The organism is Roseibaca sp. Y0-43 (assembly GCF_020667835.1).
Taxonomy (GTDB): Bacteria; Pseudomonadota; Alphaproteobacteria; order Rhodobacterales; family Rhodobacteraceae; genus Roseinatronobacter.
The window spans coordinates 276,137-332,390 of record NZ_JAFMPR010000002.1 but is presented as its reverse complement, the minus strand read 5'-3'; the positions used below and the strand labels follow the sequence as shown (position 1 = coordinate 332,390).

The window sequence follows — 56,254 nt, the reverse complement described above, 5'->3', positions numbered from 1 at the left end:
CTCGCGGCTGGCCTACGATCTGGAAAACATTGTCAGCCCGATGTTGGCGGCGCTTCTGCTCGCCCTGATGAGCTACAACCCCCTGTTCCTCGGCACGGTGGCGGGCTTCATAGCCTCGGCGCTATTGGTGGTATCGGTCATGCTGCCAAGCCCGAAGCCGTCCGAGCCGCGCGGCATCTACGACCGCACGACACGCGGCGTCCGCATCTACCTCGCGACGCCGCGCCTGCGGGGGCTACTGGCGCTGAACCTCGCCGCGGCAGCCGCAGGCGCGATGGTGCTGGTCAACTCCGTGGTGCTGGTGCGCGGCACATTGGGCCTCAACGATAGCGCGCTGGCCTGGACGATGTTCGCCTTCGGCGCGGGCTCGATGCTGGCAGCGCTTGTCTTACCGCGACTGCTAGACCGCGTGCCCGACAGGCCGGTGATGGTCGCGGGCGCCGCAGTTATGGTCCTGTCCCTGCTGGTCTTGGCCGCCGAGGTCGCGGCCCTCGGCCTTGACTGGCCCTTCCTGTTCAGCGCCTCGCTGCTGGTCGGGGTCGGCTACTCGGCTGTCCTCACCCCGTCTGGCCGCCTTCTGCGCCGCTCGGCCCATGCCGAGGACCGCCCCGCGCTCTTCGCGGCCCAGTTCGCGCTCAGCCATGCCTGCTGGCTCGTGACCTATCCGCTTTCGGGCTGGCTAATGACGCAGTTCGGGCCGGTCGTGGCCCTCGGGTGCCTTGCCGCGCTGGCGGGTGCCGGTGCGCTCACCGCGCTGCGCCTCTGGCCGAAGGAGGATCCTGAGATCCTTGAGCACACCCACGACAACCTGCCGCTTGATCACCCCCATCTCAAGGGCGAGCGCCGACACGCCCACCCTTTTTCGTGGACGATGAGCACCCCCGTTGGGGATCGCAGCTCTGACATCAATGAGGATCACTTTTTTGTCCGGGACGTGATGGAAAAGTTAGTTCAAAGACAGAGGCAACCGTTGCTTTATCCCGACCCTGTCATGTCTGACCAGTAGAGCAAGCTGCGGTCTTGCGGAAACCATCGAGGTCAGCAATCTTTACACTGCGTCACTTGGCCCGGCACACTACTGCGTCTGACCAAGCATCGCCCACACCAAAAGTCTTGCTTTGTAGGGTTAAATCACACAGGGAAACGTGGTGCATGGTTCACTTTTACACCGCACATGGCCCACATCGCTCGGTGGCGCGAAAGCTCTAGGCATAGGGGACAGAAGGATCTCGACATGCTTGCTCATTCGTCTGACCCTGCCTGATCGACCCATTCCGCGATGTGAAAGGGCGGAATGACACCCGTCTGACAGGTTTCAGGATCGAAGCGCCGGTTCGGGTTGCCCGTGAAGGACACCGCCATGTCGCGCACGCATTTCGAATAAAGGACCGCACCGTGGCCCGCCTCTGGAAAAGCGAAGGCTTGCGCGTTGCTCAGCCCGCGGGTGGCCTCGATGGCCCAGTTGAACGATGTCTGTGTGTCCCAAGTCCCGCCAAGGCTCAGCGTAGGGATGTCGCTTTCAACGACTTCCTGGAACCTTTCGCGCGGAAACTGGTCGAACATCGGGCAGACGCCAAGAAGCAAAAGGCCCGCATTGCTGGTCCAGATCGCGCCGAGTTGCGGGTAGTCCAGCGCCGCCGTGGTTGCCTGATAACCCTCCATCGAATTGAACGGAACGTCCTCTTGACAGGCATAGATCCAGAGATCGGTCGTGGTGACGAATTTGAAAACCGTCGTCTCCAGTGATCGTGCGGCGGATTCGAAGAAGCTCGCGATTTCGGCGTCGCTCATCGCGTCCACCAAGGCCAGCAGCCGGGCGGCGGTCGGGCCTTCATAGGTTTCCGCGATGAAGCCGACCAAAGGCGCGCGCGCTCTTTGCCCGGAGATCAGCGCCGCAACATCGTTTGCGAACGCGGCCACACGTTCCCGGTCGGCAAAGTTCGCGCCGCTTGCACGGGACAATTCGCCATCAAGAATACCCGCAAGGGGCGTGTAATCGCGTTCGCGCCGCAGGGCATCACGGAGCGCCCGGATGGTGGTCTGCAACTCTTGGTCCGTATCGCGGACGCGCTCTGCCTGCGCGATCGCCAGTTCGAGCAGCGTCTCGCTTTCGCCGCTCGTGACCTGCGCGGCCCCGCGCAGATCGGCGACCCTGTCCCTTGGCAGCACCCAACCGCCGTTGCTAAGCCGATCAAGCGTCGGTGTCGCGACATCCGGGTCTTCCACCATCCGCGCGAATTCGTAGATCATGGCGGGCATGAAGGGGGTGATGCTCGGATTTCCGATGCGGCTGCCATCCGCGCGCTGCGCGAACATGTCGAGCACCACCTCGGGGCCAAGCACTGTGCCGCTGGCCCCGTGCACCAGTCGCCCTTCGGCGGCGGCATCGAGTGTATCTGTCAGCATCTGCCCCAAATCGGGATAGGCGGAAGCACAGTCCTTGTCGGCGGCGCAGTCTTCGACAAGACGCACGATGGAGTCATTCATCGGAACGGCCAGCGTGTTATAGAGCGGCAGCCACGGCGGTGCCACGCCATCGAGGACGACGGACCGCACCCCCTCCGGCGCGCTGCGCATCACCTCCAGCGCAAGTTTCGAACCGTAGGAAATGCCGATGATATTGTAGTTGTCATAACCGAGCGTCCCTATGACGATCGGCACGTCGCGGGCATTCTGAAGCGTATTGTAGTGCTGAAGCGTGATGCCGGAATTACGCAGTTCCGCGACACAGGCCGACACTTCTGCCTGCCCGGCACTCAGCGTCAAGACCGAGCGGATATTCTCGTTGATGACACCGGAACAGGCCGCGTCGCCGGTGGACAGACCGGCTGCGCGTTGATCGAAGGTGATGACGTCGCGCGTCTGCCGCCAACCGTCGAAATACTGCGCCAATCCCGCGATGCCGTTCATGTTGCCCATTCCCGGACCGCCATGGAGATACAGAAGCGGGTCCGGCTCTGGCACTTCGGAATGCGATTTCATCACGGTGAACAGAAGCTCTAACCGCCTGCCTTCCGGCGCATCGTGGTCCTCGGGAACACTGACCGTGCCGCAGATAAGGGTTTCCCCCTCGATTTCACCGATGCCGATGGGCTGAGGACAGGCCTTGATCGCGACGGGCGCGGAGGCATCATGGCCGCCCGTGGCCACAGCACCGAAATGCTGCTCGGGGTCGACAGGGTCTCCGGTCAGTGCGGCCAATACCGCGATGATCTCTGCAAAGTCCAAGGCTCTTCTCCCTTGCGATCCAACGGCATTCGCGCGGGTCGGCATCCCTTCGTTTCTCGGGTCAGTCCGGTTGACGAGCCGAGCGGAGCTTTCCTGTCATCCTTCCAACGGCGTAGGCAAATGAGCTGCGAAGCCTACCGTGGAAAGGGTGCGCGATCCACTCGCGCACCCCGTCGACGCTACTGAAGATAGCGGGCGTTGACCCAGCCGCGCTCTCTCATGTCGGTCATCATCTCGATCTCGCAACACTGCGCGCCGCTGACGTTCTGGCAGGTCAACACGCGGACACTGTCCCCGTTGCCCAACGCACCAATGACGCGGTTTGCCGTTCCGGGTCCGCTGCGCACATTCAGCAGATCATTTGCGGCAACACCTGTCACGCGCATGACAGAACCGGCGTTCGAAGGCGGCGGGCTCACGGCCGCCCCTTCATTCGTCAAGGACATGATGCCAGCGGTGGTGCCATCGCGATAGGCGATGCAGCGCCATGGGGCACGCTGCGGACCTACTCCAACGATGACCTCGGTGCCGGCTTCCGAGAACATGGACCTCAGTACGGATGCATCCGAGTTGTTCGTAACCTGCGTGACATCACGAAGGCAGGCTCGCTCTGCGGCCGCAACCAGCGGGTCGCCACCGCTACCGGCCGTTCCAGAGCCGGCGGGCGGTATTGCCGGTTGTTGCGGCGCGGCAGCTTCGCGCAGGTATTCGCCCGCCGCCCAGCCCGTCACGCCGCCCCCCATTTGCGCGACTTCGCACCAGCGACGCCCCTCGTTCATCCGGCACCCGAGGTTCTGGACGACCGTGCCGCGCAACAGGCCCATCCGGCCCGGCGCGCTTGTCGAAGGCGCGGTGCGGATGTTGAGGCTGCCGCTCACGCCGGTCACTTCCCAGTAATCCGGGCCTCCGGTTAGACCATCGGCAAAGTCCTGTGCCGCACCAGCCGCGCCATCGATCCGGATATCCAGCATGTAGGTCGTGGTTTCGCCGCGCCGCGTTGCGATTGATAAAGACCTGCACCATATAGTCGCCGCTTGTGGGCAAAACGCCATCATAGCTGAGACCGCTTGTCGCCGCGACATACATCGCCGCGCTGCGTCCGGGCGCGTCTCCCGGAGCGAAGATGTTGAAATAGGTCGATGGGTTGGACGTGGTCATGATGACAACCATGCGCTGCCCGGCGGCGGCACCCAGCAGGTACTGGATGCTCTGTTCGCCCTGAAGGCTGCCGCGGATGGTCGTACCGCTCTGGCCGGCGGGGAACTGAACGCGCTCGGTCACGGCCTGTTGGGCCACGGCTGCCCCTGCAAACAGCAGCGCCGAGATAAACGCTAATCGGTGTAATAGTCTCATGCTGATCCTCTGGGTCTAGGTGGTAAATGACGCTGCGCAGATTCGGTTGAGCGCTCAGCAATTGCTGGCGGGCACCATGGTCACCGACTCGTATCTCCCGTTCGACGTGACGATGCGCGCGCAGCTTCCGGTGCCTTGATTGAACCAAAAGGCGGTCAGCCCCTCGGTCCGCGCCAGCTGATAGCCTCGGGCCTGCAAACCGCCTTCGGCCTGACCGGCGCGTGCGCCCTGAAAGGCCGAAAGATCATCGGAGGGCATGGTCGGTGCCGATGCCGGTATCGTGGTTTCGATGCAGCCGGTCATGCCGAATAGTGCAAGCACCAAAAGGCCGGTTTTCAGGTTGGTCATGATGGGTCTCCTCTCTTCTTTCCACGGTGTTCAGATTGTTTGCGGTCCGGCGCCGCGCTCCGCGACCTTCGAAGGGTCATTCCGGTATCGCCCCCGCGCTTTTGAGAATGTTCGAGACAGCTATCGCGGCGGTTCCCGAAAGGCTTCTTGCGGAATTTGCCCATGCGACGATGGCTATGTTTTCGCCGGGAAAATATGCCGTATCGGACAAGAAACCGAGCGTCTGCCCACCATGCCCCCAAAGCCCCGGATTGATCTCTATCAGGCCTAGTCCGTATCGCGGGATGACGGGCGATCCGGTCGGCACGGTTTCCTGCATCACGTCGAACGTGGAACGGTCGCGAAAAAGCCGTCCCTCAAGCAGCGCGGAAACAAAGAGCGTCATATCGTGAGCGGTTGAAATCACGGCGCCGGCCGCCCAGCCCTGGGACATGTTCCAGCCCGTCGCGTCTATCTCGAAAGGTGGTGCGAAATATGATCGGGGAAGCCCAAAATGCGGCCGCGGCACGTCGCTCCAGAAGAACGTGTGGGACATGCCGAGCGGCCCGAAGATGCGCTCCTCGAAAACGCTTTCCAGCGGCTTGCCCGTGATCCGCTCAATGATCTGGCCCATGAGGACATAGCCGGTGTTGCTGTAGGACCAGGCGCCTTCCGCGCCGGGCACGAAATAGGGCTGCCGGTGTACAAGTGCGAACTCGACCAGATCTTCGGGCGTGTAGCCAGCGCTCATCATGGCGCTGTCCGAGACGGCACCCTCCATCAGCCCGGGCGTGCCGTTGGGGGGCATTATCGGTATAGCTGAAGACGCCGGCCGTGTGGTTCGCCAGTTGCCGCAGCGTGATGACATCACCGTTCGGCAGGGCCGACGCCGTTTCCGCAAGATGCGTCGAGAGAAGGTCGTCAATCGACAGTGCACCTTCTTCGTGCAGTTGCAACAGCACCGTCGCCGTCATCATCTTGGTGGCGCTGCCGACCTGAAAGGGCGTTTCACAGGAAATTGGTTCATCGCTACCGGGTGCCGCGACGCCGGTTGCGCGAACATAGCGCCAATCCGGGCCGATTACCGAAAGCACTGCTGCAGAGCCATACCCCCGCAACGAACTCAGGGGCGCGTCGGGATCGACCAGCGACACGAGGAAGCCGTCGAGCGCCTTGGCAAGCGGCGCGGGGGCAGTCGTGCCTTCCGCGCAGGGGGCAAAGCCGGACCCCTGCGCGAACACGTTCGTCGTCACGAGGCAAAAAGCGAGAACGCATACCGATGACCAATTGTTGGTGGTGCGGCGGGGCACTCGGCGGAAATTCAACACCGGCATGGACGTTTCCTTGCCGCTGGATCGGCCAAAACGGTGCCGGTCCTCGCGCATATCAATCGGGTGCCCTTGGCGCTACTGAGCATGGTTTGCCGATCCCTCTTCGCTATAACCCCGTGCCCTGAAGCATGACGTAGGACGCGAGCGCATGCTCGTGACGCGATGACGGCCTGCGCAAGCTTTGTCCGTGAAATACAGTCTTAAATCACACTGAACCTGCTCAGGATTCGTCAGAAATCTGCGTCTCGCAATCCAGATCGCGAACGGGTAGTATCCAGATTGCGCGCGTTTTGAGGGTATCGGTGCCATAAAGGGGTTTACTCGCCAACGGACTGGATTGGGCCGTGACACACAGAAATGCAGCGGAAGGCACTCAAGAGAGGATCGTCGGGATAGCCACCGAATATCTTAGCCGCCATTACGATCAGGACACCCCTCCCGCCTTGGCCGCGCAGGCCGCCGGTGTGGGGGTCCGGGCACTGCAAAAAGCTTTTCGCGAGTGTCTCGACACAACGCCTGGGGCTTGGTTGCTCCAGTTGCGTCTGCGGCGCGCACGCGCGGCGCTTCTTGCGGCCGATGATGGAACCAGCGTGACATCGGTCGCCCATGACAACGGGCTGGACCATCTTGGCCGCTTTGCGCGGCATTACGGCGAAGCATTCGGAGAAGCTCCCTCCGAAACGTTGAAGGCGTCCTTGAAACTTCGGGCCGCACAGAAAAGGGGCACGCATCCTGCGATCTCGACAGGGTCGGGGCAGGGGACTGCGGCGGGACATGGACATCCTCGCCCTTCGTCCGACAAGAAGGCGATGGTCAGCATCGAATGTGGCCAGATTATCGTCGAAAGCTCTGACATTTTCGCGGCTTTCGACAGGGTGCATGACATCCTGAGAAGACGCCAGCATTACAAGCGAGGCGCTGTCATCCTGAAAAGAGGACTTGAAGGCAGCGCGCTGGTTTACTCGCATTACCGCGGTGGCATGGATGATGCGCGCTTTCGCGTGGATATGAACCGCGTGAATTCGGTTCTTACTTCGGCCAGAGGCATCGTGCATTCGGTTCTTCAAAAGGGCGATTCACGCATTGAGAACGATCTGGATCTTGTGACGGATTACGCAGCGCTCGACGCCTCGACCCGCTCCGAACTGTGCGTTCCCCTCATTATTGGGGGCGACGTCGTCGGCGCGATCAATTTCGAGAGTGACATCAAGAATGCCTTCGACCTGCACGATGTGGCACTCGCTTCCGCTCTCTCTTTCGCGACCGTCGGACAACTGGAGACGGAACGCCGCAGTGGCGGGCTTGGTTTGTCAGGCTTCATTTGAGGTTCTGCACCGGGTTGGGCTGTTGACAGCAAGCTGTCTTTGTACTGAGCTTTATACAGCCGGAACCGAAGCCCTTCGGGTTTATGCGGCGCTTGGAACACGGCGATGCAGACTGACCGGGGCTCTCAAAGGCGGTCGCTGCCGTCGATCGGTTCAACTTTACACGAAACCGGTCTAGCCGCGGCCGTTTGCCCGTCTTTGCACTGGGCAGGGTGGCAGACCGCTAATCATGTGGGTATATGTTACGCTCGATAGGTCCGCCCCGATACAGTTGGGCCCTAGGAGATCTCTGAATGCCATGCACCGCGACCAACAAGGCCGCGCGCCTGTCCGTTGCGCCCATGATGGATTGGACCGACCGGCATTGCCGGTTTTTTCACCGCCAGATCAGCGGGCAGGCGTTGCTTTACACCGAAATGGTGACGGCCCCCGCCTTGGTGCGCGGCGGGGCGTTGCACCTGCTGGCACATGATCCGCGCGAGCATCCGGTGGCGTTGCAGCTTGGCGGATCGGACCCGGCAGAGTTGGCGCAGGCCGCGCGGCTGGGGCATGAGGCGGGCTATCCCGAGATCAACCTCAATTGCGGCTGCCCGTCCGACCGCGTGCAATCGGGCAGTTTCGGTGCGGTGTTGATGGAGCGGCCCGAACTGGTGGCCGAGATTTGCGCGGCCATGATCGCGGCCAGCCCGGCAGAGGTCACTGTGAAATGCCGTATCGGCGTCGACGACCAAGTACCTGCCGAGATCCTGCCGCGCTTTCTGGCCGCGATCCGCGACGCGGGCGTGCGGCGCGTGACGATCCATGCGCGCAAGGCGTGGCTGCAAGGGCTAAGCCCCAAGGAAAACCGCGATATTCCCCCGCTCGATTACCCGCTGGTCATGGCGATGAAGGCGAAATTTCCCGACATGCACATCTCGCTCAATGGCGGGATAGACGATCTGGACAGCGTGATCGGGCTGCTGGACACGGGGCTGGACGGCGTGATGGTGGGCCGCGCCGCCTATCATCGCCCGTGGGATATTCTGGCCCAGGCCGATGCGCGCGTCTTTGGGCTGGCGCAACCTGCGCAGACCCGTGCCGATGTGGTCGCGAATATGCTGCCCTATATCGAGGCGCAGATGACCCAAGGCGCCCGCCTGGCGCAGATCACCCGGCACATGCTGGGGCTGTTCGCAGGCCAGCCCGGCGCGCGGCAGTGGCGGCGCGTGCTGTCCGAGAACGCGCACAAGCCCGGCGCGGGGCCGGACTTGCTGGAACAGGCGCTTGGCGCTGTGGCGCAAGCCGCCTAGCGGCGCAGCCGCGCCAGCAGATCGGCGTTGATATAGCCATCGGGCGGCAGGCCATTGGCCTTTTGCCACGCCTGCACTGCGGCCACCGTGGCAGGCCCGTGCCGCCCGTCCACGCCCGCCGTGTCATAGCCTTGCGCGTTCAGGATGCGCTGCACCTCTATGCGTTCGTCCAAGGTCAAGGCGCGGTCACTGCGCGGCCATAGCCCGCGCAAGCCACCCGCGCCCGCCAGCCGGTCGGACAAATGCCCCACGGCCAGCACATAGGCGTCAGAGATATTGTATTCCTTCAGCACATCGTAATTGCCATAGGCCAGAAAAGCCGGACCGCGCGCGCCGCCGGGCAGAAGCAGCCGGGCAGGGGCTTGCGACAGCGCGCCGCGCACCGCCGTCACGCCCAAGGATGACCAGTCGCTGCGCCGCTGCCCGGTCAGCCCAAGGTCGAACCCCGAGGGCAGAACCACCTCTTGCGCCCAAGGCTGGCCGCGCGTCCAGCCTCGTTTGGCCAGGTAATTGGCGGCACTTGCCAGCGCATCGGCGGGGTTGTCGGACCAGACATCGGCCACGCCGCTGCCCGACAAGGGCACCGCGTAGGTCAGGTAGCTGGTTGGCATGAATTGCGTGTGCCCGAAGGCACCCGCCCAAGACCCGGTAAAGCGGGCAGGCGTGACCTTGCCCAGTTGCACCATGCGCAAGGCCGCGATCAGTTCGCCCTCGAAGAACGCGGCGCGCCGCCCGTCCTTGGCCAAGGTGGCAAGAGTCGCCAGAATGGGCGTGTTGCCCCGGTTCGCGCCGTAAGATGTCTCTACGCCCCAGATAGCCGCCACGATTTCGGGTGGCACGCCGAAACGCGCCTCTATCTGCGTCAGGGTCTGCGCGTGGCGTGTCATGGCTGCGCGTCCGGCCTGAATGCGCTGCGACGTGACGGCGCTATCCATGTAATCCCACACCCGCGCGCCGAATTCGCTTTGGCGGCTGTCCAGCGCCACCGTCTCTGGCAACAGGCGCAGATGCGGGCGCGCGGTGTCGAGCGTGGTTTGCGTGATGCCTGCGGCGCGCGCGCGCGTCTCGAACCCCGTGCGCCACACCTCGAAAGACCCGGCGGGCAGGGCGGGCGCGGCAGCGGGGGCGGGGCGCGGCAAGGGGCGCGCCGAGCGTTCCACATTGGCGGCCACGCAAGCGGGCAAAAGGGCAAGGATCAGGAATGGGATCAGGACGCGCATGTAACCTCCAGCTGCGTGACGTGACCTTAGCGGCATCCTGCCGATTAACCAAGGCACGCTTAACAATGCCGCGGTTTTCCGCTAGGTTGTTTCAAAACAGAAAACAAGCAGAGCAGTCCCATGATCGTGACCCGCCGGGTTCTTCTTGCTGGTGCCGCCAGCCTCTCGCTTTCCGCCTGTATGGGCGGGGGTATCCGTGCCACCACGCCGCGCCCGGCCAGCAGCCCCATGCGGCCAGAACCGAACGCCGCGTTCGATGCGTGGCTGGATGGCTACGCGGCCCGTGCGCGCGCCGCTGGCATTGCGCCGCAAGTGGTGGACCGCGCACTTGGCGGGGCCGGGTTCTTGCCCGATGTCATCGCGCGCGACCGCCGCCAGACGGAATTCACCCGCACGCTGGAGGATTACCTGAACATCGCCGCCTCGCCCGAGCGGATCGCGGCGGGCCGCGCGGCTTTGGCCCGCGAAGGCGCAACCCTGCGCGCAATCGAGGGGCGTTACGGCGTGCCCGCCGAAATCCTGACCGCCATCTGGGGGCTGGAATCGCGCTATGGCACCGAAAAGGGCGACATTCCCGCCATCTCTGCGCTGGCGACGCTGGCCTTTGACGGGCGGCGCGGCGAATTTTTCGAAAGCCAGTTGACCGCCGCCCTGCGCATCCTGGAACGCGGCGACACCACTTACGCCAATCTGCGCGGGTCTTGGGCGGGGGCGATGGGGCATACGCAATTCATCCCGACCACCTATCAGGCCTATGCGGTCGATTTCACCGGCGACGGGCGGCGCGACATCTGGGCGGATGACCCGACCGACGCGCTGGCGAGTGCGGCCAATTACCTGTCGCGCATGGGCTGGCAGACGGGCCAGCCTTGGGGGCAAGAGGTGTTCTTGCCCGCAGGCTTCAACACCGGGCTGGCCGGGCGCGGGTCCACGCGCAGCGATTGGGCGGGCATGGGGGTGCGCGCGGCCAGCGGGTCTCTGTCAGGCGCCCCGGCCTCGCTTATCCTGCCCGACGGGCCGAACGGGCCGGCCTTTCTGGTTTACCGCAATTTCAGCGTGATCCTGCGCTACAACAATTCCGAACTTTACGGCCTTGGCATTGGGCACCTGTCGGACCGTCTGCGCGGGGGCGGGCCGATCCAAGGCACTTTCCAGCCTGATGCGAATGGCTTGCGGCTGGGCGACCGGCAGGAATTGCAACGCCTGCTGACGCGCGCGGGGTTCGACACCCAAGGCGATGACGGCGTGATCGGCCCCAATTCCGAAGCCGCGATCCGGGCCTATCAGGCCGCGCGTGGTATGCCGGTCACGGGCCGCCCGTCGCGCGCGCTGTTGGAAGGGTTGCGGCGCGGCGCTTAAAGCTGCTTCTGCCACCAGCCGCGCCCGCTGAGCGGGTCTATATAGACGACGATCACATCGCCGGGGGCAAGGCCAAGGGCAAGGTTGGGTGACGCGGGCAAGGAGTGCCCGCTTTCGCCTGCCGCGTCTTGCCAGATGACCCGGTAGCGCGCCGCTTTGTTGACGGTGTGGCGCAGCTTGCGAATGTCGCTGACGCGGGCTTCGCGCACCTCTCCGTGAAGCAGCGCGCGCCGGGCAGAGGCCATACGCCCCCAACCCCAGACCGCGCCCCCCAGCGCCATAAGCAGCCCGATCGCCCCCGCAAGGCCGAAAAACACAACTCCGAACATGTCGCGCTTGGGGTCGAGCGTGTTGCGCTCGGGCTGGTTCCAGACATAGGTCACGGGCAGGAAATCGCCCTCGGCCACGCCAAGGTAGACGCCCCGGTCCACGCGCTGGCGCGTGGTGATGGTCTGGGTGTACCCTTCGGGGCGAAAGCGATGGGTCAGGTAATAGCTCAGCTGCGCATCGCCGTCGGAATCCTGCTGCCGGACGACCTCTTTGGCGATGACCTGTGTTTCGCCCTGCACGCCGTCCCGCTGCAAGGCGCGGTACTCGGCAAGCGTTGTCAGCGCGCCATGGGTGAACAGCAGCCCGAACACCAAAGGCGCAAGCAGCCACACAAGGCCAAGCCGCCAGATCAGGCGCGGATAGGACAGGGGTTTGCGCTGCATCATCGGCGACAGTTTTGCGCAGGCGCGCGCAAAAGCCAAGCGGGGCTTTCCCTTGGCGCGTCCCGGCGCTAAACACGCAGCCAAACCGGACTAGGGGTGTTTCGATGGGCATGGACAAGACATTCGACGCGAAAGCCGCCGAGGCGCGCATTACCGCCAAGTGGCTCGATGCCAAGGCCTTTGCCGCAGGTGCCAACAAATCGCGTGACGACAGCTTCTGCATCATGCTGCCGCCGCCCAACGTGACGGGTGCTTTACATGTGGGTCACGCCTTTAACCATACGCTGATGGATATTCTGGTGCGCTGGCACCGGATGCGTGGCTTCGACACGCTCTGGCAGCCGGGGCAGGACCATGCGGGCATCGCCACACAACTACAGGTTGAAAAAAAGCTGCTGGCCGAAGAGGGCAAGCGCCGCGCCGATCTGGGGCGCGAAGCGTTTCTGGAAAAGGTTTGGGAGTGGAAGGGCCAATATGGCCAGACGATCATCGACCAGATGAAGCGGCTGGGCAATTCCTGCGACTGGGACCGCAACGCCTTTACCATGTCGGGCGCGCCGAATGCGCCAGAGGGCAACGAGGGCAATTTCCACGACGCCGTCATCAAGGTCTTTGTGGACATGTATAACAAGGGGCTGATCTATCGCGGCAAGCGGTTGGTCAACTGGGATCCGCATTTCGAGACGGCGATCTCCGATCTAGAGGTCGAGAATATCGAGGTCGACGGCCATATGTGGCACTTCAAATACCCGCTCGCGGGTGGGGCCACCTATCGCTATGTCGAAAAGGACGAGGACGGTAATGTCATCCTCGACGAGGAGCGCGACTACATCTCCATCGCCACGACGCGGCCCGAAACCATGCTGGGCGATGGCGCGGTCGCGGTCCACCCATCGGATGAACGTTACGCGCCAATCATCGGAAAACTATGTGAAATCCCGGTCGGCCCGAAAGAGCACCGCCGGTTGATCCCGATCATCACCGACAGCTACCCGGACCCGAATTTCGGATCGGGCGCGGTCAAGATCACCGGCGCGCATGACGCCAATGACTACGGCGTGGCCAAGCGCGCGGGCATTCCGATGTATCGCCTGATGGATACGAAAGCGCAGATGCGCGCGGATGGCGCGGCCTATGCCGAGGCGGCGACGGTTGCCGGGGCGGTGGCGCGGGGCGAGCGCACGCTGACCGAGGCCGAGGCGGACGCGCTGAACCTTGTCCCCGACCACCTGCGCGGCCTTGACCGCTATGAGGCGCGCCGCGCCGTGGTGGCAGAAATCACGTCTGAAGGGCTGGCCGTGATGACCCGCGCGGATGATCCGCGTTTGGGCCGCAAGCTGGGCGAGGAGGATGACCCGGCAGCGCAGGTGCCCTTGGTCGAGGCGAAGAAGATCATGCAACCCTTTGGCGACAGGTCGAAAGTGGTCATTGAACCCATGCTGACCGACCAATGGTTTGTCGATGCCGGCAAGGTCGTCGGCCCCGCGCTGGACGCCGTGCGCGACGGGCGCACCAAGATCGTGCCGGAATCGGGCGAGAAGACCTATTTCCACTGGCTGGAGAATATCGAGCCGTGGTGCATTTCCCGCCAGCTTTGGTGGGGGCATCAGATTCCGGTGTGGTATGACGACGAAGGCGGCATGTATTGCGCGCCGTCAGAGGCCGAGGCTCAGGCGATGGTGCCGGGCAAGTCGCTCACCCGCGACCCTGACGTGCTCGACACATGGTTCTCGTCCGGCCTTTGGCCCATCGGGACGCTGGGCTGGCCGGAAGCGACCGAGGAATACAAGCGCTATTTCCCGACAAGCGTTCTTATCACCGGGCAAGACATCCTGTTCTTCTGGGTCGCGCGCATGATGATGATGCAGCTTGCCGTTGTGAACGAGGTGCCGTTCCACGATGTCTACCTGCATGGCCTTGTGCGCGACGCCAAGGGCAAGAAAATGTCCAAGACGCTGGGCAATGTGGTCGACCCGCTGGAAATTATCGACGAATACGGGGCAGATGCGCTGCGCTTCACCAATGCCGCCATGGCCAGCCTTGGGGGTGTATTGAAGCTGGATACCGCGCGCATCGCGGGCTATCGCAACTTTACCACCAAGCTGTGGAATGCTTGCCGCTTTGCCGAGATGAACGGCGTTTGGGACGGGCACGAAACCCAAAGCACCCCGCCGCAAGCGCTTGCGACCGTGAACCGCTGGATTATCTCTGAAACCGCCAAGGTGCGCGAGGCGGTGGATGCAGCACTTGCCGAATACCGCTTCAACGACGCGGCAAGCGCGCTTTACGGCTTTGTCTGGGGCAAGGTCTGCGATTGGTATGTCGAATTCGCCAAGCCCCTGTTCGATGGCGATGACGCCGCCGAGACGCGGGCGACCATGGCTTGGGTTCTGGACCAGTGCATGATCCTGCTGCACCCGATCATGCCCTTCATCACCGAAGAGCTTTGGGATCTGACCGGCACCCGCGCGAAACTGTGCTGCCACGCCGATTGGCCAGACTACGGGGCCGATCTGGTCGATGACGCTGCCTTGCGCGAGATGAATTGGGTCATCGGCCTGATCGAGAGCATCCGCTCGGCCCGCGCGCAATTGCGTGTGCCGGTGGGTCTGAAGCTGAACATGGTGCAGCTTGATCTGGACGAGGCAGGCCGCGCGGCGCTTTCGCGCAACATGGCGCTGGTCATGCGGCTGGCGCGGATCGCCTCGCTCGAGGAGGTCGCGGACCTGCCAAAAGGGTCCATCACGGTGGCGGTGGAAGGGGGCAGCTTCGGCCTGCCGCTGGAAGGCGTGATCGACATTGCCGCCGAACGCGCGCGTCTGGAGAAAACGCTCGCCAAGGCCGAGAAAGAGCGCGCAGGCATCGAGGGCCGCTTGAAGAACCCGAAATTCGTGGCCAGCGCCCCGGAAGAGGTGGTGGCAGAGGCCCGCGAGAATTCGGCCCTGCTGGCCGATGAAATCGCCCGCCTGTCAGAGGCGGTCACGCGCCTGCGCGAGCTGGGTTAAGCCTTGTCCGCCCCGGCCGCGGGGCGGAAATCGACACAAAACGCCGCCATATCGGGCGCGGCCAGCAGCGTTTGCGTGCAATGGCAATAGGCCTGCGCGCCGCTTGTGTCGCAATGGTTGCAATCCGAACAGGTGCCGAAGACCGGCGCGCCGCGCGCTGTGGCCAGTTCGGTCACGGCATGGCGCACGGTGCGGGCAAGTGTGGCCTGTTCGGCTTGCGGCAGGGCGGCAAGCACCTTGCGCAGGCTGCCCAGCGGGTCTTGGGCCAGCATGTCATGCCCGGCCTTGGTGACTTCCATCTTGGCACTGCGGCGGTCGCGGTCATCGGCATGGCGCGCAAGCAAGCCCATATCCACCAGCGCGCGCACCGTTTGCGAGGCGGTGCCGCGGGTGGTCGCGTGGAATTCTGAGAAAGCCGAGGGCGTGCGCGACACGGGGTTCGCGCGCGCGAAATAGCGCAGCGCCGTCCATTGTGCCGCCGTCAGCGGGCTGTTCGCGGCACTTTGCGCCAGGCGTGACAGATGCACCAGCAGATCGGCCAGATCGCTGGGCAGGTCGGCAGAGAGAGGGGCGTCGCCTTGCGTCATGCGCTCTGAGGTAATCCGGTCGCTTCGCGTTGACAAGTCTGCCGGATAAGTGGTAGCGACTCGATATAGTTTCGAAACGCTACCATAAGGGAGATGACCGATATGTCCGCCGCCACATCTGCTCGTGACCCTTTCACCAGCCGGTTCATTCGCAACGCGATGGCGCAGGATATGCTGGATGTCGAAACCGAACACGCGTTGGCGCTGGCATGGCGCGACAAGCGTGACGAGGCCGCGCTGCACAAGTTGATTACCGCCTATACCCGGCTGGCCGTGTCGGTTGCGGGGCGGTTTCGGCGCTATGGCTTTCCGCTGGATGACCTGATCCAGCAGGGGAATCTGGGCCTGATGCGCGCGGCAGAGAAATACGACCCCGAAAACGGCGCGCGCTTCTCGACCTATGCGGCATGGTGGATTCGGGCGTCGATGCAGGAATATGTCATGCGCAACTGGTCGGTGGTGCGCACCGCCACCAACGCCGCGCAAAAGAAGCTGTTTTTCCACCTGCGCCGGACGCTGGCCAAGATGGAGGACGGAGAGATCCGCACTGAAGCCTTGTCATCCTCGGTCGCGCGTGCGCTGGATGTGCCCGAGGAACAGGTGCAGATCATGCTGGGGCGCATGTCGGGGCACGATCTGTCGCTGAACACCCCGCAATCGGGCAGCGAGGACGGGCGCGACTGGATGGATGCCATCGCCGATGACACCGCACCCACCGAAGAGCGCGTGCTGGGCGATCTGGAAGACCGCCGCCGCCGCAAACTGCTGTATGGCGCGGTGCAAACCCTGCCAGAGCGCGAGCAACGCATCATCGTCGAGCGGCATCTGAGCGACAGCCCCCGCACGCTGGCAGAGATCGGCGCGGATCTGGGCATTTCCAAGGAGCGCGTGCGCCAGTTGGAAGAGCGCGCGCTAGAGCGTGTCACGCGCCTTGTGCGCACAAGCGCGTCGCCGGCGGCGCTTTCGGCTTGACCTTGGGGGCGCGGGGCGGGACATCTGCCCCAAACCCCGGAGGCCCGATTTGACCCGTTCCGCCCTGATTGGATGCGCCCTGTCGCTTGTGCTGGCCGCGATCGTGACCAGCCTGCTGCTGATGCCCGCGCTGCCCGGAAAACCCTTTCCGGTGCCGTTCTTCGACAAATTCGTTCATGCCTCCATGTTTTTCAGCGTAGCCTTGCCCGCCATGCTGGGCCTGCCTGCGCGGTGGGCTTGGGGCGTCTGGGCGGTCGTGGTGGCGTTCAGCGGCGTGACGGAACTGTTGCAGCCGGGTTTCGGGCGCAGCGCGGAATGGGCCGATCTGGCGGCGAATGCGTTGGGCGCGGCGCTGGCCGTTTTGGCGGCGCGCAGGCTGCGGCTACAGGCGGCCAAGGTCCAGAAGCGGGATCGGGCCAAGGCTTAGGATCGACCCTGTCACGGCAAGCGGCAGGGTCAGCGTGTCGCCATCGCTCATGCCTTGCGCCATCATCATCACCAAAGGCGCCTGGTCTGGCGGCAGCGCCCCGCTTTGGGCAAGCGCGGCCATGATGGGTTGCCAGTTGGTGATGCTCAGCGACAGCGCGCCACCCCACAAGCCATCGCTGCGGCGGGTCAGGGTGCCCGCAAGTTCTGCTGTCGAGGGGCCGCTGACGAAGCGCGCGTCACGCAGCTCGATTTCTGCCAAGGTGCCGGGCGCGGTCAGGCGCAACGGGATCGCATAGCTCAGGTGCGCGCGCAAGCTGGCATTGTCCAGCCTCTGGCCCAATGGGGCCATCGTCAGCCCCGTCATGTCCAGCGCCAGCGCGTAGTTCTCCGCTGCCTCTGCCCGGTCCAGCCGCAGTGCCAGCGTGTCGAGCGTTGCCGCGAGCGGCCCGCTCAAGCGTATGTCTTGGCCGTCGAGTGCGGCGCTTTCCACTGCTAGCCCGGTCGAGAGTGCGACGGCCACCGGCATATCCGCGCCGTCCAGCCGCCACTCCGCGCCGCGCCGCGCGATAGTCTGCTCTCCCGACACCGTGCCTTGGGCAGAGAAGGGCCAATAACTGGGCACCGAAAGCGCCGCCCAATCGGCGCGCCAGCCGCGCGCGGGCAGGGCGGGGGCGTCCAGCCGCAGATCGAATGCGCTGGGAAAGCCCGACACCTCCAGCGCCTGTATTTCGACCCCGCGCGGGGCCAGATGCGCGGGGGTCGCGCGCAACAGCGCAGCCGCGCCGAACCACCAGCCGCAGAACAGCGCGCCCAGACCCAATCCCCAGATAATCGCGCGCATCAGCCCCCCTTTTGACCTTGGCCCGAATCCTCTCTACACCGCCAGAGGTGACAGGAGCCAGACCATGCCCGACACGTTATGGATTTTCGGTTACGGATCGCTGATCTGGAACCCCGGTTTTGCCCATGGCCAAACCCGCATCGCGCGGCTGGAAGGGTATGAGCGCAGCTTCTGCATGCGCTCGATCCACCATCGCGGCACGCCCGACGCGCCGGGGCTTGTGCTGGCGCTGGACGAGGGGCCGGGCGCTTGCGAGGGGCTGGCCTTCGAGGTCGATGGCCGCATCGCAGAGGAAACGCTGGAATACCTGCGCGCGCGCGAGCTGATCTCGGCCGCCTATCTGGAACGGGTGGTGTCGATCACCTTGGATGGCGGGGAAGCGGTGCAAGCCGTGACCTATGTCATCGACCGCGCACATGAGCAATATTGCGGCGGTCTGCCCTTGGAAGAGCAGGCGCAGATCATCGCCCGCGCGGTCGGCGGGCGCGGTGCGAACCGCGACTACCTTGTGAACACTGCGCGCCATCTGACCGATCTGGGCCTGCGCGACCCCGATCTGGATTGGCTGGCGGCGCGGGTAGATGCGCTGTCCAACGCCTGACGCGGCCCTTACGCGGGCCGCTTGCGCAGTGTCTTGGTGAAACGCTCGAAAATCTCGGCATTGGCGGCGATGATCTCGCCGCGGTCGAAAATGCCTTCGCCCTCGCGGATGGGGCCGGTAAAGCCGCCCGCCTCGCGCACCAGAAGCATCCCGGCGGCCATGTCCCATGGCTGCAATTCGCGCTCCCAGAACCCATCGAACCGGCCCGCGGCCACATAGGCCAGGTCCAGCGACGCCGCCCCCCATTGCCGCACACCGGCACTGGCGGGGGTCACTTGGGCCAAATCGTGCAACATCGCGGGCAGGGTGCGTTTCGCGCCAAAGGGAATGCCGGTTGCGAACACGCATTCGGACATCGTGCCCCGGTTCGACACGCGCAGGCGAGTGCCGTTCATGAATGCGCCCGCGCCTTTCTCGGCGATGAACATCTCGTCTTTCGCTGGGTCGAACACCACGCCCGCAACGATCTCGCCCTTGAATTCCAGCGCGATGGATACGGCCCAATGCGGCATCCCGTGCAGGAAATTCGTGGTGCCGTCCAGCGGGTCCACGATCCAGCGGCGGGTGGGGTCTTTGCCCTCTACGGGGGCCGATTCCTCGCCCAGCCAGCCGTAATTGGGGCGCGCTTCGGTCAGGATTTCGCGGATCGCGGCCTCGACCGCCGTATCGGCGCGGCTGACGAAATCGCCCGCCGATTTCGCGGAAGCCTGCAAGTTCTCGACCTCGCGGAAATCCTTGACCAGCATCCGGCCCGCCTTGCGCGCGGCCTGGATCATGACGTTGAGATTTGCGCTGCCTTGCATGGTGATCGCTCCGGGCTATCTGGGTCAGCGCGCGCCTTACACCGGCTGCGCCGGGAAGGAAAGCCTTATGCCAGCGGCACGACGCAATCGCAGATGCGCAGGCGCACGCGCTGGCCCACCTCGATCGTCGCGCCCGCGCCGGAAATGACCTGCATGCAGCGCTCGCCTTCCTGCACCCAGTAAAGCTGGTCATGGCCCCGGAATTCGCGCCCCACGACCGATGCCGGGCCATTGGGGTCGGCTTCCAGCATGATCTGTTCGGGCCGCACCGACAGCGTGACCGCGCCATTGGCCGCGCGCGACAGGGGCAGGTTGCCGAATTCGGTGGTCACTTCCATGCCGTTCGCGTTGCCCGTCAGCAGGTTCGAGCGCCCGATGAAGGACGCGACAAAGGCCGATACCGGGTAGCGGTAAATCTCGTCCGGGGTGCCGATCTGGACAATGCGCCCCGCTTCCATCACCGCAATGCGGTCGGCGACCGCCATCGCCTCTTCCTGGTCATGGGTCACGATAATGCCGGCCGCGCCCGTGGCTTTCAGCAATTTGCGCACCTCTTGGCGGGTTTCCACCCGCATCGCGGCATCGAGGTTCGAGAAGGGTTCGTCCATCAGCACAAGGGGCGGGGCCATGGCAAGCGTGCGCGCCAGCGCCACGCGCTGTTGCTGGCCGCCCGACAATTCATGCGGGCGGCGCTTGGCCAGCCCGTCCAGCCCGACAAGGCGCAGCATCTCATGCGCGCGGGCTTCGGCCTCGGCGCGTTTCAGCTTGCGCAGGCCGAATTTCACGTTGTCCAGAACGGTCAGATGCGGAAAGAGCGCGTAATCCTGGAACACGAAGCCAATGCCGCGCGCTTCGGGCGTGGCATGGGTGATGTCCTTGTCGCGCAGCAGGATGCGGCCTTCATCCGGTTCCTCGAACCCGCCGATCATGCGCAGCGTGGTGGTCTTGCCGCAGCCGGACGGGCCCAAGAGCGCCAGCATCTCACCCTCGCCCAACGAAAAGCTGGCGCGTTCCACCGCCGGCGCTTCGCCCGCCGTGAAATGCTTGCGCAGGCGGTCGACCGATAGAAGCACCTTTTGCGGTGCTGGACGAAAACCCGTCGGCGTCGCCTCTGCCGGCATCTTGAAGCTGAGCGATTTCGGCAATGTGTTCATGGCCCATTCCCTTCGCGGCTGGTGAAACCCAAGCGCAGTTGTCGGATATGCCCAATGCGCGCCCACGTCAACTGTTGCACGCTGGCGCAAGGTCAAGCGCGGGGCTTGGGCAAATGGGCATTGCCCGTGCTGGCCTGCGCGGCCATAGTGGGGCAAAGATGACCGACAGGCACCAGATGGACCACCCGCAAAACCCCGCCACCACGCTGAACACGGACGCCTTTCGCGCCGTCAACCGCCCCGCCGCCGAGCGGCGCGCGGCGTCGCTGGTCGCGCGTCGCTCGATCAAGGGCGCGCATCAGGCGGCGTGGCTTTTGAACGCGATTGCCTGCATGGACCTGACGACGCTGGCGGGCGATGACACGCCCGACCGCGTGCGCCGCCTGTGCGCCAAGGCGCGCCGTCCCTTGGCCGATCATATCGTGGCCGGGTTGGGGTTGGCGGAGATGCCCAGAACGGGCGCGGTTTGCGTCTATCCCACCATGGTTGCAACGGCGGTGCAGGCGTTGGATGGCACGGGCATTCCCGTGGCCTCTGTCGCCACGGGCTTTCCGGCGGGGCTGATGCCCCTGGACCTGCGCTTGGCGGAAATTCGCTACGCGGTGGAGCAGGGCGCGGAAGAGATCGACATCGTCATCACCCGCGCGCATGTGCTGGGGGGCAACTGGTCGGCGCTTTATGACGAGATTGCCGCCATGAAAGAGGCCTGCGGCGCGGCCCATATGAAAGCGATCCTTGCGACCGGCGATCTGGGCACGCTGACGAATGTCTACGCGGCCTCCATGGTCGCCATGCAGGCGGGGGCGGATTTCATCAAGACCTCGACCGGGAAAGAGGGCGTGAACGCCACCTTGCCCGTGGGCCTGACCATGTGCCGCGCGATCCGCGACCATGGCGATGCCACGGGTAATATCGTGGGGTTCAAACCTGCGGGCGGCATGAAAACCGCCAAGGACGCGCTGAACTGGCAGGTTCTGATGGCCGAGGAACTGGGCCGCGACTGGCTGCGACCGGGTCTGTTCCGTCTGGGCGCGTCTTCGATGCTCGCGGATATCGAGCGCCAGTTGGAACACCATGTCACAGGCCGCTACGCCGCCAGCCACCGCCACGCGCTGGCCTAAGAGGATACCATGCCGTCGATACCGGAGATTTTGGAAACCATGGCCTATGGTCCCGCCCCTGAAAGCGCCGCTGCCGCCCGCGAGTGGCTGACCCGCGCGCCCTTTGGCCTGTTCATCGGCGGTGATTTTACCGCGCCGGGCACGCTGTTCGACGTGCGCGACCCGGCGCGGGACGAGGGTCTGGCGCAGGTCACGCAAGCCAGTGACGCCGATGTGGATGCCGCCGTTCAGGCCGCACGCAAGGCGCAACCCGCGTGGGAGGCTGACCCCGCGCTGCGCGCCCGCGTGCTTTACGCCTTGGCGCGCCAAATCCAGAAACGCGAGCGGCTGTTCGCCGTGCTGGAAACGCTCGACAATGGCAAACCCATTCGGGAAACCCGCGACATCGACATCCCGCTGGTTGCGCGGCATTTCTACCATCACGCAGGTTGGGCCACGCTTCTGTCCGATGAATTCCCTGGTGCCCGCGCGCATGGCGTTTGCGGCCAGATCATCCCGTGGAACTTTCCGCTGCTGATGTTGGCGTGGAAAGTGGCCCCCGCTTTGGCGGCGGGCAATAGCGTCGTGCTGAAACCCGCCGAAGACACGCCGTTGACAGCGCTTTTGTTCGCCGAGATTTGCCTTGAAGCAGGGGTGCCGCCGGGCGTGGTGAATATCGTGACGGGCGACGGCGCGACGGGGGCGGCGCTGGTCGCGCATCCGGATGTGAACAAGATCGCCTTCACCGGCTCGACCGAGGTGGGCCAAGTCATCCGCCGCGCGACTGCCGGCTCTGGCAAGGCGCTGACGCTGGAATTGGGCGGCAAATCGCCCTTCATCGTGATGGCGGATGCCGATCTGGACGCTGCCGTTGAAGGGGTGGTCGATGCGGTCTGGTTCAACCAGGGCGAAGTTTGCTGTGCTGGCACCCGCATCTTGGTGGCCGAAAGCGTGGCAGAGACGTTCCGCAAGCGCCTGATTTCGCGCATGAAAACGCTGCGCGTGGGCGACCCGCTGGATAAATCGACCGACATTGGCGCAGTCGTCAGCCCGGCCCAACTGGCGCGCATCCGCGATCTGGTGGCCCAAGGGGTTGCGGCGGGTGCGGTCGTGCATGAGGGTACAGCCCCCGAGGGCTGCTTCTGCCCGCCGATCCTGCTGGATGAAGTGTCGCCCGCAAACCCCTGTGTTGCCGAGGAAATCTTTGGCCCCGTGGTCACGTTGCAGACCTTCCGCACGCCGCCCGAAGCGTTAGAGCTGGCGAATGCCACCCGTTACGGGCTGGCGGCCAGCATCTGGTCGGAAAACCTGACTGTTGCCATGGACTTGGCAGCACAAGTCAAAGCGGGCGTGGTCTGGATAAACGCAACCAACATGTTCGACGCAAACGCCCCCTTTGGCGGGATGCGCGCGTCGGGCTTCGGGCGCGAGGGCGCGCGCGAGGGGATGGCGGCCTATCTGCGCAAGGGCGACCCGGTGCAGGGCGCGGCCCCCGGCGTGATCGACCCGCTCCCCGGCAAGGGCACGCCCGATGGGCTGGACCGGACCCACAAGCTCTATATCGGCGGCGCGCAGAAACGCGCGGATGGCGGCGCAAGCTGGTCGGTTCTGTCAGGGGCCAAACGGCTGGGACATGCGCCCTTGGGCAACCGCAAGGATATCCGCAACGCCGTGGAAGCCGCCCACAAGGCCAGCGGCTGGGGCAAGATGAGCGGCCACCAGCGCGCGCAAGTGCTGTATTTCCTGGCCGAGACGCTCGACCACCACCGCGACGGGCTGGCGGCACTGGTGCCGATGGACGAGATCGACGCAAGCATTGCCCGCGTGATGTATTACGCCGCTTGGGCCGACAAGCTGTCGGGCGCGGTGCACAATACCCAAAGCGCCCATGTCACGCTGGCCATGCGCGAGCCCTTCGGCGTGATGGGCCTGATCTGCGCCGAGGAAGCGCCGCTTCTGGGCGCGCTGTCGCTGATCCTGCCCGCGATTGCGATGGGCAACCGCGTGGTGGTCGTGGCTTCGCAGGCCAACCCCTTGGCAGCGTTGGAACTTGGGCCGATGCTGGGCGCATCCGATGTGCCGGGCGGGGTGGTGAATATCGTCAGCGGGCCGGTGGCAGAGCTTGCGAAAGCGCTGGCGGGCCATGACGATGTGGCGGCCATTGCCTGCGCGCAGCCCACCGTGGCGCAGATTGTCGAGGCAGAGAGCGCGGGCAATTTGAAGCCGGTCTGGAACGCCCCCAAAGGCCAAGGGCGTGACTGGCTGGAGGCCATGGTGCAGGTCAAAACGATCTGGGTGCCTTACGGAGCGTAATCGCATGCCCGAACGGGGTAGGGTGCGTGCTGAGCACGCACCCTACGGCATTTAGAACCGCGCGGCGAGAAACTCGCGAAACGCCGCTTGCGCGCCGGCATTCGCCTCTGGATCCCAGTCGCCCGATGTGGGCACGGTGAAGGAGTGCCGCGCGCCGCCGAAGATGCGCGCCTCATGGGCCACGCCCGCTTCCTGCAATTCGTCCATCAGCGCGGCAAGATCCGCCATGCCCGACACCGGGTCGGCGGAGCCGTGCAGCACCAGAACCGGGGCGGGGGTGGCGCTGTAATCCTGCCCCTCTGGCGTGCCAAGCCCGCCGTGGAAGCTGACGAAACCCGCCATGTCCAGCCCCGCGCGCGCAGCTTCCAAAGCCGCCGCGCCGCCAAAGCAATAGCCCGCGATCACCATGGCGTCGGCACCTTCCAATGCGCCCGCGGCTTCGGCACCGGCGGCGATGCGCGCCCGGAATTCCTCGCGGTTGCCATAGAGCGCGCCGGTTTCGCGGCGGTAGTCGTCGATGCCTTCCAGCACCGCGTCGGTGCCAAACAGGTCCAACGCCACGGCCAGGTAGCCGTCTGCCGCTAGCGCATCGGCCTGCGCGCGTTCATGGTCGGTCAAGCCGTCCCAATCATGCACCAGCAGCACGGTGCCGCGCGGTGTGCCATCGGGCGTTGCGACATAGCCTTCGAAGCTGCGCTCGCCTTGGCTGTAGGGCAGCGGGTCGGCCAGTGCCGCGCCGCCCATGAGCGCCAGAATGGCGGTGGAGGCTGTCAATATGCGTGTCATCGTCTCTCCTTTCCCTGTTGCGTCATCTACAGGTAGCGCGCGGCTGGGCTAGTCCAGCCCAAGATGCGCGCGCATAGCGGTCAGAACCTGCGCGTGGATATCGGCGCGCAGGGCACCGTCGGGGTCTGTGCAGACCGGGTCATCCCCCTCGTCGCGCAGGATCGCGGCCCCTTGCGCGGTGCAGAGCGGCAGCACAGAGAAATGCGCGGCGGGTGCGATCTGGACCAGAGTGGCGCTTGGCAAAAGCGCGGTCAGATAACTGCCCTGCGCCGAGATATCGGTCGCGTCCAGCCGGTCCGTGCCCATGCCAAGCTGCACCAAGAGCGTGGGCACGCGCAGCCCCGCCGCGTCTTGTGCCGTCAGCCCATAGGTCAGGCCGGGGTCGATCGCGGCCACGCGCCCGATGCGGCTGTCGGAATGATCGCCATCCCAAAGTGCTGCGTCCAGTTGCGCCAGATCGACCCCGGCGCGGGCGATGTCGTCGCAATGCCGCGTGGGCTGCAGGGTGCAAGCGGCGGCATATCCGGCCAGATTGCCGCGCAGCCCGCCCAGCCCAAGCGCCGTCCAGCCACCATAGGAAAACCCGACTGCGGAAATGCGCTCGGGGTCCACCAATGGCCCGAACACGGGATCGGCCAGCAGGTGATCGAGGGCCAATCGCAGGTCTTGTGCCCGTGTCCAGTGGCGTAGCCCCGCCTGCATGTCGAAATCGCCGAAGCTGCTTTCCGGGTGGTTGACCGCCAGCACCAGCGCGCCTGCCTTGGCCAGCCCGGTCGCCAGCCAGCCGAGCGAGCGGTAATGCCCGCCCAGCCCATGCGACAGAAGCACCAGCGGATTGCGCCCCTCTGCGGGCGTTGCATCTATCGCGGCAAGGATCGGCTGGAAGACCGGGTTGCCGAAATGCGGCATGGGGATCGCCCCGGGCTGCGCGGGATACCACAGCGCATAGGCCATATCGCGGCCGTGATGTGGCGCGGGCATGTGACCTTCGCGCAGGCCCGCGATTTCGGCCAGTGACGCGATGGGCGCGACGGCCACGGCAAAGGAAAGGCAAAGGGTGGCAAGGCTATGGCGCATGATGGGGTCTCCGTGTGTTGCAGGATGCCTGCCTGCTCTAGCGTCGTCGCCAACCCGCGCGCGCCCTGAAACCGGTTTCAGCTTGAGCAAAACCGGTTTCAGCACTACCCAAACCGGATGGTGACGCTTCCGCTTCCACTGATTTCGGGCCTGATCCTGGGATTCCTGTTCCTGCGCATGGTGTTGGGGCAGGGGCGGCTGTCATGGCTGGCGGTGTTGGTGGGCGCGGTGGCGGTGCAAGCCGTGATCGTCGCGCTGGCACTGCATTACGGTCTGGCGCAGGCGCGCTTGGTGCAGCCGGTGTCGGCCATGGCCTTGCCCGCGCTTGCATGGTTGGGCTGGAAAGCTGATGGGCTAGGCCTGCGCCCCGGCGCGCGCGATGGGTGGCATCTGGCCGGGCCGCTCGTGGCGCTGGGGCTTCAGCTGCACGCCGCGCCACTCTTGGAAGGGGTGGTGCCGCTGGCCTATCTTGGCTATGCCGCCGCCTTGGCGTGGTCCATCTCTCGCAGCCAAGACGTGCCGCGCGGGCGGCTGTCTGATGCGGGCGCGCCGCGCCGGCTCTGGGCCGGTTTGGCTGGGGCGCTGGCGCTGTCGGCGGCAAGCGACCTGGTGATCGCCGGGGCGATCCTGTCGGGCCATGAGCAATTGGTGCCGCGGATCGTGGATCTGTTCACCGCAGCGCTTTTGCTGGGCGTGGGCCTGCTGGCGTTGGGGGCGTCGGCGGTCAGCACCGGGCCGTCGGACAGTGCCACGCCCGCACCCAGCGCCGAAGAGGCCGATCACGCACTCGTAGTGCGGCTGGAAGAGCATATGCGCCAGCGTCAGGCCTGGCGCGAGCCCGATCTGACGCTGGCGCAGCTTGCCCGCCGCTTGGGGGTGCCTGCCAAGCGCTTGTCAATCGCGGTCAATCTTGTGACCGGCGACAATATCTCGCGCTATGTGAACGGGTTTCGCGTAAAGGCGGCCTGCGACGCGCTTGCCGGTGGCGCGAACGCCACCGAGGCCATGTTCGACGCGGGCTTCGTGACCAAGTCGAATTTCAACCGCGAGTTTCGCCGTGTCACCGGACAGACGCCCACCGAATGGCGCGCCGCTCGCAAGTCTTAGCGCTTGCGGTCGCGCCGTGTGCTCATGGGCTGGAAGGCCACGGCGACATGCGCCTCGCAATAGGGTTTGCCGGCCTTGACCGGCAGACCGCAGAACCAGAAATCGCTGGTGGCCGGGTCGCCGATGGGCCATTTGCAGGTGCGCTCTGTCAGTTCCAGAAGCGACAGTTTCATCGCCGTCTTCTCGACCTCGCGCACGGTGGCCAGCGCTTCGGGGTCGATTTCATTGGCCGAGGGCTGCGGCGGCAAGGGCTGGCCCGCCGGGATGATCGGCTTGGGCGTATAGGTCGGGACGGGGTCTTCCTCGACCTCTGGCTCTGCCTTGGCGGCGGCGGGTTCGGGCTGCGGCGCGGGGGCGGCCTTGGGCTTGGGCTGGGCCGCGCGCTCTGCCTTGACCTGCGCCAGATCGACCACGCCAGGCGCCTTCTCTGGCGCGGCGGGGCTGGCGGGTTCCGGCTTGTCGCTACTGCTGTCCGGGCCGTTGCGGTTTGACAGGCCCAGACGGTGCACCTTGCCGATCACGGCATTGCGCGTGACGCCGCCCAGTTCCTTGGCGATCGTCGAGGCCGAATGCCCTTCGTTCCACATTTTCTTGAGCAGCTCGACCCGCTCATCCGTCCATGACATGGCAGACCCCTTGGAATTGTCTTGCCCCAAGTTTAGGGACAGACAGGTGAAATACAAGGCGCGCGGCCTAAATACAATGCGCGATCGGCGAAACCACAGGCCGCACGACCGGAAGGAGAGCAGAGATGGATGTAACAGGCTTTCGCGACATGGGCGCCCGCCGCTTCGGGCGCGTGAACTGGCTGGGTCTGAGGGCCTTGGCCAAGCGCGAGATCATGCGCTTTCTGGTGGTCTGGACCCAGACCCTTGCCGCGCCGCTGGTCACGGCGGGGTTGTTCCTTGCGGTGTTCACACTGGCCATCGGCCCCATGCGCGGAGAGGTGATGGGCGTGCCCTTCATCAGCTTCCTTGCGCCGGGTATCCTGATGATGACCATCATCCAGAACGCCTTTGCCAACACATCCTCGTCCATCGTCATCTCGAAGGTGCAGGGCAATATCGTCGACACGCTCATGCCGCCGCTGTCCCCGGCGGAACTGGTGCTGGGCTACATGGCCGGCGGCATCACGCGCGGGCTGATGGTGGGCGTGGTGATCCTGCTGGCCGAAGCGATCGTGCTGGGCGAGGGGATCGCCCACCCGGTCTGGCTGCTGGTCTTCGTCACGCTGGGGGCAGCACTTTTGTCGGCCATCGGCATCGCGGCGGGTATCTTGTCGAACAAGTTCGACCAGATCGCGGCGATCACCAATTTTATCGTGGTGCCGCTGTCGTTTCTGTCGGGCACCTTCTATTCCATCACCACGCTGCCGCCTTTCATGGCGGCGCTCAGCCAGGTGAACCCGGTTTTCTACCTGATCGACGGGGCGCGCTACGGGATGATCGGGCAATCCGATTCCTCGCCATGGTTGGGGCTTGTGGTGGTCACAGCCTCAGTCTTGGGCATGATGGCGCTGTGCTGGACGTGGTTTCGCAAAGGTTACCGGCTCAAGCCCTGATGGCGCTTGCACGGTTTGGGCAACCTGTTAGGGTTCGGGAGAAAGGCAGTCTTATGAAACCTGTTTTCCTTGCCCTGTGCGGTCTTGTCCTGTCCAGCGCGCCCGCGCTGGCCGATGAAAGCCTGTGGCGCGATTGCCGGACATGCCACCGGGTCGAAGCGCCCGATGGCACCGTTCTTGCGCGCGGGGGGCGGGCCGGGCCGAATCTTTATGGTGTGGCCGGGCGTGCGCTGGCGGGCGACAGCGAGTTTCGCCTGTATAGCCGCGATCTGGAAGCGGCGGCGCGCACGGGTGCGCGCTGGACGCGCGACAATTTCGTGGCCTACCTGGCCGGGCCGGACCAGTTCCTGCGCGCCATGACCGGGTCGGAGCTTGCGCAAAGCGGAATGCATGTGGCGCACCCGTCCGGCGGCGATGCGCTGTTTCGCTACCTGAGCGATTTGTCCAACTAGGGCAGGGCGGGGTATCCCCCGCCCGCTACAATTTAGTCGCCCAGCGCGATCCCCTCGCGGCGCGGATCGGCCCCGCCGCGCAAGCCCTCGCCAATGGCAATGGCTTGCAGGCCCGAGGTCAGCGCGGTGACGCGGGTCTGATAGCCCAGCTCTTGCAAGGGGGCTTCCAGATCAGCGGCCCATGTGCCCTCTTCCAGGCTATAAGTGCCGAAGGCGTTGACCAGATGCGGCATCGACACCGCCGCCTGCACATCCATCCCCCAATCCAGATGCGCGATGATGGCTTGCGCGGTGTAGCCTATGATCGTGGCCCCGCCGGGGCTGCCGATAGCCAGAACCGGCGCGCCATCCTGCAACACGATGGTCGGCGACATGGAAGAGCGCGGGCGTTTGCCCGGCTCCACCCGGTTGGCGATAGGATAGCCGCCGTCATGGGTGCGGAACGAGAAATCGGTCAGTTCATTGTTCAGCAGAAAGCCGCGCGTGAACAGCCGCGATCCGAAGCCGCTTTCGATGGTCGTGGTCATGGACAGCACGTTGCCATCGCCATCGACGATAGAGATATGCGAGGTCGCCGGTCGCTCGACCTTGCGGTCATCACCCCAGCGAATGGCGTGGTCCCAAGAAGGCTCGCCCGGTGCGACCTCTGGCAGCGCGTCGTCGCCGCGCAGTAACTCGGCCCGCCCCGCCAGATAGGCGCGGTCGGTCAGCCCCTTGACCGGCACCGGCACGAAATCGCTATCGGCCAGATAGCGGCCCCGGTCGGCAAAGGCGAGCCGCGTGGCGTCGCCCATCAGGCGGCGGGTTTCCACCGCTTGCGGGTCCATGCTGGGCAGGTCGAAATTCTCCAGCATCCCAAGGATCTGCGCGACGGCAACGGCCCCGGATGAAGGCGGCCCCATCCCGCAGACATCACGGCCGCGATAGGTATAGCAGACCGCCGGGCGTTCGATCACGCGGTAGCTGACCAGATCGGTCAGCGACAAAAGGCCCGGCAAGGCGTCGGTCCGGGTTGCGGCGACGATATCGGCGGCGATGTCGCCGGTGTAGAACGCGTTCGCCCCCTGCGCTGCGATCTGGCGCAGCGTGTCGGCATAGGCTGCGTTCACCAGCGTATCGCCCGCGGCAACTGGGGTGCCACCGGGCAGGAAATAGGCGGCTGTGGCCGGGAACACGGACAGGCTTTCCGCCGCGCCCGCGACCGAATCGGCCATGCGTGGCGAGACGGTGAAACCCCCTTCGGCCAGCATGATCGCATCGGTAAACAGCCCCGCCCAATTGGCGCGGCCCCAGCGGCGATGGGCGTCCTCCATCAGGCGCGGCGTGCCCGGCGTGCCGACAGAGCGGCCAGAGACGACGGCGGTGCGGAAATCCAGCGGTTCGCCGTTTTCATCCAGAAAATAACGCGGGTCAGCGGCCATCGGCGCGGTTTCGCGCCCGTCCAGCGTGGTCACTTCGCCCGTGGCCGCGTCGTACCAGACAAGGAACGCGCCACCGCCAAGGCCAGAGGATTGCGGCTCTACCAGCCCAAGGACGGCCTGCACGGCGACCATGGCATCGGCGGCGCTGCCGCCCGCGCGCAAGACCTTTGTGCCCGCCTCGACCGCCAAGGGGTTGGCGGCGGCGACCATCCAGTTTTCCGCCGTCACGCTCTCGCCTGCCGCTTTCGCGGCGAGGGCGGCTTGGCCGGCCTCTGACAGGCCGGGAAAAGCGGCCGCGACATCGGTCGCGATTTCGGGCGCGACCATGTCGGAACTTTGCTGCGCAAGCGCGGGCAGGGCAAGCGCCAAAGCCGCGAAAGCGGTGCCGAGAAATACCCGTGTCATCGTAATCCTCCATTGCCACGGCGCGGGCGCGCCGGAATGCAACCAAGGGTAGCGCGGCTTTCGCGCGCCTGTCACGGATTTTATGGGGATGGGAACAAGGTGAGAGACTGGACAGCGACCCGAACGGAAAATGCTGCGGCTGCTTCCTTCCGGACCTGACCGGGTTGGCAAGGCGTTCGCCCGCGCCAGCCTCTCGACCGCTCACTTAGTCAGTTCGCGGGCGCTATGCAAGCCTTGGCCTTGGCCCGATGCTGCAAAACCCGTTTTCCCTTGGCCGATTTCCCCGGTAAAGAAACAGCATGAGCAAACGCGGCTACCATCATGGCAATCTGAAACAGGCGCTGGTCGAGGCCGCGCTGAAGCTGATTGCCGAGCGGGGGCCGCAGGGCTTTACCATGGCAGAGGCCGCGAAGCTTGCCGATGTGTCGGCGGCGGCACCCTACCGCCATTTCACCGGGCGCGACGACCTGATTACCGAACTGGCGGTGCAGGGGTTCGAGCTGTTCGCGGATGTGCTGGAATACGCCTACAAGGATGGCCAGCCCTCGCCCTTGGCCGCGTTCGAGGCGGTGGGCCGCGCCTATCTGGCCTTTGCCCGCGCGCATCCGGGACATTACGTGGCCATGTTCGAATCGGGCCTCTCGCCGCGCGCGACGGCGGCGCTGGCGGCAGCTTCCTCGCGCGCGAATGCGGTGCTGTTGCGTGCGGCGGGCGATCTGTCGGCGCGCATCCCCGCCGACAAGCGCCCCCCCACAGAGATGTTCGCGGCCCATGTCAGCGCCATGAGCCACGGGATCGTCGAGCTTTATGCCCGCGGCGCACCGGGTGCGCGCGCGCCGTTCTCGCCAGAAGACCTGCTGGAATCGGGGATCGGGATATACCTGCGGGGACTTGGGTTGCTCGACCGCGACGACTGCTGACCCTGCGCCGGGCTTGACTCGGCGCCTCGCGGCCAACATGGCCAACCGCAAGGCGCCGGGTCACGCCCGGCGCAGGTGGCGCGCAGTGTCATGTCTGGGAAGAACTGGTGCTGCTGGACAGGATTGAACTGTCGACCTCTCCCTTACCAAGGGAGTGCTCTACCACTGAGCTACAGCAGCAGCATGGCGCGCTGAGTAGTCCGAAATTTTCGGGGGTGCAACCCCTATCTGGACGCATTTTCAATCTTGGGCTAACAGTTTTTCCATGACCAGCCGCACGCCTCGTTTTTCGCCCCGGACCGCGTCCGATACCGCGCCCAAGTCACAGGCCGCACGCGATCCGCGTGCCGAACGGTTGAAAGCCGCGATGAAAGCGAATATCGCCAAGCGCAAGGCGCAGGCGCGCGCGCGGGGGGCACAATCTGCTTCTGGCGCGGACGCAAATGACAACGCAGACAAGCAAGCGTAACGAGGGGCAGAGCACATGGATTCGATCGTCGTCAAGGGCAATGGCCCGCTCAATGGGCAAATCCCCATCGCGGGCGCGAAGAACGCTTGCCTGACGCTGATGCCCGCCACGCTTCTGACCGACCAGCCGCTGACGCTGACCAATGCGCCGCGCCTGTCGGATATCCGCACGATGACCGACCTTCTGGAATCGCTCGGCGCAGAGGTCGCGGGCTTGCAGGACGGGCAGGTTCTGGCGCTGTCCAGCCACGATCTGACCAGCCACCGCGCCGATTACGACATCGTGCGCAAGATGCGCGCGTCGATCCTTGTTCTGGGTCCGATGCTGGCGCGCGACGGCCATGCGGTCGTGTCGCTGCCCGGTGGCTGCGCCATCGGCGCGCGGCCCGTGGACCTGCATCTACGCGCGCTGGAAGCGCTTGGGGCGGAACTGGACCTGCGCGACGGCTATGTGCATGCGAAAGCTCCGGGCGGGCTGAAAGGCGCGCGGTTCGAATTTCCCGTCGTGTCTGTCGGGGCCACGGAAAACGCGCTGATGGCGGCCACCTTGGCCAAGGGCACCACGATTCTGGAAAACGCCGCGCGCGAGCCGGAAATCGTGGACCTTGCGCAGTGCCTGAAGCGCATGGGCGCACAGATAGAGGGCGAGGGGACATCAACCCTCACCATCACCGGCGTAAACAGCCTTGGCGGGGCCACGCACCCGGTTGTCACCGACCGGATCGAGCTGGGCACCTACATGCTGGCCCCTGCCATCGCGGGCGGGTCGGTCGAATGCCTTGGCGGGCGTCTGGACCTTGTGCAGGCTTTTGTCGACAAGCTGGAACAGGCGGGGGTCGAGGTGGTGGAAACCGCGCGCGGCTTGAAGGTCACGCGCCAAGTGGACCGTTTGCGCGCGGTCAGTGTCACGACCGAACCTTTCCCCGGTTTTCCGACCGATTTGCAGGCGCAATTCATGGCTGCGATGTGCACCGCCGACGGCGTGTCGGTGCTGGAAGAAAAGATTTTCGAGAATCGCTTCATGCACGCGCCGGAGCTGATGCGCATGGGCGCAAAGATCGACGTGCAGGGCGGCACCGCGCGCGTCACCGGCGTGCCCAAGCTGCGCGGTGCGCCTGTGATGGCGACCGATCTGCGGGCCTCTGTCTCGCTCATCCTGGCGGGCTTGGCGGCCGAAGGGGAAACCACCGTCGCCCGCGTCTACCACCTGGATCGCGGGTATGAGCGCGTGGAGGAAAAACTGGGCGCCTGCGGCGCGATGATCGAACGGGTATACGGCAAATGACCGAAGACGCGCGGTTCGAGGATGGGGCAGAGCGCCCGCTGCGGCTGTCCGCGCTCGATGCCGAGGATCTGCGCGTCATCTCGGCGCTTGTGCAGGATGCGGTTCTGACCGGGCCGGACATGACCTATGACGCTGCGCGCCGCCGCTTTGCGCTGCTGCTCAACCGTTTTCGCTGGGAAGACCGCGACCGCGCTGCGCGCGCGGGCGATTACGAGCGGGTGCGCGCGCTTCTGGTCGTGCATGACGTGTTGGCCGTGGCCCGTCAGGGCATCGACCCGACCGACCGTGACGCGGTCTTGTCGCTTCTGGCGGCAGAATTCACCCCCGGCCCGGACGGCACGGGAGAGATCACGCTTGTCTTCGCGGGGGACGGGGCGATCAAACTGTCGGTTGAATGCGTGGATGTCGTGCTATCTGACGTCACGCGCCCCTACCGCGCGCCCGCGCGCCGCGCACCAGACCACAAGATCGAATAGGACGGGACCATGCCTGTTTTCCTGAACGCCACCGCGCCCGATTTCGAGGCGTCGTTCACGGCCCTTTTGTCGGCCAAGCGCGAAGAGGCGGTCGATGTCGATGACACGGTCGCCGCCATCATCGCCGATGTGCGCGCGCGTGGCGATGCCGCCGTGATCGAGTTGACCGCGCGTTTCGACAAGCTGGATCTGACGCCGGAAACGCTTGCGTTTTCGCCTGAAGAAATTGCCGCCGAAGTGGCCAAAGTGCCAAGCGATGAGCGCGCGGCGCTGGAACTGGCCGCCGAACGCATCCGCGCCTATCACGCGCGCCAACGTCCCGCCGATGCGCGCTGGACGGATGACACCGGCGCGGAACTGGGCTGGCGCTGGGGTCCGGTCGCGGCGGCGGGCCTTTATGTGCCGGGCGGGCTGGCCAGCTATCCTTCCTCGGTCCTGATGAACGCGATCCCGGCGCAGGTCGCGGGCGTGGAGCGTCTGGTCATCTGCGCGCCCACGCCGGGCGGGGTGGTCAACCCGCTGGTGCTGCTGGCGGCGCAGATCGCGGGGGTGGATACCGTCTACCGCATCGGCGGCGCGCAGGCCGTGGCGGCCATGGCCTATGGGACCGAAACCATTGCGCCCGTGGACAAGATCACCGGGCCGGGCAATGCCTATGTCGCAGCCGCCAAACGCCGGGTCTTCGGGCGCGTGGGCATCGACATGATCGCGGGGCCGTCCGAAATTCTGGTCATTGCAGATGCCGATAACGACCCCGACTGGATCGCGCTGGACCTGCTGTCTCAGGCCGAACATGACGAGAGCGCGCAATCCATCCTGATTACGACCGACGAAGCCTTTGGCCGTGCCGTGGCCGCAGCGGTGGACAAACGTCTGGAAACGCTGGAACGCCGCGCCATCGCCGGCCCAAGCTGGCGCGATTATGGCGCGGTGATCGTGGTGCAGGATCTGGCGCAGGCGGCAGCGCTGTCGGACCGCATTGCGCCCGAACATCTGGAACTGTGCGTGGCCGACCCCGAAGCGCTTTTGCACCAGATCAAGCACGCGGGCGCGGTTTTCCTTGGCCACTGGACGCCAGAGGCGATTGGCGACTATGTGGGCGGTCCGAACCATGTTCTGCCGACCGCGCGCTCTGCACGGTTCTCGTCGGGTCTGTCGGTTCTGGATTTCATGAAACGCACCACGCTTGCGCGCATGACGCCCGAAGCGCTGGCCGCCATCGGCCCCGCTGCCGAGCGGTTGGCGATCAGCGAAAGCCTTGAAGCGCATGGGCTGAGCGTGCGGGCGCGACTGGACAAGTTGAACCGCTGACCGGGCCGCGCTGTCCTTGGGCCGCGTCACGCCACGAGTATTTGTAGCAAGATGAAGGGCAGGGCTTTCCTTGCCCCCGATGCCGTGCCAAGTTTCGCCCATAGCAGAGGGAATGCCATGGCCAAACTCGCCGTATTCGATGCCTATGGGACATTGTTCGACGTGGACGCCGCCGCGCGCATGGCTGCGACCGAGCCGGGGGCCGGTGCCTTGGCCCAGCATTGGCCGCGCCTGTCCGCCGATTGGCGGCGCAAGCAGTTGGAATATACATGGCTGCGCTCCTTGGCGGGGGCCTATGCCGATTTCTGGCAAGTCACCCAAGACGCGCTGGATTGGTCGCTGGACGCGGCGGGGCTAGAGGATGCGGCCCTGCGCGCGCGGCTTCTGGACCTCTATCGTCGTTTGGCTACCTTCGAGGAAGTGCCCGAGGTGCTGCGCGCCATGCAAGCCAAGGGCATCCGCCTTGCGATCCTGTCGAACGGAAGCCGCGATATGCTGGCAGAGGCCGTTGCCTCTGCGGGGCTGGAGGGCGTGTTCGACGCGGTCCTGTCGGTCGATGAGGTCGGCGTCTTCAAACCCGCGCCCGCGGTTTACGACATGGTCGGCGCGCGCTTTGGCACCGCCCCCGCCGATGTCTTGTTCGTGTCGTCCAACGGGTGGGACATCTGTTCGGGCGCGGCCTACGGGTTTCGCACGTTGTGGGTGAATCGCGCAGGCGCGCCCATGGACCGCCTGCATGGCGCGCCCAATGCCGAAGCGCGTGACCTGCGCGCGTTGCCCGACATGATCGGGGGCGCGTGACATGCCGTTTTTCACCGCAGGCGACGGGGCAGAGCTGCATTACACCGACGAAGGCCATGGCCGCCCGCTTCTGTGCCTGTCGGGGCTGACGCGCAATGGCAGCGATTTCGACTATCTGGCCCCGCATCTGCCGCCCTTGCGGCTGATAAGGCTGGATTATCGCGGGCGGGGCAAATCGGACTGGACCGGCGCGGCGACCTATACCGTCACGCAGGAGGGCGCCGATGTTCTGGCGCTGCTGGACCATCTGGGGTTGGAGCAGGTGGCGATCCTTGGCACCTCGCGCGGGGGGCTGATCGGCATGTATCTGGCCGCCATCGCCAAGGACCGGCTGCGCGGGCTGTGCCTGAACGACATCGGCCCGGTCATAGAAGCCAAGGGTCTCGACAAGATCGACATCTATATCGGGCGCAACCCTTCGGCCCATAGCTATGGAGAGGCGGCGCTGGCGCTCGCGCGCGCCATGCCGGAATTCGACGCGCCCGCGAGCCGATGGGCGGCAGAGGCGCGCAAGCATTTCGTGAAAACCGACCAAGGCTTGCAGATCAACTATGACCCCGCGCTGCGCGACGCCTATCTGGCCGCGCGCGCCGGTGGGGCGGGCGATCTGTGGTCGATGTTCCATGCCTGCGAAGGGCTGCCCATGGCCTGCATTCGCGGCGCAACCTCGACGCTTCTCAGCAGCGCGACCTTGGCCGAGATGATGCGCCACCGCCCGGATATGGTGGTCGAAGAAGTGCCGGGGCGCGGGCATGTGCCCTTCTTGGACGAACCCGAATCGTTGCGCGCGATCAACACATGGCTGGGGATGTGCCTGTGACGCCCGATCTGATCCTTGCGGCCGAAGCGCGCCTTGCAGGCCACGCGCGGGTGACGCCGCTTTTGTCCTCGCCCTTTCTGGATGCCGTTGCGGGGCGGCGCGTTCTGGTCAAGGCCGAGTGCCTGCAACATACCGGCAGCTTCAAGTATCGCGGCGCGCGCGCGGCCCTGTCGGCCTTGCCAGAGGGCACGGAGGGCGTGCTCGCGCTGTCATCGGGCAACCATGCGCAGGGCGTGGCACTGGCCGCGCGCGAATTGGGGCTGAAGGCGGTCATCCTGATGCCGTCGGACGCGCCGCGCATCAAGCTGGACAATACCGCCGCCTTGGGGGCAGAGGTCGTGACCTATGACCGCGCCACCACCGACCGCGATGCCTTGGCCGCCGAGATGGCCCACGCGCGGGGGCTGGAACTGATCCACCCGTTCGACAACCGCCACGTCATCGCCGGGCAAGGAACCGTGGGGCTGGAGATTGCCGCCCAGACCGATACGCGCGGGGCCGATGTGCTGGTCTGCTGCGGCGGGGGCGGGTTGACGGCGGGCGTCGCGCTGGCGCTGGAAGCGCGCGCGCCGGGGCTGCGCGTGCGGCCGGTGGAACCCGAAGGCTTTGACGATGTGGCGCGCTCGCTTCGGGCCGGACAGATCACCCCGAACGCGGCGCGTCCGGGCCTGTGCGACGCGATCCTGACGCAAGCGCCGGGGCAGTTGACCTTTCCCATCTTGCAGCGGCTTTGCGGCCCCGGTCTGGTGGTCAGCGACGCGCAGGCGCTGGCCGCCATGGCACTGGCCTATGAGCGGCTGAAATTGGTTCTGGAACCGGGCGGCGCTGTGGCGCTTGCGGCAGCGCTGTTCCTGCCCGACGCGGTCGAGGGCGACACGGTCATCGCGGTCGCCACAGGTGGCAATGTGGACCGTGACATATTCCTGCGCGCGCTGAACAATGGAGGGGCAGATGCCCATAGCCCGGCTTGACGGCGTCGATATTCATTACGAACTGACCGGCCCCGAAGACGGGCTGCCCCTGGTGTTGTCGAACTCTCTGGGCTGCACGCTTGCGATGTGGGATCCGCTTTTGCCGCATCTGCCCGAGGGCCTGCGCATCCTGCGCTATGACCGGCGCGGGCATGGGCGCTCAAGCGTTCCGCCCGCGCCCTATTCCATGGGCCAGCTTGTGCGCGATACCGAACAGCTTCTGGACCATCTGGCGCTTGGGCCTTGCGTTTTCCTTGGCCTGAGCATTGGTGGTATGGTGGCGCAGGGGCTGGCGGTCAAACGGCCAGACCTGTTCCGTGCGCTGATCCTGTCGAACACGGCCGCGCGCATTGCGACCACCGCCATTTGGCAAGAACGCGCCAAGACCGCCCGCGAGCAGGGGCTAGAGGCGCTGGCCGACGCGACCATGGCGCGCTGGTTCACCGCGACTTTCCGCGCCACGCCCGATTTTGCGCGCTGGCGGGAGATGTTCTGCGCCACCCCGGTCGAAGGCTGGGTGGGCTGCGCGCAGGCCATCGCGGGCACCGATTTCTACACCACCACCGCCACGTTGCACCTGCCCGTGCTGGGCATTGCCGGCGACCGCGACGGGTCCACCCCGCCTGATCTGGTGCGCGAAACGATCGACCTTATCCCCGGTGCCGAATTCGCGCTGTTGCGCCCGGCGGGGCATCTGCCCCATGTTGAAAAGCCCGCCGATTATGCCACAGCAGTCACGGATTTCCTGACCCGGCACCAGCTTCATCTTGGCAAAGCCGCGCCCTGTTGTGGCGGCAGTCATGGGTCACACGGCCCGCAGGCGTGAATCGGCGTTTCCCTTGGCAAGCGCGCGCGCTAGACTAGGGCGAAACCAGACAGGACAGGCATGAGCGAACAATACCAGGTTCTGGCGCGCAAATACCGCCCCGAGAGTTTTGCCGACCTGATCGGCCAAGACGCGATGGTGCGCACCCTGCGCAATGCCTTTGCCGCCGACCGCATCCATCACGCCTTCATCATGACGGGCATTCGCGGAACGGGCAAAACCACCACCGCGCGGATCATCGCCAAGGGGCTGAACTGCATCGGGCCGGACGGGCAGGGCGGGCCGACCACGGAACCCTGCGGGCAATGCGAACACTGCCGCGCCATCATCGAAGGGCGCCATGTCGATGTGATGGAGATGGACGCGGCCTCGCGCACCGGCGTGGGCGATATTCGCGAGATCATCGACAGCGTGGCCTATCGCGCGGCCTCTGCCCGCTACAAGATATACATCATCGACGAAGTGCACATGCTGTCGAACAGCGCCTTCAACGCGCTGCTAAAAACGCTGGAAGAGCCGCCCGCGCATGTGAAATTCATCTTCGCCACGACCGAGATTCGCAAGGTGCCGGTGACGGTTCTGTCACGCTGCCAGCGCTTCGATCTGCGCCGCATCGAACCCGAGGTGATGATCGCGCATCTGGACCGCGTGGCAAAGGCCGAAGGCGGGCAGGTGGCAGCGGATGCGCTGGCGCTGATTACCCGCGCCGCCGAAGGATCGGTGCGCGATGCGATGTCGCTTCTGGACCAGGCCATCAGCCACGGCGCGGGCGAAACCACCGCCGACCAGGTGCGCGCCATGCTGGGGCTGGCCGACCGCGCACGGGTGCTGGACCTGTTCGACCATATCATGCGGGGCGACGCGGGCGCGGCGCTGTCGGAACTGGCCGCGCAATATGCCGACGGGGCCGACCCGATGGCGGTGCTGCGCGATCTGGCGGAAATCACCCATTGGCTGAGCGTGACGCAAATCACGCCAGAGGCGGGCGATGACCCGACCATCAGCCCCGAAGAACGCGACCGGGGTGCGGCGATGGCAGCCGCGCTGCCCATGCGGGTGCTGACGCGGACATGGCAGATGCTGCTGAAAGCCTTGGAGGAAGTCGCCAGCGCACCCAATGCCATGATGGCGGCGGAAATGGCGATCATCCGCCTGACTCATGTGGCCGACCTGCCCAGCCCCGAAGAGATCTTGCGCAAATGGCACGACCAGACCCCGCCCAGTGGCGGCGGTGGCGCGCCCGCCCCTCGGGGTGCTCCTGTGGGTGGCGGCGGCAGCCCGCGCGCCATGTCGGGCGGGTCCGCACACGGTCCGCAAGCAGCGCTCGCAGGGGCCGCGCCCGCACTGTCCGAATATCCCGATTTTGACAGTGTCGTGGCGCTTATCCGTGCGCGGCGCGATATGACGCTTCTGGTAGAGGTCGAAACCTACCTGCGCCTTGTGCGCTACAGCCCCGGCCGGATCGAGTTTCAACCGACCGAAGACGCCCCCGCCGATCTCGCGCAACGCCTTGGCGCGCGGTTGCAAGGTTGGACGGGCGCACGCTGGGGCGTGTCCGTGACCAATACGGGCGGCGGCGCGACCTTGGCCGAAGCGCGCGCCCAGCAGCAAAGCGCCGACGAAGAAAAAGCCATGCAAAACAGCCTTGTGATGGCGGTTCTTGACGCGTTCCCAAAGGCAAGGATCGCCGAGATCCGACCCCTTGCCACCGCCGAAGAGCAAGCAGCGTCAGACGCGCTGCCAGAAGTGGAAGACGAATTCGACCCCGATTGGGATCCGTTTGAAGACACATGAAGAAAGGATGCTAACATGCTGAAAGGTTTGGGCGGTATGGCCGATATGGCCAAGATGATGAAAGCCGCGCAGGAAATGCAGACCAAGATGACGCAGCTTCAGGAAGACCTGAAGGCGATCATGGTCACTGGCGAATCCGGGGCCGGGCTGGTCAAGGCCACGGCGACCGCGAAGGGCGAATTGACCGCGCTCGACATCGACCCGTCCATCTTCAACTCGGACGACAAGGAGGTGGTCGAAGACCTGATCCTCGCCGCCATCAAGGACGCGCAGGCAAAAGCGGAAGAGCGTTCGAAGGAAGAGATGGGCCGGATCGCGGAAAGCATGGGGCTGCCGCGCGACATGAACCTGCCGCTGTAAGCACCAATGGCCGATGCCCGCGACGAAATCGACGCCTTGATCGGCCAGTTCGCGCGCCTGCCGGGGCTTGGCCCCCGGTCCGCGCGGCGCATGGTGTTGCACCTGTTGCAGCGCCGCGATCAGGCGTTGCGGCCCTTGGTCATGGCGCTGGACCGCGTGGCGCAGACGGCGCAGCCCTGTCAGCGCTGCGGCAATATCGCGACTGCGCCCATCTGCGACATCTGCGCCGACCCCAGACGCGCCACGGGCGAGATTTGCGTTGTCGAGGATGTGGCCGATCTTTGGGCGATGGAGCGTGGGCAGGCTTTCACGGGCCGCTACCATGTGCTGGGCGGCACGCTCTCGGCGCTCGATGCCATTGGCCCCGATGACCTGCGCATTCCGCAACTTCTGGACCGCATCGCCTCCGAGGGGGTGCGCGAGGTGATCCTTGCGCTGGGGGCCACGGTCGACGGACAGACCACCGCCCATTACATCGCCGAGGCGCTGGAAGACAGCGGCGTCACGCTCAGCGCGCTGGCGCAAGGCGTGCCCGTGGGCGGCGAGCTGGATTTCCTCGATGACGGCACGATCGGCGCGGCCTTGCGCGCGCGGCGGGCGTTCTGACGGCGCGATTAATCCTTTCTTAACCACCACTGTGCTTTGCTGATCCCCGGCGCAATCCGCGCCGCGTGGGGGATGGTCGCCAGATGGCGCAGCGAGCAGTTCGGCACAGGGAACAAATCGGCGCGCCTGCACCCGCGCAGCCAAATCTGCGCGTGCTGCCCGGCGCGGCTGGCGCTGCCCTGCCGCGCGAACCCTTGGGCGAAATCCTGCGCGACATGGGGGTGCTGACCGCCTCGCAGCTTATGCAGGCGCTGAAACTGCAAGAGGGGCAGGCGGGGCTTCTGGGCGACATCCTGCTGGCACGCGGGCTGGTCACGCAGGCAGAGCTGATGCAAGCGCTCTCGCGCCAATATGGCGCGCGTTTCATGACCGAAGACGACCCCTCGCCGGACCCGCGCCTGCTGGACCAGCTTGGCGTGGCGCGTGCCTTGTCCATGGCCTGCCTGCCGTGGCGCAATATCGGGGGTGTGACGCTGGTCGCCTGCGCCCGCCCGGCAGAGTTCGAACAGCACCGCCCCGCGCTGGAAGCGGTCTTCGGCCCCGTGGTTCTGGTCTTGTCGAGCGAGACGCATCTGCACGCGCGGGTGCTGCAATTGCGCCGCAACCGGTTGCGGCTTTGGGCCGAAACCTGCGTGGCCGAATCGGAAAGCTGCCGGGTCTTGCAAAACCGCCGGTTCAGCCGTGTGCTGGCTGCAAGCATTGGGGCGCTTTTGGTGTGTGCGCTGCTGGCCCCGCGCATGGTTTTGCTGGTGCTGACGGCGGTTGTCGTGGTGGCGCTTGGCATCTCGACCCTGCTGAAACTTGCCGCCGCCTTTGCCGCTTTCCGGGCCGCGCGACACCCGTCGCCCAGCGACATGCCCGCGCGGCGCAGGCCCATCGTGTCGGTCATGGTGCCGCTTTACCGCGAACCCGAAGTCGTCCCGCGCCTGATCAACCGGCTGTCGCGGCTGACTTGGCCGCGCGAATTGACCGACATCCTGCTGGTCGTCGAAGAGAATGACAGCCTGACGCGTGACGCGCTTGCGCGGCTGGCGTTGCCGCGCTGGGTGCGGGTCATCCCGGTGCCCGATGCAAAGCTGAAAACCAAGCCGCGCGCGCTGAATTACGCGATGACCTTTGCGCGCGGCAGCCTCATCGGCGTCTATGATGCAGAGGACGCCCCGGAACCCGACCAGTTGCACCGCGTGGTAGAGGCGTTTGACGCTGGCCCCGATAATCTGGCCTGTGTGCAGGGGGTGCTGGATTTCTACAACCCGAACGTCAATTGGTTGTCGCGTTGCTTTACCATCGAATACGCGACATGGTTCCGTATCGTTCTGCCGGGGATGCAGCGGCTTGGGTTGGCCGTGCCACTGGGCGGCACGACGCTGTTCTTTCGCCGCGACATTCTGGACGCCTTGGGCGGTTGGGACGCGCATAACGTGACCGAGGATGCCGATCTGGGCATTCGGCTTGCGCGGCATGGTTATGTGACCCATCTGCTGCCGACCACGACGTTTGAGGAAGCGAATTGCCATGTGCTGCCCTGGATCAAGCAACGCTCGCGCTGGCTGAAGGGCTACGCGATCACATGGCTTGTGCATATGCGCCAGCCGCGCCTGTTGTGGCGCCAGCTTGGACCGTGGCGCTTTTTCGGGGTGCAGGTGCTGTTTCTGGGCACGCTTGTGCAATTCCTGCTCGCGCCCCTGCTCTGGAGCTTCTGGCTCATGCTGTTCGGGTTCGGCCATCCGCTGCTGGATGATCTGCCGCCGCAGGCTTTCGTCGCGCTGGCGTTCGTGTTCCTTGGCGCAGAGGCCACCAATCTGGGCCTTGGGGCCGCCGCGCTGCGCGCGCGCCATCACGCGGGGCTATGGGCATGGCTGCCGGCGCTGCACCTGTATTTCCCGCTTGCGGTGCTTGCTGTCTACAAGGCGCTGTGGGAGCTGATCTCGGCCCCGTTCTACTGGGACAAAACCAGCCATGGCAAATATGGTGGCGCGGTCGACACGCCGATCATACATGTTTAGCGGGTGCGCTTGTTCCGAAATGCGCCTTTGGGTAGTGGACCTTGCGCCATCTTCCTGCTACGCTGCAACTATAGCGGGTGAACTAACGCAGGGGCGCGCGTCTTGCTGGTATTCCTGAAACATCGTCTGGTGGTGTTTTCCACGCCCAAATGCGGCAGCACCGCGCTGGAAAAGGCGCTCGCGCCCTTGTCGGATATCGTGTTGCAGGGCGACCCGCGCATCAAGCATTGCACCTTTCACCGCTACAAGTGGCGGTTCGAGAAGTTCCTTGCAATTTTCGACACCGAACCTTTGGACACCGCCGCCCTGATCCGCCACCCGCAGGATTGGCTGGGAAGCTGGTATCGGTATCGGCACGGCTCTTGGCTGGACGGCACGGCGCAAAGCACGCGGGGGCTGAGCTTCGACCAGTTCGTAGAAGGGTATCTGGCCGAAGAGCAACCCGCCTTCGCCGCCGTCGGCTCTCAGGCGCGGTTCCTGACCCATCCCAAAACCGGCGAGACGGTCGATCACCTCTATCGCTACGACGCGTTCGACGAATTCCGCGCCTTTCTGGAGCAGCGTCTGGGGCAAGAGATCGCGCTCGACCGGATGAATGCCTCGCCCGAGATGCGCCTGTCGCTTGCGCCCCATCTGGCGCGGCGTCTGGAAGCGGCCTGTGCCGCCGATTTCGCCCTTTATGACAGCGCCCATGCGCCCAAGCCGCAAAGCCGGATGCGCAGCCTGATCCGCGCCCTTGCAAGCTGACGCGCTTCGGGTGCAGTCTGGCACCCGATACGAGCTTGCTACAGGAGCGAAACATGGCCTTGGAAGACCGCATTGCCGTCGCACGCGGCGAAACGCCTGCCGATCTGGTGCTGCGCGGGGCCGAAACCCTGTGCATGGTCACGGGCGCGCGGATTGCGGGCGATGTGGCCATCCACGAGGGGCAGATCGTGGGCATCGGGGCCGCGTATGAGGGCGCGCGCGTCATAGACCTGCCTGGCCATGTGCTGGTGCCGGGCTTCATCGACACGCATCTGCATATCGAATCCTCGCTGGTAACACCTTACGAATTCGACCGCTGCGTCGCCCCGCGCGGCGTGACCACCGCCATTTGCGACCCGCATGAGATTGCCAATGTCGCGGGCGCGGACGGTATCCGGTATTTCCAGACCGCGTCCGAGCATACGGTCATGGATATTCGCGTGAACCTGTCGTCTTGCGTGCCGTCCACCCATATGGAAACGGCGGGCGCCGATCTGGACGCGGACGCGCTTTTGGCCTTGCGCGATCACCCCTCCGTCATCGGGCTGGCAGAGTTCATGAATTTCCCCGGCGTCATCCACCGCGATCCCGGTTGCATGGCCAAGTTGCACGCCTTCGCGGGCGGGCATATCGACGGGCACGCGCCGCTGTTGTCAGGGCGCGACCTGAACGCCTATTGCGCGGCGGGTATCCGCACCGAGCACGAGGCGACGAGCGCGGACGAAGCGCGCGAGAAGCTGCAAAAGGGCCTGCGCATCCTGATCCGCGAAGGGTCCGTCAGCAAGGATATGGTGGCGCTGCAACCGCTGCTGACGCCCCTGACCGCGCCCTATATGTGCCTGTGCACCGATGACCGGAACCCGTTGGACATAGCCGAGCATGGCCATCTGGACCACATGATCCGCAGCTTGATCGCCATGGGCTGCGACCCGCTGGCGGTCTATCGCGCGGCAACGCTCTCGGCAGCCGAGGCTTTCGGGCTGAAAGATCGCGGCCAGATCGCGCCGGGCAAACGCGCCGATATCGTCGCACTCCCCGATCTGGCAGAGTGCCGCGCGGCGCTGGTCATCTGTGGCGGGCAGGTGGTGGATGACGCGGCCTTTGCCGCGCGCCATGTCATTGCACCCGTGGCCCGCAACTCTGTCCGTGCGCCCAAGGTTCAGGCGGGGGATTTCCGCCATGCCGGAAACGCGCCCGAAACGCCTGTCATCGGGATTATCGAGGGCAAGATCATCACCCAGCATTTGCGCGAGATCATTGCCCCCGAAGATGGCGACAAGCGCCCCGACCCAGCGCGCGATCTGGCCCGCGTGGCGGTGATCGAGCGGCACGGGAAGAATGGCAATATTGCCACCGGCTTCGTGCGCGGCTTTGGCATGGGGCAGGGCGCGATTGCCGCGACCGTCGCGCATGACCACCACAATATCGTGGCGGTGGGCGTGGATTACGACGATCTTGCGCTGGCCGCGAACCGTTTGTCCGAAATCGAAGGCGGGTTCGTGGTGGCACAGGGCGGCAAGGTCTTGGCCGAATTACCGTTGCCGGTGGCGGGCCTGATGTCGCTGGACAGCTACGAAGACGTGCACGCGCGCCTGATTGATCTGCGCGCGGCGGCGACAAGCCTGGGCGTGACACTGGAAGAGCCGTTCCTGCAACTGGCCTTTATCGCGCTGCCGGTGATCCCGCATCTGAAGATCACCGATCACGGCATGGTGGATGTGGATCGCTTCGAGGTGATCTGAAACCCCGCGAAAACGGCGCAAAACACCGCCCATCGCGCGCACGCGCCCCTTTCCCTGTCTTGGAAATCTGGGTATCAGACCCGATATAGGGTCAACACCAGCACAAGAGGGACCGGATGCGCAGGGTCGTCGTTACAGGTTTGGGAATGGTCACGCCGCTGGGCTGCGGCGTAGAAGCCACTTGGTCGCGCATTCTGGACGGCCAGTCGGGCGCGGGACCGATCACGCGTTTCGATGCCAGCAACCTTGCCACGACCTATGCCTGCGAGGTGCCGCGCGGCGACGGGTCGGATGGCAGCTTCAACCCCGACGACTGGATGGAGCCGAAAGAGGCGCGCAAGGTTGACGAGTTCATCCTCTATGGCATTGCCGCTGCCGATCAGGCGGTGAAGGATTCGGGCTGGGCGCCCAAGGATGAAGAGGCGCGTTGCCGCACCGGCGTGATGATCGGGTCGGGCATCGGGGGCTTGCAATCCATCGCCGACACCGCCGTCCTGCTGAAGGAACGCGGGCCGCGGCGCGTGTCACCCTTCTTCATCCCCTCGGCGCTGATTAACCTTGTGTCGGGGCAGGTCAGCATCCGCCACGGGTTCAAGGGGCCGAACCACGCGGTCGTGACGGCCTGTTCGACCGGTGCGCACGCCATTGGCGATGCCGCGCGGCTGATCCAGTTCGGCGACGCCGACGTGATGATCGCGGGCGGTGCGGAAAGCCCGATCTGCGAAATCGGCATCGCGGGCTTCAACGCCTGCAAGGCGCTGTCCACGAAGCGCGGCAATGACCCGAAAGCCGCCTCACGCCCCTATGACATGGACCGCGACGGCTTCGTCATGGGCGAAGGCGCGGGCGTCGTGGTGTTGGAGGAATACGAGCACGCGAAAGCGCGCGGTGCCAAGATCTATGCCGAAGTGGTGGGCTACGGCCTGTCGGGCGACGCGTATCACATCACCGCACCCTCGGAAGATGGTGATGGCGCGCTGCGGTCCATGCGCGCCGCCGTCGCGCGTGCCGGGATCAAGGCGGAAGAGATCGACTATATCAACGCGCATGGCACCTCGACCATGGCCGACACGATCGAACTGGCGGCGGTCGAAAAGCTGCTGGGCGAGGGGGCGAGCAAGGCCACCATGTCGTCCACCAAGTCGGCCATCGGGCATTTGCTGGGCGCGGCCGGCGCGGTAGAGGCGATTTTCTCGATCCTCGCCATCCGCGATCAGGTCGCCCCGCCCACGCTGAACCTAGATAACCCGGCGGTCGAGACACCGCTGGACCTGGCCCCGAACGCCCCGCGCAAGCGCAAGATCGACATCGCGCTGTCCAACAGCTTCGGCTTTGGCGGCACCAATGCCAGCCTGATCCTGCGCAAACTGGAAAGCTGATGGTTCGTCATATCGTTGCCAATGCCTTTAACCTGCTGATCGTCGGTCTGATCGCGCTGGCCATCGTCATCGCCGCCGGGCAGCGGCAGTTCACGCAGCCCGGACCGCTGACGCAAGCCATTTGCTACCGCGTGGCCCCCGGCGCTACCTTGCAACGGGTATCGGGCCAATTGTCCGAAATGGGCGCGATCGGGTCCGAGCAGGTGTTCCGCATCGGCGCGCGCTACACCGAGCGCGCCGACCAGCTCCGCTTTGGGTCGTATCTGGTGCCCGAAGCCGCCTCGATGGATGAGATCATGGACATCCTGACGCGTGGCGGCGCGTCTACCTGCGGGTCCGAGATTCAGTATCGCATCGGGGTCACGCGGATTGATACGCTGGTGCGCGAGCTGGACCCGGCCACGCAGCGCTTTGAAACCGTCGTGCAATTCGACGCGGGCGAAACCCCGCCAGAGGAGTATGCCCGGTTCGTCGCCCAGCCCGATATCGGCCTGCGCATTACCGTGGCCGAGGGCGCGACAAGCTGGCAGGTCTGGGACGGGTTGCGGCAGGCAGAGTTCCTGTCGGGCGATCCGGGCGAGCAGCCGGAAGAAGGTTGGCTTGCCCCCGACAGCTACGCGGTCACACGTGGTCAGGACCGCGCCGAGTTGCTGACTGAGATGCGCGCCCGCCAAGAAGCGATTCTGGCGGAATTGTGGGAAACCCGTGCCGATGACCTGCCGTATGACACGCCTTACGAGGCGCTCATCATGGCTTCTATCGTCGAGAAAGAGACCGCCGATCCCGACGAGCGCCCGCAAGTGGCCGGTGTTTTCGTGAACCGTCTGGGCATTCCAATGCGGCTGCAAACCGACCCCACGGTGATCTATGGCATCACGCAGGGCCAAGGCACGTTGGGCCGCGGGCTGCGCCGGTCGGAACTGGACGCGGTTACGCCCTATAACACCTACCGCATCGACGGGTTGCCCCCGACGCCCATCGCCAACCCCGGACGCGACGCCATCGCCGCCGCGCTTAACCCGGATGACACACCTTACCTGTATTTTGTCGCAAATGGCACGGGCGGCCATACTTTCAGCACAAATCTGGAGGATCATAATCGCGCCGTTGCTCGCTGGCGCGAAATAGAGGCCCAGCGCGCACAAGAGAATTGAGTTTTGTGAAGGTGCTGTAATGTCCTCTCAACCGACGCTCACGCGTTTCCTGACCATGCTGGCTTTCGCCGCATTCGCAATCCACGCCGCCACCATCTTTCAGCTGATGCAAGAAGGGGCGTATGTGTCAGGCAAGTTCAACCTTGTCGTCGCGCTGGCCGCTGCGCTGGCAGGCTGGCGAATCGCGGGGCCGCGTATTGAAAAGGGCGTTCTTGCCTCTGTCTTTGCCGTGCTACAAGGCATGATCGTGGCTGTGCTTCTGGCCTGCATTGCGGGTGCCACCTCAGAGACGTTCCGCCTGGGCCATGACACGCGCTATGACGATCTGGGCGAAGCGATGGAAGGGTTCTTCGGCTTCATCACCGAGCATGTGCGCGATCTGGCGGTGCCGAAGATGCTTGTCCCCATGGCGATGTTCTGCCTTGGTGCGGGGCTGGCGCTGTCCATCACCTTCCGCCTGCTTGAAGCGCGTCGCCTCGCAAGATGACGCCACCTCTGTTTCTATTCGGCACGCTACGCCATGCGCCTTTGTTGGCCGCCGTCATGGGCGGGCAAGCGCACGCGCGCCCTGGCGGGCTGGCGGGTTACACGGTGCGGACGCACAAGGGCTACCCGGTGCTTGTGGCGCAAAACGGCGCGCGGGCCGAAGGGGTGCTGGTGCAGCCCGATGCCGCGCAACTGGACCGTTTGGATTTCTTCGAGCGCCTGTTCGGCTATGACCGCCAAAAGCTGACGGACGCGCAGGGGCAAGAGGTCTGGGTCTATCGTCCCGACACAGCCCCAGCCACCGGCGCCGAGCCTTGGGACTTGGCCGACTGGGCCGCGCGTCTGGGCGATGCCGCCACGCTTGCCAGCACAGAGGTCATGGAGTTGCGCGCCACGCACTCGCTGGAAAACCTGACGGTGCGTTACCCGATGCTGTTGTCGCACGCCTGCGCGCGGCTGCGCGGGCAGGCAGAGGCCAGCCCGGAAACCCTGCGCCGCACCGCCCGGCCCGATGACGTGGTCCCGGTCTCGACCGCGCACCCCTATGCGTATTTCTTCGGCGTGCAATCGGACGACCTGCGCATTCGCCGCTTCGACGGCTCGCTCAGCCCCGTGGTGCGGCGCGCGGCCTTCGTGATGTCCGATGCCGTCACGCTTCTGCCCTATGACCCGCGGCGCGATTGCGTGTTGCTGGTGGAACAATTCCGCTACGGGTTATACCTGCGCCGCGCCGCGAATTGCTGGTCCCTCGAAGGCATTGCCGGGCGGATTGACCCCGGCGAAACCCCGGTTCAGGCAGCCCTGCGCGAGGCGCGCGAAGAAGCGGGGCTGACGCTGACAGAGGACGCGCTGCACCTGATCGGCAAGGCCTATCCCTCGCCCGGTTGCGTGACCGAGTGCCTGTTCCAATACATCGCGATCTGCGCGTTGCCCGAGAATGACGGCGCGGTGAACGGGCTGGAGACAGAGGCCGAAGACATCCGCCGCCACATCATCCCCTTTGCGCGCCTGATGGAGCTGGCCCAAAGCGGCGAGGTCCAGAACGGCCCGCTTCTGACCAGTATCTACTGGCTGGCGCTGAACCGCGACCGGCTGCGCGCTGGCTACTCGTCTGCGCTGGTCTTGTAGCGCTCGAACAGCTTGGCCTGCGCAAGGAAGAAGGCGAACAAGGCGACAGGCAGGCCGAAGGTGCGGAAATTCACCCACATATCGGTCGAGAAATTGCGCCAGACCAGTTCATTCGCGCAGGCCATTGCCAGGAACATCAGCGCCAGCCGCTTGGTCAGCAAGATCCATCCCGTATGGGTCAGCGGCAGCGCGCCTTCCATGACCATCTCCAGCCAGCTTTGGCCGCGCAGCAGGCCGATGCCCAGCAGAAGCGCGAAGATGCCGTAGATCGCGGTCGGCTTCATCTTGAAGAAGCGGTCATCATTCAGCCAGACCGTCAGCCCGCCAAAGACAACCACCATCACCAGCGTCACAAGTTGCATTTTGCTCAGGCGGCCCGACAGGCGCCACAGAACGAAGGTGGCCAGCGCCATCAGCGGAATGAAGGCTGCGGTCAACAGGATGAAGGCCGTGTATTCGGTGCCACCGATCGTGTAGCTTTGCCCGCGCGTGGTGACATAGCCCAGGAAGAACAGAAAGACGGGGCCAAGTTCCAGCCCGATCTTGACGGCAGGGGCGACGGGTTTTTCTTGCATTACCTATGGTCCGGGGTCTGACAGCGCCGCTCAGGACGCAATGCGCAGCACGACATCGCGCCCGCGCTTGTTATATCGCAACTCGCTGTCGCCGATGGCGGTGACTTGACCGCCATCCAGCCGCTCGCCCACGCGCACGGTCACGACACGGCCATTATCCAGCCGCACCAGCGCACGGCGCGCGCTTGGCGTGCCCATTACGCCCAGCAGGTTGATCTGGCGCAGGTTGATCGCGCGGGTTTGCGTGGCCGCACGCGAGACAGAAGCAGAGCTGGGGATCGCGGGCGCAACCGACGCGGCAGAGGCCTGCACGATCTGCGGCTCTGGTGCCGGTGCTGCGGCCTGACGGATGCGCGCGGCGGCAAGCGCGCGCTGCACCGTTTGCGAAAACCCGCTGGGGCGGTTCGACGGGCGCAGCGATGCCGCCACCGCCTGTGGCGTGGCAGAGGCAAACTGCTCGGCTTGTGCCGCAGCCTCTTGGGCGATCTGGGCCGGGCGCGGGGCCGGTGCGATCAATGTCAGCGCAACACCGCCCGGAGGCGGTGTCAGGCTGGCCTGATCGGGATCGGCCGGGGTCGTGTCTTCGGGCGTGTCTGGTGTGTCCGCTGCCGGTTCCGCCACCGGCTCTGGCGCGATCCCCTCGGGGCGGGCGGGCGGTGTGACCGCCGGTGCCCCTTCGGTCACGTCGATGACAAGGCCGCTTTCATCCAGCGGGGCCAGCAGGTCTTGCACCCCGGCCTGAATCTCGGCCCCTGCATCGGCAAGCGCGCCCGCGACCGCTCCGGCCACCTCGTCGGCGATGGCGGTCTCTGGCGCGGGGTCAGGGTCTGGCAGCGCTGCCTCTGGCTCTGGCGGGGGTGCGGGCGCGATCCCCTCGGGCCGCGCGGGCGGCACGACGGCGGGGCGGCCTTGGGTGACGACGATTTCCAACGCCTCTTCGCCCTCTGGCAACCCGGTGGCGGGGGCATCGGTGACGACCTCTTCCGCTTCCGGCGCGACCGGGGCGGTCAGCTCTTCGCGCAGCGGCGGCAAGGGCGTGGCCCCAAAAGGCGCGGGCGCGGCTTGCACGTCTGGCAGGCTGCCCGGCGCTTCGGGCGCGATGGCCCGCACAGAGCGCAGCGCCGCCAGACGCCCGGCATCGGCTTGCGGCGTTGCAACCTCTGGCGCAAGGCCAGCGGCGGACATCGGGGCATCCTGCGCGTCTTGCGTGCCCGCCTCCGGGCTGCTGCCCTGTTCCTGCGCGGCATCGGTTGCACCAAGGGCGGCCTCGATCTCTGCGCTCTCCTCGGGTGTGCCCACCTCGGGCAAGGTCAGCGGATCGGGGGCAGCAACCTCTGTGGTCGTGTCCTCTGGCAGGATCGGTTGGGCCAGGTCGTCGCCACCGCTGCGGCTGAAGTAAAACGCCCAGATCGCCACCGCGAGCACCAGCATCAGCGCCGCGCCGCTTATCAGCAAGGCGCGTTTGGGCAGGCTTGGCCCTGTCGCCGTGTCGCCGCGCCGCGCGCCGAACACCGTCAGCCGTTCGGCTTCGGGGTCGGGCGTTTTGCCAACGCCAGCGGCTTTCGCGGTCAGACCTGCGGCCTTGCTGGCGGCCAATGCGCCTTTGGCAGTCGGCGCACGGCCCGGCTGGACGGTGGGTTGCTTTGCCGCGGCAGGTTTGGCGGGCGCTTTGCCGGGGCCTGCGTCTTGTGCGGGCACGGCTTTCGGCGGCACGCGCGGCGCTTCTGCCTTGGCCGTCAGTTTGCGGCCCAGCAGGTCGGTCGCGCTGCGCAAGCCGTTGCCCGCGCGCGTTGCAGGCGCGCCGAGCGAGCTGCGCAGTTTCGCCGCCAGACCCGCACCGCCAAGCCGACCGAGCGAGAGCGCGGGGCGTTTCGCGGCTTGCGGCTTTGGCGCGGCAGAGGACGCGGCGCGCGCGCTTGGCGCAGGGCTTTTGGCCTTGGGGGCAGCGGGTGCCGCGGGCGCGCTGCGGCGCGACCGGAAAGAGGGCGCGTCGGCCTTGGGCGTGTCCGCTTTCGCACCCTTCGGCGCTGCGGGCGCGGGGGCGGGTTGCGCGGACGGCTTTGCGGTCGCCGCTTCGGGCGCTTCGGCGGGTTTCTGGGCGTCGGCTTTCGGCGTGTCAGCCTTGGCGACGGGCGTCGCGTCATCCTTCGCCGCTTCGGCGGGCTTGGCCGCGTCTGCCTTCGGCTCGTCCGGTTTGGCCGGTGCTGGCGCTGCCGGTTTCGGCGGCTGGAAGATGCCGCTTTCGCGCAGGGCCGGGCCGCCGCGCCCCAGTGCATCAGCCTCCAGCCGGACGCCGCGCGCGGTCTTGAAGAACGGCTCTTGCGGGAAGGTGCCATCATCGGGCGCGGCCACGAAGCAGACCGGGTTCAGCCCTTGCGCAATGGCGAATTCCTCGGCCTCCAGCAGCGTTTCGCGGGCGACCACGGCGGCCAGAACCCCGTCGCCTTGGGCGACATAGTCGAAATCCAGCTCTTCGACCGGGTAGGGGGTCTTGCCGTCCAGTGCCGCACGCACCGCGCCCGCGTCGGCCTCGACCGGCAGATAGGTATACAGGATCTGGTCGTCGGGGATGACCAGCTTGGTCACGATCCCGTCGGGCAGCTGTTCCTTGGCCTTGGCGACCAGCGCCTGCATCTGCGTGTCAAGGTCGGGCGCATCCATCGCGACCGCGCCCAGGCGCAGCCAAGCGGTGCCGTCACGCAGCCAGAGCGTGATGCCGAGTTCGGTCAATCCAAGGGCAAAATTCGGTGTCATGGCGTGCCCTTAGCAAATTACAGACCACATCGGGAGTCGGAAAACCCCTATCACACGGCATGATAGCGAAAAATTGCTTAACCGCGCAATGGCTTGCATTGCGCGGTTGAAGCGAGGTGTCAGGCCGTGGCCTTGGCCAGCGCCTGCTCCAGATCGGCGATGATGTCTTCGACATTCTCTGTGCCGATGGACACGCGCACCACGTTGGGCGCGGCCCCGGCGGCGATCTGTTGCTCGGCGCTCAGCTGCCGGTGCGTGGTCGAGGCCGAGTGGATAATCAGCGACCGCGTGTCGCCCAGATTGGCGACATGGCTGAACAATTCGACGGAATCGATCAGCTTCACGCAAGCCTCGTAGCCGTCCTTCAGCGCGAAGGTGAACAGCGACGACGCGCCCTTGGGGCAGATTTTCGCCACCCGGTCGTAATAGGGCGAGGATTTCAGCCCCGCATAGGTGACATGATCCACCGCCGGGTGTTTTTCCAGCCATTCCGCGACTTTGAGCGCGTTTTCGCAGTGCTTTTCCATCCGCAGCGACAGGGTTTCGATCCCCATCATCGTGTAATGCGCGGCTTGCGGGTTCAGCGTCATGCCCAGATCGCGCATGCCCACGGCAATGGCATTGAACATGAAAGCCATCGGCCCAAGGGCGGCGTGGAAGTTCAGACCATGATAAGCGGGCTCTGGCTGCGACAGGCCAGGGAATTTGTCATTCGCCGACCAGTCGAACTTGCCCGAATCGACAATGCAGCCGCCGGTCACGGTGCCGTTGCCGGTCAGGTATTTCGTCATGGAATGGATGACCAGAGTTGCGCCATGCTCGATGGGGCGGCACAGGTAGGGGGTCGCGGTGGTGTTGTCGACGATCAGAGGAATCCCGTGTTTGTCGGCGATTTTGGCCAAAGCGGGCAGGTCTGCGATATGCCCACCGGGATTGGCGATGGATTCGCAAAACACCGCGCGGGTGTTGTCGTCGATCGCCGCCTCCACGGCTTCTTCATCATCGATATCGACGAACTTTGCCGACCAACCGAAACGCTTGATGGTTTGGGAAAACTGCGTGACCGTGCCGCCGTAAAGCCGGTTCGACGCCACAATGTTCAGGCCCGGCCCCATGATGGTGAAGAGCGCGAGAATCTGCGCGGCATGGCCCGACGAGCAGGCCACAGCCCCCGCGCCCCCTTCCAAAGCGGCCATCCGGTCTTGCAGCGCAAAGACCGTGGGGTTCGTCAGGCGCGAATAGATGAACCCCACTTCTTGCAGGTTGAACAACGCCGCTGCATGGTCGGCATCACGAAAGACATACGCGGTCGTCTGGTAGATCGGCACCTGACGCGCGCCCGTGGCCGGGTCCGGATTGGCCCCTGCGTGGATTTGCAGCGTCTCGAAAGCTTGCGGTTTGTCGCTCATTGGCGGTCATCCTCCCGTTGATTTGGGTGCGACGCTACGACACAGGAACGACTTGGGCAAGCGGCAGGATCAGGTCTTGGGTTTGTCGGGCGCGGGCAGTGCCTTGGCCTCGTCCGGCATCTGGTCGGGCAGGTCGATGGTGAAGGTGCCTTCTTCGGGGTAGACAGTGATGCGGGGCTTGGGGCTGAGTGTGGCAAGAATCTCGTTGATCTCGGATTGCGCACGCAGGATCGTTTCGCGCTGGGTTTCGCGCTTGACCTGCGGGGCGGCCGCCTTGGACCCGAAAAGCAGTTTGAACATATCGCATCTCCCTATAGCTGGCTTTCTGTCTAGCGGATTGCCGCTTGTGGTGAAAGTGGCCTTGCTGCGCTGCGGCGAAACCCCGCCTAGGCAAAGCCCGGTGCCAGCCGCGTATCGCCCACCACAAGATCGCGGCGGTTGCGCATGGGGCCGATATATTGCGCGACGACCGGGTCGCCCGCCTCTATCGCGCCATGGCGGCGCAACAACCCGGTGATCGCGGCTTCGGACGCGCGCACCCCACCGTCGAGGATTTTCAGCGCGATGCCCAACCCTTTCTCGGGCAGCATGGCGACGAACACCGCCTCGGCCCCGGTCTTGACCGCCGCGCGCCCCTTGGCCGCGCGCATCAGGTTCGTGCAGGCCCGCGTCTCGCCCGCGACCATATCGGGATGCGCCATCATCGCGTTGCGCAAGGCGGCCATCGCCTGCTCGCGCGCATCGCCAAAGCTGTCACGGGCACTTGCATAGCGCGCCATGGCACGCGCCAGCCCTTGCAATTCGGTCATGAAGTTCGGGGCGGAGCACCCGTCAATCCCGAAGCCGGGAGAGGTCTGGCCCGTCACCTCCTCGAACGCCGCACGCACGGCGCGCTGCACGGGGTGGTCGGGGTCCACATACTCGGCCCCGCCTTTCAAGTGACGGTTCAGCGTCAGAAAGCCCGCATGTTTGCCGGAACATTCATGGTGGCTTTGGCAGGGCTGCGCGTGCGAGCAGATCAGCCGGTCACGTTCTGCCACATCCTGCGGCGGGGCCGCGCCACAGCGCAGGTCGTCATCCGACAGGCCCAGATCGGCCAGCCAGCGCGTGACCATGTCAACATGCACAGCGCTTGCCTGATGCGACGCGCAGGCAAGTGCCAGTTGCGCGGGCGTCAACCCCTTGGCCGCGCCGGAGTCAACCATGGGCAAGGCCTGCAACATCTTGCAACTGGAGCGTGGGTAGATCAGCGCCTCTGGCCGCCCCCAGCTTTCCACGATCTGCCCATCCACGCCCATGACGACCGCATGACCCAGATGCACCGATTCCAAGCGGTCCCCGCGCCACAGCTCGACCAAGGGCACCGCGCCCGTGGCAAGGCTGAGCGGGCTTTGTGCGTCGTCATTCGGCATGTTCTTGCTTATCCTTCGCTATTTCACCCCCGCAGTTTCACGCTTGCGCGATTTTTTGACAGGAG

The 56,254-nt window shown here is 65.4% G+C and carries 51 protein-coding genes, 1 tRNA gene, 1 other RNA gene and 1 pseudogene (1 of these 54 only partly in view); 32 read left to right on the top strand and 22 right to left on the bottom strand.

The genetic code is table 11. The features are described 5' to 3' along the window. Window positions 1-903, top strand: a pseudogene (locus tag J1C52_RS03900) (MFS transporter); it begins 416 nt to the left of the window's first position. A gap of 339 nt (window positions 904-1,242) precedes the next feature. On the opposite strand, the gene J1C52_RS03895 reads toward J1C52_RS03900, so the two are convergent. From J1C52_RS03895 to J1C52_RS15080, 5 genes are all read right to left on the bottom strand, one after another. Next, window positions 1,243-3,228 carry an alpha/beta hydrolase gene (locus tag J1C52_RS03895; RefSeq protein WP_227426611.1) on the bottom strand — a complete coding sequence of 662 codons (1,986 nt, stop codon included), beginning with the start codon at window positions 3,226-3,228 and terminating at the stop codon, window positions 1,243-1,245. Between the two features lie 179 nt (window positions 3,229-3,407). Continuing rightward, window positions 3,408-4,199: an SH3 domain-containing protein gene (locus tag J1C52_RS03890; RefSeq protein WP_227426610.1), complete on the bottom strand. Its 792-nt coding sequence runs from the start codon at window positions 4,197-4,199 to the stop codon at window positions 3,408-3,410. 436 nt (window positions 4,200-4,635) lie between these two features. Further along, window positions 4,636-4,929, bottom strand: a complete 294-nt coding sequence (locus tag J1C52_RS03885; protein ID WP_227426609.1) for a hypothetical protein — start codon at window positions 4,927-4,929, stop codon at window positions 4,636-4,638. A gap of 76 nt (window positions 4,930-5,005) precedes the next feature. After that, window positions 5,006-5,593, bottom strand: coding sequence for a serine hydrolase domain-containing protein (locus J1C52_RS15085; RefSeq protein ID WP_370633223.1), 588 nt, complete (start codon window positions 5,591-5,593; stop codon window positions 5,006-5,008). Next, window positions 5,526-6,242: a serine hydrolase domain-containing protein gene (locus J1C52_RS15080; protein ID WP_255618365.1), complete on the bottom strand. Its 717-nt coding sequence runs from the start codon at window positions 6,240-6,242 to the stop codon at window positions 5,526-5,528. Before J1C52_RS15080 ends, J1C52_RS15085 begins: the two co-directional genes overlap by 68 nt. A 341-nt stretch (window positions 6,243-6,583) precedes the next feature. On the opposite strand from J1C52_RS15080, the gene J1C52_RS03875 reads away from it, so the two are divergent. Both J1C52_RS03875 and dusA read left to right on the top strand, forming a co-directional pair. Beyond that, the gene (locus J1C52_RS03875) at window positions 6,584-7,564 is read left to right on the top strand and encodes a helix-turn-helix domain-containing protein (protein WP_227426608.1); all 981 of its coding nucleotides are present in this window, start codon (window positions 6,584-6,586) and stop codon (window positions 7,562-7,564) included. Window positions 7,565-7,857: 293 nt separating this feature from the next. Next, entirely contained in the window at window positions 7,858-8,853 is a 996-nt protein-coding gene (dusA, locus tag J1C52_RS03870; protein WP_227426607.1) for a tRNA dihydrouridine(20/20a) synthase DusA, read from the top strand. Here the strand turns inward: dusA and J1C52_RS03865 are convergent. After that, a complete protein-coding gene (locus tag J1C52_RS03865) occupies window positions 8,850-10,073 on the bottom strand; it encodes a lytic murein transglycosylase (RefSeq protein WP_227426606.1) in 1,224 nt (407 codons plus the stop codon). The genes dusA and J1C52_RS03865 overlap by 4 nt on opposite strands. A gap of 120 nt (window positions 10,074-10,193) precedes the next feature. On the opposite strand from J1C52_RS03865, the gene J1C52_RS03860 reads away from it, so the two are divergent. Next, entirely contained in the window at window positions 10,194-11,432 is a 1,239-nt protein-coding gene (locus J1C52_RS03860) for a lytic murein transglycosylase (RefSeq protein WP_227426605.1), read from the top strand. Here the strand turns inward: J1C52_RS03860 and J1C52_RS03855 are convergent. Further along, a complete protein-coding gene (locus J1C52_RS03855; RefSeq protein ID WP_227426604.1) occupies window positions 11,429-12,184 on the bottom strand; it encodes a DUF3592 domain-containing protein in 756 nt (251 codons plus the stop codon). The genes J1C52_RS03860 and J1C52_RS03855 overlap by 4 nt on opposite strands. Before the next feature lie 65 nt (window positions 12,185-12,249). Here J1C52_RS03855 and J1C52_RS03850 point away from each other — a divergent pair, with 65 nt between their 5' ends. Then, window positions 12,250-15,150 (top strand): valine--tRNA ligase, encoded by a 2,901-nt coding sequence (locus J1C52_RS03850; protein WP_227426603.1) that lies wholly within the window; start codon window positions 12,250-12,252, stop codon window positions 15,148-15,150. On the opposite strand, the gene J1C52_RS03845 is transcribed toward J1C52_RS03850, so the two are convergent. Next, window positions 15,147-15,737, bottom strand: a complete 591-nt coding sequence (locus J1C52_RS03845) for a MarR family winged helix-turn-helix transcriptional regulator (protein WP_227426602.1) — start codon at window positions 15,735-15,737, stop codon at window positions 15,147-15,149. The two genes, J1C52_RS03850 and J1C52_RS03845, sit on opposite strands and share 4 nt — an antisense overlap. 102 nt (window positions 15,738-15,839) lie before the next feature. On the opposite strand from J1C52_RS03845, the gene J1C52_RS03840 reads away from it, so the two are divergent. Together J1C52_RS03840 and J1C52_RS03835 are read left to right on the top strand one after the other, a co-directional pair. Beyond that, on the top strand, window positions 15,840-16,709 hold the full coding sequence (locus J1C52_RS03840; protein WP_227426601.1) for an RNA polymerase factor sigma-32: 870 nt from the start codon (window positions 15,840-15,842) through the stop codon (window positions 16,707-16,709). Between the two features lie 49 nt (window positions 16,710-16,758). Next, complete coding sequence (locus J1C52_RS03835) at window positions 16,759-17,136, top strand: VanZ family protein (RefSeq protein ID WP_227426600.1); 378 nt, start codon at window positions 16,759-16,761, stop codon at window positions 17,134-17,136. Here the strand turns inward: J1C52_RS03835 and J1C52_RS03830 are convergent. After that, complete coding sequence (locus J1C52_RS03830; protein WP_227426599.1) at window positions 17,092-17,979, bottom strand: DUF2125 domain-containing protein; 888 nt, start codon at window positions 17,977-17,979, stop codon at window positions 17,092-17,094. The genes J1C52_RS03835 and J1C52_RS03830 overlap by 45 nt on opposite strands. Window positions 17,980-18,043: 64 nt before the next feature. On the opposite strand from J1C52_RS03830, the gene J1C52_RS03825 reads away from it, so the two are divergent. After that, a complete protein-coding gene (locus J1C52_RS03825) occupies window positions 18,044-18,580 on the top strand; it encodes a gamma-glutamylcyclotransferase (RefSeq protein ID WP_227426598.1) in 537 nt (178 codons plus the stop codon). An 8-nt stretch (window positions 18,581-18,588) separates the two neighbouring features. Here J1C52_RS03825 and J1C52_RS03820 read toward each other — a convergent pair whose 3' ends face one another. Further along, window positions 18,589-19,383: an inositol monophosphatase family protein gene (locus tag J1C52_RS03820; RefSeq protein WP_227426597.1), complete on the bottom strand. Its 795-nt coding sequence runs from the start codon at window positions 19,381-19,383 to the stop codon at window positions 18,589-18,591. Window positions 19,384-19,448: 65 nt separating this feature from the next. Next, window positions 19,449-20,537 (bottom strand): ABC transporter ATP-binding protein, encoded by a 1,089-nt coding sequence (locus tag J1C52_RS03815; protein WP_227426596.1) that lies wholly within the window; start codon window positions 20,535-20,537, stop codon window positions 19,449-19,451. A 176-nt stretch (window positions 20,538-20,713) separates the two neighbouring features. Between J1C52_RS03815 and deoC the strand changes: the two genes are divergently transcribed. Further along, on the top strand, window positions 20,714-21,658 hold the full coding sequence (gene deoC / locus J1C52_RS03810) for a deoxyribose-phosphate aldolase (protein ID WP_227426668.1): 945 nt from the start codon (window positions 20,714-20,716) through the stop codon (window positions 21,656-21,658). A gap of 9 nt (window positions 21,659-21,667) precedes the next feature. Further along, window positions 21,668-23,950 carry an aldehyde dehydrogenase family protein gene (locus J1C52_RS03805; RefSeq protein ID WP_227426595.1) on the top strand — a complete coding sequence of 761 codons (2,283 nt, stop codon included), beginning with the start codon at window positions 21,668-21,670 and terminating at the stop codon, window positions 23,948-23,950. 51 nt (window positions 23,951-24,001) lie between these two features. On the opposite strand, the gene J1C52_RS03800 is transcribed toward J1C52_RS03805, so the two are convergent. Then, window positions 24,002-24,736, bottom strand: coding sequence for a dienelactone hydrolase family protein (locus J1C52_RS03800; protein WP_227426594.1), 735 nt, complete (start codon window positions 24,734-24,736; stop codon window positions 24,002-24,004). A gap of 48 nt (window positions 24,737-24,784) precedes the next feature. Next, the gene (locus J1C52_RS03795) at window positions 24,785-25,813 is read right to left on the bottom strand and encodes an alpha/beta hydrolase family protein (protein ID WP_227426593.1); all 1,029 of its coding nucleotides are present in this window, start codon (window positions 25,811-25,813) and stop codon (window positions 24,785-24,787) included. 117 nt (window positions 25,814-25,930) lie between these two features. Between J1C52_RS03795 and J1C52_RS03790 the strand changes: the two genes are divergently transcribed. Then, window positions 25,931-26,920, top strand: coding sequence for a helix-turn-helix domain-containing protein (locus tag J1C52_RS03790; RefSeq protein ID WP_227426592.1), 990 nt, complete (start codon window positions 25,931-25,933; stop codon window positions 26,918-26,920). Here the strand turns inward: J1C52_RS03790 and J1C52_RS03785 are convergent. After that, window positions 26,917-27,546, bottom strand: a complete 630-nt coding sequence (locus tag J1C52_RS03785) for a GcrA family cell cycle regulator (protein WP_227426591.1) — start codon at window positions 27,544-27,546, stop codon at window positions 26,917-26,919. The genes J1C52_RS03790 and J1C52_RS03785 overlap by 4 nt on opposite strands. Window positions 27,547-27,671: 125 nt before the next feature. On the opposite strand from J1C52_RS03785, the gene J1C52_RS03780 reads away from it, so the two are divergent. Together J1C52_RS03780 and J1C52_RS03775 are read left to right on the top strand one after the other, a co-directional pair. Beyond that, window positions 27,672-28,481 (top strand): ABC transporter permease, encoded by an 810-nt coding sequence (locus tag J1C52_RS03780; protein ID WP_227426590.1) that lies wholly within the window; start codon window positions 27,672-27,674, stop codon window positions 28,479-28,481. Between the two features lie 53 nt (window positions 28,482-28,534). After that, on the top strand, window positions 28,535-28,933 hold the full coding sequence (locus J1C52_RS03775; RefSeq protein WP_227426589.1) for a c-type cytochrome: 399 nt from the start codon (window positions 28,535-28,537) through the stop codon (window positions 28,931-28,933). 32 nt (window positions 28,934-28,965) lie between these two features. On the opposite strand, the gene ggt is transcribed toward J1C52_RS03775, so the two are convergent. Together ggt and ffs are read right to left on the bottom strand one after the other, a co-directional pair. Beyond that, on the bottom strand, window positions 28,966-30,759 hold the full coding sequence (gene ggt / locus J1C52_RS03770) for a gamma-glutamyltransferase (protein WP_227426588.1): 1,794 nt from the start codon (window positions 30,757-30,759) through the stop codon (window positions 28,966-28,968). A gap of 97 nt (window positions 30,760-30,856) precedes the next feature. Next, an RNA gene (gene ffs / locus J1C52_RS03765) (signal recognition particle sRNA small type) lies at window positions 30,857-30,955 on the bottom strand. 103 nt (window positions 30,956-31,058) lie between these two features. Between ffs and J1C52_RS03760 the strand changes: the two genes are divergently transcribed. Further along, on the top strand, window positions 31,059-31,679 hold the full coding sequence (locus tag J1C52_RS03760; protein WP_227426587.1) for a TetR/AcrR family transcriptional regulator: 621 nt from the start codon (window positions 31,059-31,061) through the stop codon (window positions 31,677-31,679). Window positions 31,680-31,784: 105 nt separating this feature from the next. Here J1C52_RS03760 and J1C52_RS03755 read toward each other — a convergent pair. Continuing rightward, a tRNA-Thr gene (locus J1C52_RS03755) sits at window positions 31,785-31,859 on the bottom strand. Window positions 31,860-31,944: 85 nt separating this feature from the next. Between J1C52_RS03755 and J1C52_RS03750 the strand changes: the two genes are divergently transcribed. From J1C52_RS03750 to J1C52_RS03665, 18 genes are all read left to right on the top strand, one after another. Beyond that, window positions 31,945-32,148: a hypothetical protein gene (locus J1C52_RS03750; protein ID WP_227426586.1), complete on the top strand. Its 204-nt coding sequence runs from the start codon at window positions 31,945-31,947 to the stop codon at window positions 32,146-32,148. 15 nt (window positions 32,149-32,163) lie between these two features. After that, a complete protein-coding gene (murA, locus tag J1C52_RS03745) occupies window positions 32,164-33,432 on the top strand; it encodes a UDP-N-acetylglucosamine 1-carboxyvinyltransferase (protein WP_227426585.1) in 1,269 nt (422 codons plus the stop codon). Next, on the top strand, window positions 33,429-33,908 hold the full coding sequence (locus J1C52_RS03740; RefSeq protein WP_227426584.1) for a DUF2948 family protein: 480 nt from the start codon (window positions 33,429-33,431) through the stop codon (window positions 33,906-33,908). The genes murA and J1C52_RS03740 overlap by 4 nt, the downstream gene beginning before the upstream one ends. 9 nt (window positions 33,909-33,917) lie before the next feature. Next, window positions 33,918-35,219, top strand: coding sequence for a histidinol dehydrogenase (hisD, locus tag J1C52_RS03735; protein ID WP_227426583.1), 1,302 nt, complete (start codon window positions 33,918-33,920; stop codon window positions 35,217-35,219). Window positions 35,220-35,336: 117 nt separating this feature from the next. Beyond that, complete coding sequence (locus J1C52_RS03730) at window positions 35,337-36,020, top strand: haloacid dehalogenase type II (protein ID WP_227426582.1); 684 nt, start codon at window positions 35,337-35,339, stop codon at window positions 36,018-36,020. A gap of 1 nt (window position 36,021) precedes the next feature. After that, window positions 36,022-36,840 carry an alpha/beta fold hydrolase gene (locus J1C52_RS03725; protein WP_227426581.1) on the top strand — a complete coding sequence of 273 codons (819 nt, stop codon included), beginning with the start codon at window positions 36,022-36,024 and terminating at the stop codon, window positions 36,838-36,840. Beyond that, window positions 36,819-37,811 carry a threonine ammonia-lyase gene (locus J1C52_RS03720; RefSeq protein WP_227426580.1) on the top strand — a complete coding sequence of 331 codons (993 nt, stop codon included), beginning with the start codon at window positions 36,819-36,821 and terminating at the stop codon, window positions 37,809-37,811. The genes J1C52_RS03725 and J1C52_RS03720 overlap by 22 nt, the downstream gene beginning before the upstream one ends. Next, entirely contained in the window at window positions 37,792-38,637 is an 846-nt protein-coding gene (gene pcaD / locus J1C52_RS03715; protein WP_227426579.1) for a 3-oxoadipate enol-lactonase, read from the top strand. The genes J1C52_RS03720 and pcaD overlap by 20 nt, the downstream gene beginning before the upstream one ends. 60 nt (window positions 38,638-38,697) lie before the next feature. Next, window positions 38,698-40,431 (top strand): DNA polymerase III subunit gamma/tau, encoded by a 1,734-nt coding sequence (locus tag J1C52_RS03710; protein ID WP_227426578.1) that lies wholly within the window; start codon window positions 38,698-38,700, stop codon window positions 40,429-40,431. Between the two features lie 15 nt (window positions 40,432-40,446). Next, window positions 40,447-40,791: a YbaB/EbfC family nucleoid-associated protein gene (locus J1C52_RS03705; protein ID WP_227426577.1), complete on the top strand. Its 345-nt coding sequence runs from the start codon at window positions 40,447-40,449 to the stop codon at window positions 40,789-40,791. A 6-nt stretch (window positions 40,792-40,797) separates the two neighbouring features. Beyond that, window positions 40,798-41,397: a recombination mediator RecR gene (recR, locus tag J1C52_RS03700; protein ID WP_227426576.1), complete on the top strand. Its 600-nt coding sequence runs from the start codon at window positions 40,798-40,800 to the stop codon at window positions 41,395-41,397. Between the two features lie 83 nt (window positions 41,398-41,480). Continuing rightward, entirely contained in the window at window positions 41,481-43,403 is a 1,923-nt protein-coding gene (locus J1C52_RS03695; RefSeq protein ID WP_227426575.1) for a glycosyltransferase family 2 protein, read from the top strand. Between the two features lie 102 nt (window positions 43,404-43,505). Beyond that, window positions 43,506-44,150, top strand: coding sequence for a gamma-glutamyl kinase (locus J1C52_RS03690; RefSeq protein WP_227426574.1), 645 nt, complete (start codon window positions 43,506-43,508; stop codon window positions 44,148-44,150). A 53-nt stretch (window positions 44,151-44,203) separates the two neighbouring features. Continuing rightward, window positions 44,204-45,892 carry an adenine deaminase gene (gene ade, locus J1C52_RS03685; protein WP_227426573.1) on the top strand — a complete coding sequence of 563 codons (1,689 nt, stop codon included), beginning with the start codon at window positions 44,204-44,206 and terminating at the stop codon, window positions 45,890-45,892. 116 nt (window positions 45,893-46,008) lie between these two features. After that, the gene (gene fabF / locus J1C52_RS03680; protein WP_227426572.1) at window positions 46,009-47,271 is read left to right on the top strand and encodes a beta-ketoacyl-ACP synthase II; all 1,263 of its coding nucleotides are present in this window, start codon (window positions 46,009-46,011) and stop codon (window positions 47,269-47,271) included. Further along, the gene (gene mltG, locus J1C52_RS03675; protein WP_227426571.1) at window positions 47,271-48,425 is read left to right on the top strand and encodes an endolytic transglycosylase MltG; all 1,155 of its coding nucleotides are present in this window, start codon (window positions 47,271-47,273) and stop codon (window positions 48,423-48,425) included. Before fabF ends, mltG begins: the two co-directional genes overlap by 1 nt. Window positions 48,426-48,444: 19 nt before the next feature. Further along, on the top strand, window positions 48,445-48,912 hold the full coding sequence (locus J1C52_RS03670; RefSeq protein WP_227426570.1) for a TrgA family protein: 468 nt from the start codon (window positions 48,445-48,447) through the stop codon (window positions 48,910-48,912). Next, a complete protein-coding gene (locus J1C52_RS03665) occupies window positions 48,909-50,039 on the top strand; it encodes an NUDIX domain-containing protein (RefSeq protein ID WP_227426569.1) in 1,131 nt (376 codons plus the stop codon). The genes J1C52_RS03670 and J1C52_RS03665 overlap by 4 nt, the downstream gene beginning before the upstream one ends. Here J1C52_RS03665 and J1C52_RS03660 read toward each other — a convergent pair. The 5 genes from J1C52_RS03660 to J1C52_RS03640 form a co-directional block, all read right to left on the bottom strand. After that, window positions 50,015-50,614 (bottom strand): inner membrane-spanning protein YciB, encoded by a 600-nt coding sequence (locus J1C52_RS03660; protein ID WP_227426568.1) that lies wholly within the window; start codon window positions 50,612-50,614, stop codon window positions 50,015-50,017. The genes J1C52_RS03665 and J1C52_RS03660 overlap by 25 nt on opposite strands. A gap of 30 nt (window positions 50,615-50,644) precedes the next feature. Further along, complete coding sequence (locus J1C52_RS15130) at window positions 50,645-53,368, bottom strand: hypothetical protein (RefSeq protein WP_304621944.1); 2,724 nt, start codon at window positions 53,366-53,368, stop codon at window positions 50,645-50,647. A gap of 119 nt (window positions 53,369-53,487) precedes the next feature. Further along, window positions 53,488-54,777, bottom strand: coding sequence for an O-acetylhomoserine aminocarboxypropyltransferase/cysteine synthase family protein (locus tag J1C52_RS03650; protein ID WP_227426567.1), 1,290 nt, complete (start codon window positions 54,775-54,777; stop codon window positions 53,488-53,490). Between the two features lie 69 nt (window positions 54,778-54,846). Next, window positions 54,847-55,077 (bottom strand): hypothetical protein, encoded by a 231-nt coding sequence (locus tag J1C52_RS03645; RefSeq protein WP_227426566.1) that lies wholly within the window; start codon window positions 55,075-55,077, stop codon window positions 54,847-54,849. 86 nt (window positions 55,078-55,163) lie between these two features. Then, window positions 55,164-56,189 (bottom strand): asparaginase, encoded by a 1,026-nt coding sequence (locus J1C52_RS03640; RefSeq protein WP_227426565.1) that lies wholly within the window; start codon window positions 56,187-56,189, stop codon window positions 55,164-55,166. Window positions 56,190-56,254: the final 65 nt, after the last annotated feature.

Bases quoted from the DNA above. Each gene is read 5' to 3' on its own strand.
- murA (WP_227426585.1), top strand. From the start codon at position 32,164: ATGGATTCGATCGTCGTCAAGGGCAATGGCCCGCTCAATGGGCAAATC.
- J1C52_RS03710 (WP_227426578.1), top strand. From the start codon at position 38,698: ATGAGCGAACAATACCAGGTTCTGGCGCGCAAATACCGCCCCGAGAGT.
- J1C52_RS03760 (WP_227426587.1), top strand. From the start codon at position 31,059: ATGAGCAAACGCGGCTACCATCATGGCAATCTGAAACAGGCGCTGGTC.
- J1C52_RS03720 (WP_227426580.1), top strand. From the start codon at position 36,819: ATGGCTGGGGATGTGCCTGTGACGCCCGATCTGATCCTTGCGGCCGAA.
- recR (WP_227426576.1), top strand. From the start codon at position 40,798: ATGGCCGATGCCCGCGACGAAATCGACGCCTTGATCGGCCAGTTCGCG.
- ade (WP_227426573.1), top strand. From the start codon at position 44,204: ATGGCCTTGGAAGACCGCATTGCCGTCGCACGCGGCGAAACGCCTGCC.
- J1C52_RS03865 (WP_227426606.1), bottom strand. From the start codon at position 10,073: ATGCGCGTCCTGATCCCATTCCTGATCCTTGCCCTTTTGCCCGCTTGC.
- J1C52_RS03820 (WP_227426597.1), bottom strand. From the start codon at position 19,383: ATGCAAGGCAGCGCAAATCTCAACGTCATGATCCAGGCCGCGCGCAAG.
- J1C52_RS03885 (WP_227426609.1), bottom strand. From the start codon at position 4,929: ATGACCAACCTGAAAACCGGCCTTTTGGTGCTTGCACTATTCGGCATG.
- J1C52_RS03740 (WP_227426584.1), top strand. From the start codon at position 33,429: ATGACCGAAGACGCGCGGTTCGAGGATGGGGCAGAGCGCCCGCTGCGG.
- J1C52_RS03660 (WP_227426568.1), bottom strand. From the start codon at position 50,614: ATGCAAGAAAAACCCGTCGCCCCTGCCGTCAAGATCGGGCTGGAACTT.
- deoC (WP_227426668.1), top strand. From the start codon at position 20,714: ATGGACCACCCGCAAAACCCCGCCACCACGCTGAACACGGACGCCTTT.
- J1C52_RS03790 (WP_227426592.1), top strand. From the start codon at position 25,931: ATGGTGACGCTTCCGCTTCCACTGATTTCGGGCCTGATCCTGGGATTC.
- J1C52_RS03705 (WP_227426577.1), top strand. From the start codon at position 40,447: ATGCTGAAAGGTTTGGGCGGTATGGCCGATATGGCCAAGATGATGAAA.
- J1C52_RS03670 (WP_227426570.1), top strand. From the start codon at position 48,445: ATGTCCTCTCAACCGACGCTCACGCGTTTCCTGACCATGCTGGCTTTC.
- J1C52_RS03805 (WP_227426595.1), top strand. From the start codon at position 21,668: ATGCCGTCGATACCGGAGATTTTGGAAACCATGGCCTATGGTCCCGCC.
- J1C52_RS03845 (WP_227426602.1), bottom strand. From the start codon at position 15,737: ATGACGCAAGGCGACGCCCCTCTCTCTGCCGACCTGCCCAGCGATCTG.
- J1C52_RS03640 (WP_227426565.1), bottom strand. From the start codon at position 56,189: ATGCCGAATGACGACGCACAAAGCCCGCTCAGCCTTGCCACGGGCGCG.
- J1C52_RS03730 (WP_227426582.1), top strand. From the start codon at position 35,337: ATGGCCAAACTCGCCGTATTCGATGCCTATGGGACATTGTTCGACGTG.
- J1C52_RS03695 (WP_227426575.1), top strand. From the start codon at position 41,481: ATGGCGCAGCGAGCAGTTCGGCACAGGGAACAAATCGGCGCGCCTGCA.
- J1C52_RS03785 (WP_227426591.1), bottom strand. From the start codon at position 27,546: ATGTCATGGACGGATGAGCGGGTCGAGCTGCTCAAGAAAATGTGGAAC.
- J1C52_RS03890 (WP_227426610.1), bottom strand. From the start codon at position 4,199: ATGCTGGATATCCGGATCGATGGCGCGGCTGGTGCGGCACAGGACTTT.
- J1C52_RS03800 (WP_227426594.1), bottom strand. From the start codon at position 24,736: ATGACACGCATATTGACAGCCTCCACCGCCATTCTGGCGCTCATGGGC.
- J1C52_RS03825 (WP_227426598.1), top strand. From the start codon at position 18,044: ATGCCCGACACGTTATGGATTTTCGGTTACGGATCGCTGATCTGGAAC.
- J1C52_RS03645 (WP_227426566.1), bottom strand. From the start codon at position 55,077: ATGTTCAAACTGCTTTTCGGGTCCAAGGCGGCCGCCCCGCAGGTCAAG.
- dusA (WP_227426607.1), top strand. From the start codon at position 7,858: ATGCCATGCACCGCGACCAACAAGGCCGCGCGCCTGTCCGTTGCGCCC.
- J1C52_RS03750 (WP_227426586.1), top strand. From the start codon at position 31,945: ATGACCAGCCGCACGCCTCGTTTTTCGCCCCGGACCGCGTCCGATACC.
- fabF (WP_227426572.1), top strand. From the start codon at position 46,009: ATGCGCAGGGTCGTCGTTACAGGTTTGGGAATGGTCACGCCGCTGGGC.
- J1C52_RS03860 (WP_227426605.1), top strand. From the start codon at position 10,194: ATGATCGTGACCCGCCGGGTTCTTCTTGCTGGTGCCGCCAGCCTCTCG.
- J1C52_RS03780 (WP_227426590.1), top strand. From the start codon at position 27,672: ATGGATGTAACAGGCTTTCGCGACATGGGCGCCCGCCGCTTCGGGCGC.
- J1C52_RS03850 (WP_227426603.1), top strand. From the start codon at position 12,250: ATGGGCATGGACAAGACATTCGACGCGAAAGCCGCCGAGGCGCGCATT.
- mltG (WP_227426571.1), top strand. From the start codon at position 47,271: ATGGTTCGTCATATCGTTGCCAATGCCTTTAACCTGCTGATCGTCGGT.
- J1C52_RS15130 (WP_304621944.1), bottom strand. From the start codon at position 53,368: ATGACACCGAATTTTGCCCTTGGATTGACCGAACTCGGCATCACGCTC.
- J1C52_RS03665 (WP_227426569.1), top strand. From the start codon at position 48,909: ATGACGCCACCTCTGTTTCTATTCGGCACGCTACGCCATGCGCCTTTG.
- J1C52_RS03725 (WP_227426581.1), top strand. From the start codon at position 36,022: ATGCCGTTTTTCACCGCAGGCGACGGGGCAGAGCTGCATTACACCGAC.
- J1C52_RS03775 (WP_227426589.1), top strand. From the start codon at position 28,535: ATGAAACCTGTTTTCCTTGCCCTGTGCGGTCTTGTCCTGTCCAGCGCG.
- J1C52_RS03830 (WP_227426599.1), bottom strand. From the start codon at position 17,979: ATGCGCGCGATTATCTGGGGATTGGGTCTGGGCGCGCTGTTCTGCGGC.
- ggt (WP_227426588.1), bottom strand. From the start codon at position 30,759: ATGACACGGGTATTTCTCGGCACCGCTTTCGCGGCTTTGGCGCTTGCC.
- hisD (WP_227426583.1), top strand. From the start codon at position 33,918: ATGCCTGTTTTCCTGAACGCCACCGCGCCCGATTTCGAGGCGTCGTTC.
- pcaD (WP_227426579.1), top strand. From the start codon at position 37,792: ATGCCCATAGCCCGGCTTGACGGCGTCGATATTCATTACGAACTGACC.
- J1C52_RS03840 (WP_227426601.1), top strand. From the start codon at position 15,840: ATGTCCGCCGCCACATCTGCTCGTGACCCTTTCACCAGCCGGTTCATT.
- J1C52_RS03650 (WP_227426567.1), bottom strand. From the start codon at position 54,777: ATGAGCGACAAACCGCAAGCTTTCGAGACGCTGCAAATCCACGCAGGG.
- J1C52_RS15080 (WP_255618365.1), bottom strand. From the start codon at position 6,242: ATGCCGGTGTTGAATTTCCGCCGAGTGCCCCGCCGCACCACCAACAAT.
- J1C52_RS03815 (WP_227426596.1), bottom strand. From the start codon at position 20,537: ATGAACACATTGCCGAAATCGCTCAGCTTCAAGATGCCGGCAGAGGCG.
- J1C52_RS03795 (WP_227426593.1), bottom strand. From the start codon at position 25,813: ATGCGCCATAGCCTTGCCACCCTTTGCCTTTCCTTTGCCGTGGCCGTC.